The sequence below is a fragment of the Leptolyngbya sp. Heron Island J genome (genome assembly GCF_000482245.1).
Taxonomy (GTDB): Bacteria; Cyanobacteriota; Cyanobacteriia; order Phormidesmidales; family Phormidesmidaceae; genus Leptothoe.
This window is the reverse complement of the sequence record NZ_AWNH01000117.1, coordinates 57,048-114,718: the sequence shown is the minus strand read 5'-3', so window position 1 is coordinate 114,718 and position 57,671 is coordinate 57,048. Positions and strand designations below refer to the sequence as shown.

54 protein-coding genes (2 of these 54 cut by a window edge) are annotated in these 57,671 nt (G+C 48.6%); 27 read left to right on the top strand and 27 right to left on the bottom strand.

From position 1 onward, the window contains the following. The 4 genes from acsF to N836_RS72345 form a co-directional block, all read right to left on the bottom strand. Window positions 1-847, bottom strand: partial view of a magnesium-protoporphyrin IX monomethyl ester (oxidative) cyclase gene (gene acsF, locus N836_RS72360; RefSeq protein WP_023077110.1) — the 5' portion only. Its footprint begins 242 nt before the window's first position; the window shows 847 of its 1,089 coding nt (coding positions 1-847); it begins with the start codon at window positions 845-847; the stop codon falls past the left edge of the window. Between the two features lie 220 nt (window positions 848-1,067). Further along, window positions 1,068-2,228 carry a hypothetical protein gene (locus tag N836_RS72355; protein WP_023077109.1) on the bottom strand — a complete coding sequence of 387 codons (1,161 nt, stop codon included), beginning with the start codon at window positions 2,226-2,228 and terminating at the stop codon, window positions 1,068-1,070. 23 nt (window positions 2,229-2,251) lie between these two features. Then, window positions 2,252-2,725 (bottom strand): hypothetical protein, encoded by a 474-nt coding sequence (locus N836_RS72350; protein WP_023077108.1) that lies wholly within the window; start codon window positions 2,723-2,725, stop codon window positions 2,252-2,254. A 77-nt stretch (window positions 2,726-2,802) separates the two neighbouring features. Continuing rightward, complete coding sequence (locus N836_RS72345) at window positions 2,803-4,554, bottom strand: M48 family metallopeptidase (protein WP_023077107.1); 1,752 nt, start codon at window positions 4,552-4,554, stop codon at window positions 2,803-2,805. A 217-nt stretch (window positions 4,555-4,771) separates the two neighbouring features. On the opposite strand from N836_RS72345, the gene N836_RS72340 reads away from it, so the two are divergent. Together N836_RS72340 and N836_RS72335 are read left to right on the top strand one after the other, a co-directional pair. Continuing rightward, on the top strand, window positions 4,772-5,257 hold the full coding sequence (locus tag N836_RS72340; protein WP_023077106.1) for a DUF4079 domain-containing protein: 486 nt from the start codon (window positions 4,772-4,774) through the stop codon (window positions 5,255-5,257). Window positions 5,258-5,403: 146 nt separating this feature from the next. Next, window positions 5,404-7,212: a DUF6798 domain-containing protein gene (locus tag N836_RS72335; protein ID WP_161635069.1), complete on the top strand. Its 1,809-nt coding sequence runs from the start codon at window positions 5,404-5,406 to the stop codon at window positions 7,210-7,212. Window positions 7,213-7,331: 119 nt separating this feature from the next. Here the strand turns inward: N836_RS72335 and N836_RS72330 are convergent, their stop codons facing one another. Beyond that, window positions 7,332-7,862, bottom strand: coding sequence for a GIY-YIG nuclease family protein (locus tag N836_RS72330; protein WP_023077104.1), 531 nt, complete (start codon window positions 7,860-7,862; stop codon window positions 7,332-7,334). A gap of 321 nt (window positions 7,863-8,183) precedes the next feature. Beyond that, window positions 8,184-9,029 (bottom strand): hypothetical protein, encoded by an 846-nt coding sequence (locus N836_RS72325; RefSeq protein ID WP_023077102.1) that lies wholly within the window; start codon window positions 9,027-9,029, stop codon window positions 8,184-8,186. 170 nt (window positions 9,030-9,199) lie between these two features. Here N836_RS72325 and N836_RS72320 point away from each other — a divergent pair, with 170 nt between their 5' ends. Then, window positions 9,200-11,674, top strand: coding sequence for a GH116 family glycosyl hydrolase (locus N836_RS72320; protein ID WP_023077101.1), 2,475 nt, complete (start codon window positions 9,200-9,202; stop codon window positions 11,672-11,674). A gap of 116 nt (window positions 11,675-11,790) precedes the next feature. Further along, window positions 11,791-12,090 (top strand): hypothetical protein, encoded by a 300-nt coding sequence (locus tag N836_RS72315; RefSeq protein WP_023077100.1) that lies wholly within the window; start codon window positions 11,791-11,793, stop codon window positions 12,088-12,090. Window positions 12,091-12,140: 50 nt separating this feature from the next. Here N836_RS72315 and N836_RS72310 read toward each other — a convergent pair whose 3' ends face one another. The 3 genes from N836_RS72310 to N836_RS72300 all read right to left on the bottom strand — a co-directional run bounded on the left by N836_RS72310 (window position 12,141) and on the right by N836_RS72300 (window position 15,331). Continuing rightward, the gene (locus N836_RS72310; RefSeq protein ID WP_023077099.1) at window positions 12,141-12,734 is read right to left on the bottom strand and encodes a methylated-DNA--[protein]-cysteine S-methyltransferase; all 594 of its coding nucleotides are present in this window, start codon (window positions 12,732-12,734) and stop codon (window positions 12,141-12,143) included. A 19-nt stretch (window positions 12,735-12,753) separates the two neighbouring features. Next, complete coding sequence (locus N836_RS72305) at window positions 12,754-14,313, bottom strand: hypothetical protein (protein ID WP_023077098.1); 1,560 nt, start codon at window positions 14,311-14,313, stop codon at window positions 12,754-12,756. A gap of 64 nt (window positions 14,314-14,377) precedes the next feature. Next, window positions 14,378-15,331, bottom strand: a complete 954-nt coding sequence (locus N836_RS72300) for a homocysteine S-methyltransferase family protein (protein WP_023077097.1) — start codon at window positions 15,329-15,331, stop codon at window positions 14,378-14,380. 170 nt (window positions 15,332-15,501) lie between these two features. On the opposite strand from N836_RS72300, the gene N836_RS72295 reads away from it, so the two are divergent. The 7 genes from N836_RS72295 to N836_RS72270 all read left to right on the top strand — a co-directional run bounded on the left by N836_RS72295 (window position 15,502) and on the right by N836_RS72270 (window position 22,306). Further along, window positions 15,502-17,124, top strand: a complete 1,623-nt coding sequence (locus N836_RS72295; protein ID WP_023077096.1) for an NAD(P)/FAD-dependent oxidoreductase — start codon at window positions 15,502-15,504, stop codon at window positions 17,122-17,124. 576 nt (window positions 17,125-17,700) lie between these two features. Beyond that, entirely contained in the window at window positions 17,701-18,450 is a 750-nt protein-coding gene (locus N836_RS72290) for an AraC family transcriptional regulator (RefSeq protein ID WP_161635068.1), read from the top strand. Window positions 18,451-18,521: 71 nt separating this feature from the next. Then, entirely contained in the window at window positions 18,522-19,403 is an 882-nt protein-coding gene (gene yddG / locus N836_RS72285) for an aromatic amino acid exporter YddG (protein WP_200867486.1), read from the top strand. Window positions 19,404-19,724: 321 nt separating this feature from the next. Next, a complete protein-coding gene (locus N836_RS75085) occupies window positions 19,725-19,910 on the top strand; it encodes a hypothetical protein (protein ID WP_071789104.1) in 186 nt (61 codons plus the stop codon). A gap of 322 nt (window positions 19,911-20,232) precedes the next feature. After that, window positions 20,233-20,415: a hypothetical protein gene (locus N836_RS72280; RefSeq protein ID WP_023077093.1), complete on the top strand. Its 183-nt coding sequence runs from the start codon at window positions 20,233-20,235 to the stop codon at window positions 20,413-20,415. Between the two features lie 173 nt (window positions 20,416-20,588). Continuing rightward, window positions 20,589-20,975 carry a RidA family protein gene (locus tag N836_RS72275; protein ID WP_023077092.1) on the top strand — a complete coding sequence of 129 codons (387 nt, stop codon included), beginning with the start codon at window positions 20,589-20,591 and terminating at the stop codon, window positions 20,973-20,975. Between the two features lie 176 nt (window positions 20,976-21,151). Continuing rightward, window positions 21,152-22,306 (top strand): SagB/ThcOx family dehydrogenase, encoded by a 1,155-nt coding sequence (locus N836_RS72270; RefSeq protein WP_023077091.1) that lies wholly within the window; start codon window positions 21,152-21,154, stop codon window positions 22,304-22,306. A 39-nt stretch (window positions 22,307-22,345) separates the two neighbouring features. On the opposite strand, the gene N836_RS72265 is transcribed toward N836_RS72270, so the two are convergent. Continuing rightward, the gene (locus N836_RS72265) at window positions 22,346-23,107 is read right to left on the bottom strand and encodes a VC0807 family protein (RefSeq protein WP_023077090.1); all 762 of its coding nucleotides are present in this window, start codon (window positions 23,105-23,107) and stop codon (window positions 22,346-22,348) included. A 220-nt stretch (window positions 23,108-23,327) separates the two neighbouring features. Continuing rightward, the gene (locus N836_RS72260) at window positions 23,328-24,761 is read right to left on the bottom strand and encodes a flavin monoamine oxidase family protein (protein WP_023077089.1); all 1,434 of its coding nucleotides are present in this window, start codon (window positions 24,759-24,761) and stop codon (window positions 23,328-23,330) included. Between the two features lie 184 nt (window positions 24,762-24,945). On the opposite strand from N836_RS72260, the gene N836_RS72255 reads away from it, so the two are divergent. The 3 genes from N836_RS72255 (at window position 24,946) to N836_RS72245 (ending at window position 26,729) form a co-directional block, all read left to right on the top strand. Further along, complete coding sequence (locus N836_RS72255) at window positions 24,946-25,602, top strand: TetR/AcrR family transcriptional regulator (protein WP_023077088.1); 657 nt, start codon at window positions 24,946-24,948, stop codon at window positions 25,600-25,602. Between the two features lie 75 nt (window positions 25,603-25,677). Continuing rightward, window positions 25,678-26,133: a cupin domain-containing protein gene (locus N836_RS72250; RefSeq protein WP_031294818.1), complete on the top strand. Its 456-nt coding sequence runs from the start codon at window positions 25,678-25,680 to the stop codon at window positions 26,131-26,133. A gap of 185 nt (window positions 26,134-26,318) precedes the next feature. Then, window positions 26,319-26,729, top strand: coding sequence for a VOC family protein (locus tag N836_RS72245; RefSeq protein ID WP_023077086.1), 411 nt, complete (start codon window positions 26,319-26,321; stop codon window positions 26,727-26,729). A 134-nt stretch (window positions 26,730-26,863) separates the two neighbouring features. Here N836_RS72245 and N836_RS0139975 read toward each other — a convergent pair whose 3' ends face one another. The 3 genes from N836_RS0139975 to N836_RS72235 all read right to left on the bottom strand — a co-directional run bounded on the left by N836_RS0139975 (window position 26,864) and on the right by N836_RS72235 (window position 31,683). After that, window positions 26,864-27,250: a hypothetical protein gene (locus N836_RS0139975; RefSeq protein ID WP_023077085.1), complete on the bottom strand. Its 387-nt coding sequence runs from the start codon at window positions 27,248-27,250 to the stop codon at window positions 26,864-26,866. A 704-nt stretch (window positions 27,251-27,954) separates the two neighbouring features. Beyond that, window positions 27,955-29,715, bottom strand: coding sequence for a diflavin flavoprotein (locus tag N836_RS72240; RefSeq protein WP_023077083.1), 1,761 nt, complete (start codon window positions 29,713-29,715; stop codon window positions 27,955-27,957). A gap of 234 nt (window positions 29,716-29,949) precedes the next feature. After that, a complete protein-coding gene (locus tag N836_RS72235) occupies window positions 29,950-31,683 on the bottom strand; it encodes a diflavin flavoprotein (protein WP_023077082.1) in 1,734 nt (577 codons plus the stop codon). 531 nt (window positions 31,684-32,214) lie between these two features. On the opposite strand from N836_RS72235, the gene N836_RS77310 reads away from it, so the two are divergent. Together N836_RS77310 and N836_RS72225 are read left to right on the top strand one after the other, a co-directional pair. Further along, window positions 32,215-32,448: a hypothetical protein gene (locus N836_RS77310; protein ID WP_023077081.1), complete on the top strand. Its 234-nt coding sequence runs from the start codon at window positions 32,215-32,217 to the stop codon at window positions 32,446-32,448. 549 nt (window positions 32,449-32,997) lie between these two features. After that, window positions 32,998-33,405, top strand: coding sequence for an ATP-binding cassette domain-containing protein (locus N836_RS72225; RefSeq protein ID WP_023077080.1), 408 nt, complete (start codon window positions 32,998-33,000; stop codon window positions 33,403-33,405). 155 nt (window positions 33,406-33,560) lie between these two features. On the opposite strand, the gene N836_RS72220 is transcribed toward N836_RS72225, so the two are convergent. Then, window positions 33,561-34,220, bottom strand: a complete 660-nt coding sequence (locus N836_RS72220) for a hypothetical protein (RefSeq protein ID WP_023077079.1) — start codon at window positions 34,218-34,220, stop codon at window positions 33,561-33,563. Window positions 34,221-34,458: 238 nt separating this feature from the next. Beyond that, on the bottom strand, window positions 34,459-36,288 hold the full coding sequence (gene argS, locus N836_RS72215) for an arginine--tRNA ligase (protein WP_327058741.1): 1,830 nt from the start codon (window positions 36,286-36,288) through the stop codon (window positions 34,459-34,461). Window positions 36,289-36,515: 227 nt separating this feature from the next. On the opposite strand from argS, the gene N836_RS76220 reads away from it, so the two are divergent. Continuing rightward, the gene (locus N836_RS76220) at window positions 36,516-37,895 is read left to right on the top strand and encodes a hypothetical protein (protein ID WP_023077076.1); all 1,380 of its coding nucleotides are present in this window, start codon (window positions 36,516-36,518) and stop codon (window positions 37,893-37,895) included. A gap of 176 nt (window positions 37,896-38,071) precedes the next feature. Here the strand turns inward: N836_RS76220 and N836_RS72205 are convergent, their stop codons facing one another. Further along, a complete protein-coding gene (locus N836_RS72205) occupies window positions 38,072-38,311 on the bottom strand; it encodes a hypothetical protein (protein WP_023077075.1) in 240 nt (79 codons plus the stop codon). A 79-nt stretch (window positions 38,312-38,390) separates the two neighbouring features. Next, window positions 38,391-39,635: an NAD(P)/FAD-dependent oxidoreductase gene (locus N836_RS72200; RefSeq protein ID WP_023077074.1), complete on the bottom strand. Its 1,245-nt coding sequence runs from the start codon at window positions 39,633-39,635 to the stop codon at window positions 38,391-38,393. 389 nt (window positions 39,636-40,024) lie between these two features. Between N836_RS72200 and N836_RS76860 the strand changes: the two genes are divergently transcribed. Both N836_RS76860 and N836_RS72195 read left to right on the top strand, forming a co-directional pair. Beyond that, window positions 40,025-40,168 (top strand): hypothetical protein, encoded by a 144-nt coding sequence (locus N836_RS76860; protein ID WP_023077073.1) that lies wholly within the window; start codon window positions 40,025-40,027, stop codon window positions 40,166-40,168. A gap of 114 nt (window positions 40,169-40,282) precedes the next feature. Then, the gene (locus tag N836_RS72195; RefSeq protein ID WP_023077072.1) at window positions 40,283-41,317 is read left to right on the top strand and encodes a PDDEXK nuclease domain-containing protein; all 1,035 of its coding nucleotides are present in this window, start codon (window positions 40,283-40,285) and stop codon (window positions 41,315-41,317) included. A gap of 80 nt (window positions 41,318-41,397) precedes the next feature. Here the strand turns inward: N836_RS72195 and N836_RS72190 are convergent, their stop codons facing one another. Beyond that, window positions 41,398-41,625, bottom strand: a complete 228-nt coding sequence (locus N836_RS72190; RefSeq protein ID WP_023077071.1) for a DUF6737 family protein — start codon at window positions 41,623-41,625, stop codon at window positions 41,398-41,400. 876 nt (window positions 41,626-42,501) lie between these two features. Between N836_RS72190 and N836_RS72185 the strand changes: the two genes are divergently transcribed. Continuing rightward, window positions 42,502-43,674 (top strand): S8 family peptidase, encoded by a 1,173-nt coding sequence (locus N836_RS72185; RefSeq protein ID WP_023077070.1) that lies wholly within the window; start codon window positions 42,502-42,504, stop codon window positions 43,672-43,674. A gap of 268 nt (window positions 43,675-43,942) precedes the next feature. Here the strand turns inward: N836_RS72185 and N836_RS72180 are convergent, their stop codons facing one another. Next, on the bottom strand, window positions 43,943-44,581 hold the full coding sequence (locus tag N836_RS72180; protein ID WP_023077069.1) for a hypothetical protein: 639 nt from the start codon (window positions 44,579-44,581) through the stop codon (window positions 43,943-43,945). Between the two features lie 387 nt (window positions 44,582-44,968). Continuing rightward, on the bottom strand, window positions 44,969-45,535 hold the full coding sequence (locus tag N836_RS72175; RefSeq protein WP_023077068.1) for a hypothetical protein: 567 nt from the start codon (window positions 45,533-45,535) through the stop codon (window positions 44,969-44,971). A gap of 273 nt (window positions 45,536-45,808) precedes the next feature. Here N836_RS72175 and N836_RS72170 point away from each other — a divergent pair, with 273 nt between their 5' ends. Beyond that, on the top strand, window positions 45,809-47,002 hold the full coding sequence (locus tag N836_RS72170) for a DUF4336 domain-containing protein (protein WP_023077067.1): 1,194 nt from the start codon (window positions 45,809-45,811) through the stop codon (window positions 47,000-47,002). Window positions 47,003-47,063: 61 nt separating this feature from the next. Here N836_RS72170 and N836_RS72165 read toward each other — a convergent pair whose 3' ends face one another. Next, complete coding sequence (locus N836_RS72165; protein WP_023077066.1) at window positions 47,064-48,140, bottom strand: tetratricopeptide repeat protein; 1,077 nt, start codon at window positions 48,138-48,140, stop codon at window positions 47,064-47,066. Between the two features lie 178 nt (window positions 48,141-48,318). Here N836_RS72165 and N836_RS72160 point away from each other — a divergent pair, with 178 nt between their 5' ends. The 3 genes from N836_RS72160 (at window position 48,319) to N836_RS72150 (ending at window position 50,764) form a co-directional block, all read left to right on the top strand. Then, complete coding sequence (locus N836_RS72160; protein ID WP_023077065.1) at window positions 48,319-49,554, top strand: hypothetical protein; 1,236 nt, start codon at window positions 48,319-48,321, stop codon at window positions 49,552-49,554. A gap of 317 nt (window positions 49,555-49,871) precedes the next feature. Beyond that, on the top strand, window positions 49,872-50,411 hold the full coding sequence (locus tag N836_RS72155; RefSeq protein ID WP_023077064.1) for a phosphate-starvation-inducible PsiE family protein: 540 nt from the start codon (window positions 49,872-49,874) through the stop codon (window positions 50,409-50,411). Between the two features lie 107 nt (window positions 50,412-50,518). Then, window positions 50,519-50,764, top strand: a complete 246-nt coding sequence (locus tag N836_RS72150; protein ID WP_023077063.1) for a hypothetical protein — start codon at window positions 50,519-50,521, stop codon at window positions 50,762-50,764. A 41-nt stretch (window positions 50,765-50,805) separates the two neighbouring features. Here N836_RS72150 and glgA read toward each other — a convergent pair whose 3' ends face one another. Together glgA and hemC are read right to left on the bottom strand one after the other, a co-directional pair. After that, entirely contained in the window at window positions 50,806-52,236 is a 1,431-nt protein-coding gene (gene glgA / locus N836_RS72145) for a glycogen synthase GlgA (protein ID WP_023077062.1), read from the bottom strand. 208 nt (window positions 52,237-52,444) lie between these two features. Next, window positions 52,445-53,401, bottom strand: coding sequence for a hydroxymethylbilane synthase (hemC, locus tag N836_RS72140; protein ID WP_023077061.1), 957 nt, complete (start codon window positions 53,399-53,401; stop codon window positions 52,445-52,447). A 223-nt stretch (window positions 53,402-53,624) separates the two neighbouring features. Between hemC and N836_RS72135 the strand changes: the two genes are divergently transcribed. Then, window positions 53,625-55,094: a tetratricopeptide repeat protein gene (locus N836_RS72135; RefSeq protein WP_023077060.1), complete on the top strand. Its 1,470-nt coding sequence runs from the start codon at window positions 53,625-53,627 to the stop codon at window positions 55,092-55,094. A gap of 9 nt (window positions 55,095-55,103) precedes the next feature. On the opposite strand, the gene N836_RS72130 is transcribed toward N836_RS72135, so the two are convergent. Continuing rightward, window positions 55,104-55,838 carry a sulfite exporter TauE/SafE family protein gene (locus N836_RS72130; RefSeq protein WP_023077059.1) on the bottom strand — a complete coding sequence of 245 codons (735 nt, stop codon included), beginning with the start codon at window positions 55,836-55,838 and terminating at the stop codon, window positions 55,104-55,106. 173 nt (window positions 55,839-56,011) lie between these two features. Here N836_RS72130 and N836_RS72125 point away from each other — a divergent pair, with 173 nt between their 5' ends. After that, window positions 56,012-56,521: a MarR family winged helix-turn-helix transcriptional regulator gene (locus tag N836_RS72125; RefSeq protein ID WP_023077058.1), complete on the top strand. Its 510-nt coding sequence runs from the start codon at window positions 56,012-56,014 to the stop codon at window positions 56,519-56,521. A gap of 17 nt (window positions 56,522-56,538) precedes the next feature. Here the strand turns inward: N836_RS72125 and N836_RS72120 are convergent, their stop codons facing one another. Beyond that, window positions 56,539-56,970, bottom strand: a complete 432-nt coding sequence (locus tag N836_RS72120; RefSeq protein WP_031294801.1) for a SufE family protein — start codon at window positions 56,968-56,970, stop codon at window positions 56,539-56,541. 93 nt (window positions 56,971-57,063) lie between these two features. After that, entirely contained in the window at window positions 57,064-57,321 is a 258-nt protein-coding gene (remA, locus tag N836_RS72115; RefSeq protein WP_006517162.1) for an extracellular matrix/biofilm regulator RemA, read from the bottom strand. A 280-nt stretch (window positions 57,322-57,601) separates the two neighbouring features. Between remA and N836_RS72110 the strand changes: the two genes are divergently transcribed. Beyond that, window positions 57,602-57,671, top strand: the 5' portion of a protein-coding gene (locus tag N836_RS72110) for an Rqc2 family fibronectin-binding protein (RefSeq protein WP_023077056.1). 1,682 nt of this gene lie beyond the right edge of the window; the window shows 70 of its 1,752 coding nt (coding positions 1-70); its start codon is at window positions 57,602-57,604; its stop codon lies beyond the right edge, outside the window.

The window sequence follows — 57,671 nt, the reverse complement described above, 5'->3', positions numbered from 1 at the left end:
TGGTCTTCTTAATAACGTGAATGTCGTACTCACGGGCATCTAGACCTAGAGAAGCGTAGAAGCCACTGCGCTGAATGTCATTCAGGAACATGGTGGCAAATACCGACAGCAGGAAGAAGCGACACCATAGCTTAGCCTTCCAGTCATTGAGGATCTGGGGCTGGGCCTTCATAATGGCCGAGAAGAAGTCACCATGACGGTTTTCATCCTGACACCAGTTTTCAAAGAACTGGAAGATAGGATAAATCCGATTCTCAGGATGAGAATCTAAGTGACGGAAAATAGTGATGTAGCGCCAGTAGCCAATCTTTTCAGACAGGTATGTGGCGTAGAAGATGAACTTAGGCTTGAAGAAAGTGTAGCTCTTGCTCTTAGTCAAAAAGCCGAGGTCTAGCTGTAGATTGAAGTCCGACATCGCCTTGTTGAGGAAGCCTGCATGGCGAGCTTCATCACGGGACATCAGGTTAAAGCCTTCAGCTAGAAGGGGATTTGTGTCCTTGAGACGACGGCCTAACTCCTTGTAAAGCAGGAATCCAGAGAATTCAGCCGTACAGGAACGCTCTAGAAATTCAATGAACAGCGCTCGGGTTTCACCATCAATGTGCTCCCAAGACTGATCAAACACATCGGTCCGCACGAAGTGGTGGCGGTTATAGTCCGCACGAAACTCTTCTATGATGGCGCGTACCTCATCTTCATTGACGGATAGGTCCATCGCGGCCATTTCGTCAAAGTCAGTGGTATAAAAGCGGGGGGTGAGGATCGTGTCTTTCGAAGGTGCCTTAACCCCAGGCCGTAGCTCATCAAATTGAGTATTTTCCTGAGGTTTCCTTAGGGAATCTACCATGAGTCCTCTATCAAGATATTTATGGTTAAAGCGCTATGAAACCGCATTAAGATGGCGGGCCAGTAAATCGATAGAAAACTGGCATCGTACGTGGATTCTAGTGTACCAAGGTCACCGACTTCGAGCAGCCTGCAGGTAACGAATAGGTTACATTTCGCAATAATCACAAAAGCAACTTTACCTGGGCAATGGGTAAAGTTGCCTGGGCAAACCTGTTGAGCTATAGCTGTTCATACCTGACTAGGGGTTTACGACCTCGAAGGCGTTGCCAAAGGGGGGCAAAAATCCATAGCAATACAAATGGTAGTAAGGCAAACCAAAGGGTTTTATAGCTCAGCAAATTAAACAGGCCAAACACACTACGGGGAATGGGGGTGGTATTCCAAAGCAGACCGATGATCACTGCCAATCCAACAGATCCCGTGGCTAAAAGGGATGAGGGCAGTTGATCTAAACCTTTGATTCTTAACGCTTTGGGATAAAATCTGTCATACAGCACTTGCCAGTCTGGAAAAGCTGCATACATGCTCAGCACTGATGTGAATGGAATACCCAGAAGCAGCGTGTTGAAACTATGAAAAATGGGAGCCAATCGCAATATGAGAGCTTGGGCAAACCGATTAAAGAGCACTAAGACAAAGCAAGTTTCAAATAGCAACACTACATACTGAGACGGAATCGCCAAGGCATTAGTACGACCGATTTGAGGTCCCAGAGGATGAATGGGGAATCCGTTGGTGAGATGACTTTTGACTCCCTTGGCCAGGATAAAATCACCCACGAGTCGAGGTTGCACCAGCCAGGCACCTTCTATAAATTTCACGACTGCGGCGGACAGAAACAGAAGCGATAAAATTACCAGGAGCCCACGGGCTGGCCAAATATAACGCCAGGACGAGGTGTGCGGTGAGGTGACAGGCTCGCCTCGCTTTTGCCTTAATAAAGCGTCAATGGAGTAGGTTTCACCCCATTTAGAAAACAGCATAAACAGAGGCACATAAAACACCGTCAGGACGATGGTGCGCTCTTGGATGAGAAACCCAGTTCGAAAAGCGGCTAACCCAAACCCCATCACTAAGACGGCAAGGGTGGCCAGACGGGTTTTGTAGCCCAGTAACAGTAAGACCAAAGCCATCACCAGCAATACTTCCATGACCGGATAGCCGATGCTTGGCAAGGGTGGTAGCCCGCTGAATAAGACGGTGGGGTCCCAGTGGCTGATCGGTACCAGACTGAGTTCAGAAAACTGCAGAGGACTAAGAAACCATAGATAGAAAAAGCTATAGATGATGCGATAGAGACCCATGCGTCCAGCAGCGTTTTGGGCAGGGCGTGTGAGCCAATGAACATATCGATGCTCAAGACGCTGAAGAAAATTCATAGGGGTTTGAATCGGGGGGACAATTAGTCTGGGGGATGGGCCATAAAGCGCTCAATTAAGACAGTCTGCGCTGGTTGATTGATATCAATCGGTGGCTGTTGTGCAAAGTCAACTTGCCAGGAGTAGTGCCAGGCTTCAACCTGCTCAATTTGGGTATCGAGTACAAATTCTATTTGCTGAATCAGATAAGGACGATAGATGGCTTGCTGCTCAGCATCATCTGCTAATGCATTGTGCATCAGCCTGTGCCCAGGGACTTGGTTAGATGTGTCGTCATCTAATGTGTAGAGGTCCATGGGGCGTAAAACGTGCTGCTCTCCAGTACTATCTACAATATGCAGTTCAATCCGACTGACCTCGGTGGGTGGCTTTTCGGGAGACCCTGTGGAATACATATCCCACCAAGTGAATGGCCAAAGACTACCCCACAGAGCAATCAACAAAAAAGAGATGCCTGCAGTGAAATATTTGGCTAGCCGTAGTTCCTGAGCTTCCATGGGAGACAGTGTATCCCATGGACGGGGAGCGTTGAAATGGGACTGATTTGGGCTGAGTGCCAGTTAGGCCATAAAACCTATTCCGCTACCTCATCTTCAGTATTAGATTCTGTTTCAGCCTCGATGGCGTCTTCCTGTTCCTGCTGCACATCTTCAACGGCTTTTTCAATTTCTTCGTCGTCAGCCACCGTCTCATCTTCAATAGTTTCGCCATTTTCGGCTTCGTAAGCAGCAAGTTCTGTCTCTGCCCGCATTTGCATTGGTTCGTGGCCGAGCACGCCTTCATAGGCATACCGATTGTAGCCACCGTTTTCGACAATGGTTTGCAGATAATCGACCCGTTCTTGGGGGGCGGGGTGAGATGACAGCCAAGGTACCACCTGCCGATCTCCGTAGCGTTCTTCTAGGGCCAGCATGAGCCCGTGCATGCCGTCGGCGGCATAACCGCTGGAGGCCAGGATTTGGGTGCCGACGATATCGGCTTGTCGTTCCATCTGGCGGGAATAGCCAGACACAATGGCGTTGGTCACCAGACCTGGTAAGGGTAAGTATTGGGTCAAACTGGCGGTGAGGTTCCCTCGTGTCACCATCTGAAACCCGTGGGATAGGACAGCGTGGGAGATTTCGTGACCTAGCAGCCCTGCAATTTCAGCTTCGGAGTCGGTGTCGAGGATGGCTCCAGCATTGATGAAAATTTTGCCGCCGGGTAAAGCAAAGGCGTTAAGTTCGCGGTCAAGGATGACATCAAAGGTGTATTCAAAGTCGTCTCGACCAGCTACGGCGGCGAGCTTATTGCCAATACCACGCACATAAGACAACAGCTCTTCGTCTTCAGAGAGGGGGAGCTGTTCACGGGCTGAGGCGGCGACGGAGGCACCGAGAGATTTTTCGCCCTGGAGTAGGATCAGACCAGAGTTGAGGGCGGTAAACGGACCATACAAGCCCCCTGTCAGGATAAAGCCAGCGGCTCCTGTGAAAATATTTGCGATCGCATTCTCACGAATTCTGGCATTAGTCGCCGACTTAAACCGCTTCAGATTTTCGTCCGCCAGCCCACCATAATACTCGGCTTCAGGATGGTCAGGATTAAGCAGCGCAAACTGTCGTGAGGCGATGGACGCTTCGATCCACTCTTCCTGGCTCATCATCAGATCAATCTGAGCACTGAGCAAATTGGGCTCATAGGGATAAAGGGTCAGAGCCTTGTCCAGGGCTATTTCGGCATCCTCTGGACGCTCATAGGCTTGTAGCTGCTCGGCGTAGCGCAGATGACCGGGAATAAATGCCGGCACTTCCTCCGTCAGCAGCCCCAGGGAAATTAACGTTTGGGATTCTCTACCGGCCTCAATGCCACGGTTAGCCTCACGCCAGTAGACACTGCCACCGGGGGAGAGCTGGGCGGGATCGCTAAAAGGCTCAGCTGGAATATCTTCTAAATCCTCATCATCACGCCAGCCAAAGGTTTTGGCTTCACGGTAAAGGTCTTCCGCCGCTGCAATATCACCGGCTAGATACAGCTGATCGGCCTCGATGATCATCTCCCGCTGAAACCAGGTTTCCTGTTCGACGGCGGCAGCTGCTGGATCATACTCAGGGGCGGCGTCATCCTCCACAGGGTCTTCCGATCCGGTGCTGTCGACATCACTGGTTTCCTCAGCCGCATCCTCGTCGGTGGGGTCTACCGTTTGCCCTGGAGTGTCGGCATTTCTATTTTGGAGAATGATATGCCCTGGACGTGCGACTGCCCGACTTGACAGCACGGGACTAAAAAGCAGCGTCAGGCTGAGCCCCACTGCTAAGAACAGTGCAAAACGTTTACTTACCTTCATGGTGAATCGGAATAACGAAGCGGTTGGATGACTGAGTAATGCCGAGACGTTCTAATGGAATCATTTTGACAAATCTGGTCTGAAATAACCTGAGCCAAGCCGCTGGTTTAGACGTCGTGCAGGCATTATTTTCCGGCGAAAGTCGCTCAAATACGACAGCGGAATGGGGGTGAGCGCCATATACTAAGTTTTATGACGCGTTAAGAAATCACCCACCATGAGCCCTGACACCATTGAATCGATTAAGCCTTATCTCAATTTTTTCCATCCCATCCTGATGTGGGCCTTATTTGGTTTCGCTATCTACGCTATGTATCTGGGGATTCAAAGCCGTAAGGTACGCTATGCCACTGGCGAAGAAAAGAAGGAGCTAATCAAAGGCAAGTTTGCCATTAAGCACCACCAGATGGGTTCGATTATTTTGGCGCTGATGGTGCTGGGAACCATCGGTGGTATGGCGGTCACGTATATCAACAATGGCAAACTGTTTGTCGGCCCTCACCTGTTGGCAGGTTTGAGTATGACGGGTTTGATTGCGATCGCTGCATCCTTAGTGCCTCTGATGCAGCGCGGTAACGAAACCGCTCGTTTGACCCACATTAGCCTTAACGTTGTGATTGTTGGGTTGTTTGGCTGGCAAGCGGTGACTGGCATGCAAATCATGCAGCGCATTTTGGAAAACGTTTTCGGAATCACTTTTTAGGACGTGATTTTGTGTTTTAACCTGAACAGGTTTGCAAAGGGAGCGGCTCATAGGTCTGCTCCCTTTTTTGATCAGGGATACCGTTGCGTTTTAACCTGATCCCTAGCCCCCACGAAATCTACTGGATGATGGCCAACGCAAAAACAATGACTATGCCTCCTTTGCTAACGCAGATGGCGATGGCACTGAGTGGCTTAGTGGCCTATGGTTACAACTTCTCAAAAGAGAATGTTTTTAATCAGATGCCTGCGGTGATGGCTCTGGTAGACCCCACTCTCTACAATCAGGACTTCTATGTACAGGAGATGCTCCAGTTCACACCGAGGTCCTACTATTACTATGCTTTAGCGCTACCGGTGAAGCTAGGCTTGAGTGTGCCGATGGTCTGCTTCATTTACTTTGCGATCTCATTTGCAGGCTTTAGCTTGGGGCTGTATGCCATTGGCCGCTCCCTAGGCCAGTCCAAACTGGCTGGGGCTGCTTTAGCGTTTCTGGGCTTAGCTGTTGTCGATGGCACTATAGGCTTTACGGATGTGTTTCGGCGCTCTCCGAACCCGAGTGTGTATGCTATTGCGATCGCAGTTTGGGGGATTTACTTTTGTTTGCAACAGCAGTGGATACGGGGCTATGTCTTCTTTGGTGTCAGCTGCCTGTTGCAGTTTCTCATTGGTTTGTTGCCAGGGGTTTTATTTACTCCGGCTCTGATTTTTTATTGCCTTAGTAACAAACGGCCAAAACAGCTTTTAGGGGCGTGGGGAGCCCTGCTTATTTTGGCAGGCATGGTTTATAGCCCCATGGTGCTGAGTGGTAATACGAGTAGCGATTTGCTCAGCAATTCAGAATTTATTTGGCTCTATGGCTATGTGCGACATCCCCACCACATCATCATGTCCATATTTTCCGTCAAGGGCTGGTGGCGGTTTGTGCACTTTTTGGTGGCAGGTTTGGCCTGTTTATATGGTTCTCGACAACTCAAGCCCCATCATAAAATTACAATTGGCTCTGCCATGCTGATGGGCTGTGGGCTAGTGGCCATTGGCTACTGGTTTGTGGAGGTGTATCCCATCGCGACGGTGGCCAAACTACAGTTTGCGCGGACAACGCCCTTTATTTTGCTAATGGCGCTGACGGCGATTGCTGTTTATGCCAGCGAACACTATCGCCGAGGGAATCAGGCGCTGGCCTTACTATTAATTGCTGCACCTGTTGTCGATAACTATGGTGGACTGACGACTCTGGTGGTGGTCATCTTAAGCCTGATTAAGCCGGGTGGTAATACGTTTTGGACACATGTGAATCAATGGGTTAACCGCTTGCCATGGCTGAATTATGCGCTCTTTTTAATTGTGCTAACAGTGACCTATTCTTTCCATTTGGCCCTGTTTTTAAGCTTTGCATATCCATTTTTGTTAGAGGAGTTGCCTGCCCAGGTGAAGCGGTTGCGCCCAGCGGCTTATGTAATCACTGCTGTATGCGTTTTGTTTGTTGGCTTGAATCTGGGTGGTGTGATAGTTCATCGCAGTTTGGGGCCTGTTCATCGAGCGATCAAATTTGCTCCACTGTATGATCACCCTGTTAAAAAACTGGGGGCAAACTTTCGCGATACTGCTCCCGCCGATGCCTTAGTGCTAGTGCCCCCTGACGATCGGATGTTTCGTTTTTATAGCCAACGTTCGGTGGTGGTGAGCTTTAAGGCATTTCCCTTTACGGATGCGGGGATGGTGACCTGGCAGCAGCGCATGACTGCCATCCTGGGTGAATTACCTGCCTCTGTAGAGGCTGTTTTAGAAGATCTTTTTAGTCAGCGTACTGGGGCCGAATTGGGTGCGATCGCAGCTGAGTTTGGGGCAACCCACATTCTCACTCGCCAAGCCTGGCATCCTGATGTCCCTGGCACGATCATAGACCAGCAAGATGACTGGGTTTTGTGGGCTATGAATGATACCCCTGCCTGAAGCCCTTAGGAACTGCTAATTGCTCCCACACGATCTTTCAGGGCAGACACCAGGACAACCGCTATAGGATGGTCCAATTTAAGCTAGGTTTTATCCAATTCGGATGGGGTATTGGGGCTTTATTTCAAGGCGAGTAGACCTTGTTCTTTGAGCTTGGGATTAAATTTAATTGGTATTTGAGCACCTCGGTCTGCGACCTGGGCTTTGATGTCGGTTTCGACCCGACGGGCCAGCTGTTTGAGTAGTTTATTGGTTTGGGACGGTTCAGCGTTTGCGATCGCATCCCTTTCTGCCTCAGTCATAAAGGCTTTCGCATCAATAGGTTTTTCCCACACAGATTGCTGATCGGCGTTACCAGGCGGTACTGAGCCATATTCTGCGAGCCAGGCCGTACGAATCTCCTCTAGCAGCGTCCGGCTGGGGCGAGTCACCGTATGCATCTTAAACCAGTGACACTGCTGAGGACAGCGCACCAGATGCTGCGTCAGCCCCACACTGATATCCCGTGAATACCCCACGTACTGCAGAGCGTAGCCTTCGTCAAAAATGGCATAGATACCCACCTTGCCCGCTAATCCCGATGGCAGTTCGCCATCCACCAAATATGGGTGCAGTTCTAAATCAGCCAAAATAGGGATCGAATCAGCCATAGAGGTAAGTAAAGACGCATTACGTCCCTATCCTAAGGTTGCTAGTGGGCTGCTGAGGATTCTTTCAACTAAATTCAACGATTGCCGCTCAACCCGTTTCAAAAAGAAACACTATATTGAAGAAGACTCCCATTGCCCTGCCATGAATACCTCTAAAGACGCACTCAATCGGATTATTTTCCTACTGCTAATTGCCTTTATCGGCTGGCAACTATTTCGTCTGGGGCTAATCTTGGGTATGGCAAACGGCTGGCTTTAGAGTGGCTTAAGGATGGCACTGTACTCGTTAGAGGCTGGCTTAGTTGATGGGCGAAACATCATCTATCCGATCTGCTCTACCTCGATGGCTGAGTGCTCGGCGACAAAGGTAAGAATATCGCGCACAACACCGCTGACACCTCGGCTATTGGGGGTCAAAATTTCACCTTTCAGGGCACCTTTGTCTTTGAGCTGCATGAGGGATTTGGTGAGCGAATGGTTGCAATAGCGAACGATAAGAATGATGAGATCACACTCAGCAAGTTTTTGCTTTAGCTGCTTTTGAGAGCTACTTACCTCTCGGCTGGGGGGGATTTCAACCGGGGCATAGACTAAGCCATGGTCTTCGTGCAAGGTTTGGATCACCACCCGTCTGGTGGCGGCATGGCCCCCTACAAATGCAATTTTCCAGTTTTCTAAAGTTGTTGATAGCGTCACCTCCTCAGGCTTTTGGGCTGTTGAGATCGCTTCAATAGTCTCTAGATTAAACTGTTGAACGGCACTGAAATTAGCCTCACAGTTAACTAAAGCAGAGGTGCGATTTCTAAGTTCCTCCTTGAGGGACTTAATTTTGCTATCACTTTCACTAACCCACTCATCTAACTCTTGCCAAAGCTCACTGTATTCCTGAAGAGAGTCTTCCAGTGTTTGCTGACAATCTGCCAATTCTCTTTGTCGATCATTTAATGTTGTCTTCTGGGCGTTTACTACACCCTGTAGATCCCTACATTGGGCTTGCGCTTGCGCTAGTTGCCGAGTCAAATTGGCTGTGTTTTCTTGGGCGAGAGCCAGCTCATGTCTGAGTTGCTTGACGCGCCGATGGTCTTTCCCGCTGACCCCGTCCCAAACTTGCAGGCACCAATTACCCAGATGCCTAATGGGACGGATGACATTTTTTGCCTTTTGCATGGCGGGCGGTCTCCTTTCTCCTAGATCGCTGGCCGAATCGTTAACCTGAACCTTAGAGACAAAGTTAACGTAGTTTAAGTAGGGAGGTGACCATAAGCCTACCTAATTTTTATATTGTTCATAGCCCAGCGCCCTTATAGAATGCTGATTGCTGTTTTTGACGGTAATCTATGCCCGCCCCTACAATTCCTTCCGTTGCTTGGACTTGGCCCATCGGCGCGAAATGGGAAACGCCTTACATTGTTCGCTATGCCAGTAACTTAGATGATGGTCCTGAGCACGGTATGCCGTTGGGCGGTCTGGGGGCAGGCTGTATTGGTCGGGCTCCCAATGGCACTTTTAATCTGTGGCATTTGGATGGTGGCGAGCATATCTTTGACCATTTTCCGGCTTGTCAGTTTGCGGTTTATGAGGAAACTGACACCGCATCACAGACCTATGCCATGGCTACAGCGGGCGATGGCTTAAGTAGTTGGCAGTGGTATCCTGCCCGAGCTGAGGGCAGCCGCCACTCGCAAGCAGCCCAGGGGGGCACCTACAAAGCTTTATATCCCCGCAGCTGGTATGCATACCAGGATGTTTTTCAGGCAGAACTAACCTGCGAGCAGTTTTCGCCCATTTGGCCTGATAACTATCAAGAAAGCAGCTATCCGGTTGCCGTGTTTGTTTGGACGGCTCATAATCCAACGGACCAACCGATGACGTTGAGCATTTTGCTGAGCTGGCAGAATATGGTGGGTTGGTTTACCAATGCTGAGGCCTCGTCGGAAATTCAGCAGCGGGAGGATGGTAGTCCGTTTTATGACTATGGGCCGCGACTGAGGCAGAGCGCTGGCAATTTTAATCAGCTAGTTCAGGCTGAAACCGCGACTGGCATTGTTATGGATGGAGCCTGGAGTGGTCATCCCAACGAGGGTGATGGTCAGTTTTGTATCGCTGTGCCAGGGACACCAGGGGTAACTTATCACACCTGCTGGAATCCGAATGGGGATGGGACGGATCTGTGGGAAAGCTTTGCGGCTAGTGGTGTTCTCAAGAATGTTGCAGATACAACGTCTGCCGCAGCGGATGGGCAGGTGGGATGTGCGATCGCACTAAAATTCACCCTTGCCCCTGGTGAAACCCAAACACTCCCCTTTGTCCTCAGCTGGGATTTACCCGTTACTGAGTTTGCCCCTGGTAAGCACGCCTATCGGCGATACACAGACTTCTATGATCGCTCGGGTCGTAATGCCTGGCAGCTGGCCCAGGACGCCTTAGCCAACTATCAAACCTGGCGGCAAAAAATCATCGACTGGCAGCAGCCGATTTTAGAACGCACTGATCTACCCGACTGGTTCAAGCTCGCCCTGTTTAATGAACTCTACGATATGGCCAGTGGTGGTACCCTATGGTCTGCCGCGAGCGATCGCGACCCGGTCGGTCAGTTTGGCGTCTTAGAATGCATGGACTACCGTTGGTATGAAAGCCTGGATGTCAGGCTATACGGGGGCTTTTCAACGCTGATGCTGTGGCCTGAGCTAGAGAAAGCGATTATCCGAGCGTTTGCCCGAGCGATTCCCACAGAAGACCCGACAAAGCGCATCATTGGTTACTACTACACCGTCGGTGACACAGAGCATCTCGCTCCTAGAAAGCTGAAAGGCGCTACCCCCCATGACTTAGGAGCCCCCAACGAGCATCCTTGGCAGGCGACAAACTACACCAGCTACCAAGACTGCAATCAGTGGAAGGATCTGCCCAGCGACTTTGTGCTGCAGGTATATCGTGCTTTTCTGCTCACAGGGGGGGATGACATTGAGTTTCTGGCTGAGTGCTGGCCAGCGGTGACTCAAACATTGCAGTACCTTAAACTGTTTGATCTCGACGGCGATGGGGTGCCTGAAAATGGTGGGGCTCCTGATCAAACCTTTGATGACTGGCAGCTCAAGGGAGTCAGTGCCTACTGTGGCGGGCTCTGGCTGGCGGCATTAGCAGCGGCAATCAAAATGGGCGACCTTTTACAACAGCATCAGAAAATCTCCGGTAGCTTTGCCATTGTCAAATCCCAGTATCAGCGTTGGATTAAGCAGGGCAAAATTGTCTATCAAAACAAATTATGGACCGGCAGTTTTTATCGTCTAGATTCCGAGAGTCACTCTGATGTGGTGATGGCCGATCAGCTCTGTGGTCAGTTTTGTGCGCGTCTGCTGGATTTGCCAGACATTGTGGATGAAGAGTATATCCATATTGCCCTCGATACGATCTATGACGCCTGCTTCGTCAAGTTCAACGAATATGCGGCCAACTATGCTAAGCCCCAGAATCAAAAGTTTGAAGGAGCCCAAACCGGATTGTTTAGCGCGGCTCAGTTGGGTATGGCCATTGGTGCCGCTAATGGCGTCAAACCTGATGGTTCACCAGAGAATCCAGATGATACCCATCAGTTAGAGGTCTGGACTGGCATTAACTTTGGCCTGGCGGCATTTTTGGCCCAGATGGGAAAACGGGATAAAGCCATGGCAATTACGGCAGCAGTGGTACGGCAAATTTACGACCATGGTTTACAATTTCGTACCCCTGAGGCGATTACTGCCATGGGGACGTTTCGGGCCTGCCACTACCTGCGCCCCATGGCGATTTGGGGGTTATATGCTCAGCTCTGATTAAATCCAGTGCCAATCTTGGTAACCTGGCCATGGGGCCCGATCTGTTGGAAATCGATTGAATTTCCAGTAGATTTCTACAATCAGCCATATTCTAATCACTAACAAGGAGTGTTATGGGCGCTTTTTCAGGCACGAATGACCATACAACCAGCGGTAATGTAGGCGTTGCTATCATCGCTGGTGTGGGGGGTGATCTGGCCTTTCAAAATTTTACGACGGACGCTGAGGGTGAGCTTAATGGTTATTTGACCATCAACGGTGACCTATCTAAACAGACCGTTGATTTAGGGCCATTACCTGCCGTTGAAGGCTCGTTTAATGTGTCATTTCCTGGCGATACGGATATTAGTCTGTTTGATACGGTTGTCGTGGCGACTGGCGAGACAGGGGTCGGTGCTGCCAGAGTGCCTTGAGGCGTCTCGCGACATAATTCACGCTGATATTTTGTTGAGCTGTCAGCTCCTCAGTTATCCAGTAGAGAAAGTTGTTGACCTGGGCTTGATTTTTGTTTGAATGTTGCCAGGTCAACACCCTCATGGTGTAGCAACCAGTGTTTGCGTTCTAGACCGCCTGCGTAGCCAGTGAGGCTACCATTAGCGCCGATCACTCGGTGGCAGGGCAACACAATTGAGATAGGATTGAGGCCATTGGTGGTACCAACTGCTCTAACTGCGGCGGGGTTGCCCAGCTGACGGGCGAGTTCACCATAAGAAATCGCCGTACCAACAGGAATGGTGCGTAGGGCATGCCAGACCGTAGACTGAAATTTAGTGCCGCCGGGGTTGACAGGAATGTGGTCGATGGCGGTGAGATCACCCTCTAGATATGCATGGATATGGCCGCGTAGTGTGGCTTCCAGAGGAGAACAGTTTTGTCCATCACGGCAGTTTTCAATGAGCTCAAAAGCACCATAGCGTTTTGTTAGCAGTCGCATCATTCTGTGCTCATAACCTTGATAGTCAAGCGAAACAAGCGCGTTGTTGTCTGTGACTAACAAAATATCACCGATGGGAGAATTTACCGTGGTGAGGCATAGCGTTGTGACTGGCTTGACCATGGCTTAACTGTTTTTATCTCTACGATGAGAAATCGTACAGTCCTACCATAGCACCTGGATATTGTTTCCGCTCCTTCATTGTGCCTAGACGGTTGAGCTGTTCTACGATGGCCTCCTCAGATTGAGGCTGTTTTCTGGCTAATAGAACCCAGACTCTATCCTGGTTCTGTAGTTCTGTTGTTTTCAGTCTGTCTAATTCCTGATAATGCTTTTCTAAGTCATCATCGGACACTTTCCAAATGCCAATATTTTGCAGCTGGCTGAGGATAATCTCGGACTTAGGAAGCTCAATGCGGCGGTTGTAAAATTCAAACTGCAGCTGTGCCCCCGGCAAAACGTAGAGCTTATCCCCTGATTGCCAGTGAGTATCGATATATTCAATCGTTGGTCTCACGTGATCGAAATGTGAACTTGTAGGAACTATCGTACCGTGCAGACCTCGCCATAATGGCATCAATATTAGAGTTGTGGCCATGAGAATACTGATCAAGCTCAGCATTCTGGGCTGTTTTCGCCAGCGCTCTAACCAAAAAACAATTCCTTCTGCTAACAAAATAAGTGCAAAGGGAGTCAAAAATAATATGAGTCGTTCTCGAAATGGGTATTTGTGGAGAAAAGCTGCCAATAGAGAAATAATCAATGGACTGCTGAGATAGAGCAGCCGGAGCTTAGCTGTGCGGTACAACAAAATACAGCCGGTGATAAAGGCGACTATGGCAACACCATCGGCGGGGCCAGGAAAGCCTAAAGGGCGGTAAAAGAAGCGACCGAAAGAGTCTAATAACCAGCCTATATCCCAGAAGTTGTCAGGGTAACGACCGGCCCAGCTGTCAGCTAAGCCGGTGTCTGATAGTGTTTTGCGAATGATGCCAAAGTATAGACCGCCAAAGCTGATGAGCCAGGCGCTGTAAAGTGGGATACGTCGTCTTAAAAAGGTCTGTAGAGATTGCCAGGATGTTTTCCAGGGCTGTAGCTTGAGTAGGTTAACGGCCTCGACGCTAGCTAAGATAAAAATACTAGGAAAGGATAGCCAAATGCTGAATATGCTGAGAATACCTGCAATGAACAGCTGTTTATGGCTCGGTTTGAGTGTATTGATTGAGGTTAATGCTGTGAAGAGTAACAATGAGATCGCAACATCCCAGCTATAGGGTTTAGTTTCGCTGGCAAAATAAGCAATATAACCTTGCACTGAGAACAGCAAAATAGCAATGGGTCGGCTCCATCCCGAGGCAAACTGTCGAGTTACCTGATAGAACAACCCTAGCGACAACAGCCCCCCTAACAAGGGAAATAACCGCAGCGCATATTCATGGCTTCCCCAGGTTTCAAGGGCCAGTTTCTCAATCCAAAGAAACAGCGGCGGTGCAGCCTGGTTATAATCCAGGGCATCCAGCAATTCGAAGTAACCACGATCCAACAGATTGAGGCCGAGGGCCACTTCATCAAACCAGAGGGAACGATTACTGAGATATTGGCTCAGCCGCAGCAAAATCCCAATCCCGAGACCAAACAGACAGCAAATGTCTAGCCAGCGATCTTGGTCTTGAGATAAGGATTTGAATGTCTTCGTGAACACAGCGCGGGACGGGTAAACATGGATACTTCCTCATGGTCTACCACGTTTACCCCGTGCGCCAGCCCTATCTAACTGAGACAAAGCTGCAGGCTTTGCAGATAGCCTCAATATGGCGGTGATTGGTACCACAGCAGCCACCGAGAATGGTCAGGTGAGGCAGCTGCTGTTTAAGGCGGTAGAAGCGTTCGCCTAAGTCCCGAGGATTGCCTTCATCTAAAGTTTCAGACTCGTCTAACTCAGCATGGCTCATCATCGAAGCATTGGCTCGAAGCCCACGAATCCTTTCTACCCAGTTGCCTTGATTGATAATTGACCGATCAAAGTGTATGGGGTGAGCGCAGTTAATCATATAGTAGGCTGAGGCGCTATTGGTGGCGGCATCGACCCTGTGGATCGCCTCTTTGAGGGATAGGCCGTTGGGTAAGCGACCGTCGGTTTCGACGGTAAATGATATGACCACTGGCATCTGGGCATTTTGGGCTGCACGAACGATACCAATTGCTTCCTCAGGATAGGTGATGGTCATGGCTGAGACTAGGTCGGCGGTGGTATCGCGAAAGCTATCAATCTGGTCCTGATGGTATTGCTCAGCCTCTGCAGCGCTCATCATCATGTCAGGGCTGTAGCCATCGCCACGGGGACCAATGCAGCCGCTAAGAACGATAGGGCTATGGGTGGAGCTGTAATCTGTACGGATAGTTTCGAGCAGTGCGATCGCACGCCGATTTATATCTGCTAGCTCCGCCGCACCATAGCCCTGACGCTTGCCCCAGTCAGCATTTGCCCGCCAGGTAGGGCTTTCTAACACCAATCCCATGCCATAGGATCGGGCCAGTTTGCCATAGGTGCTGAAATAGCTTTCTAGGGCTTCAGTCCCCAAGGGCCGGTCCAGTAGGGTAAAGGCGGCAAAGTCTGGCAAATCCCAACCCTGTTGGAATAACAATACGGTTTCAAGACCGCCATCGGTAATAAAAATCTTGTCAGTTGGTTGGGGCAGCTGGTGTCTGTAGTAAGCCATTAGTCTTGGCTCCTTATAAGTGTGTGAACGATTTGGTTAAATTTGATACAAACCGCCAATCGTAATTCCCAAGCCTCTTTTGTGATCCTGGTCATGGGTTGCGATCGCTACATAACGCCATCCCCAGACAACCGTGGCAAAATAAGCAGTGACCCACGCTCCGTTTTTCCATGCTGCGCCTTTCCGAGATCAAGCTGCCCCTCGACCATACAGACGAAGATCTGCAGGCCGCTATCCTAAAAAAATTGCGTCTGAAGACTGCTGATCAAATCAGCTACAGCGTCTTTAAGCGCAGCTACGACGCCCGTAAGCGGGGCGAAATTCAGCTGGTGTATATCGTTGATATCGAAACACCCAAGCAAAAGCAGCTGCTGAGCCGTTTTAAGAAAGACCCCCATATCAGACCGACACCGGATACCAGCTATCACTACGTCGCTGCCGCCCCTAAGGTGTTAGAACACCGACCTGTTGTTATCGGCAATGGCCCCTGCGGCATGTTTGCCGGGTTGTTGCTGGCTCAAATGGGATTTAAGCCTATTATTCTGGAGCGCGGCAAGGCGGTGCATGAGCGTTCTGTAGATACCTTTGGCTTTTGGAGTAAGCGTAAGTTTAAACCCGAGTCCAATGTCCAATTTGGTGAAGGTGGAGCCGGTACATTTTCCGACGGCAAGCTCTACAGCCGGATTAAAGACACCAATCACCATGGCCGTAAGGTTCTGCAAGAATTGGTCAATGCCGGAGCAGTGCCAGAAATTCTCTACATCAACAAGCCCCATATCGGCACCTATCGCCTCGTCAAAATTGTTGAGAATCTGCGCAATACCATTCTCTCGCTAGGCGGAGACGTGCGATTTGAAGCCCGCGTTGACGATATTGAGATTGAAGCCGGGCAAGTGCGGGGAGTAATTCTCGCCAATGGTGACCATATTCGCACCGACCATGTGGTGCTAGCTGTGGGGCATAGTGCTCGCGATACCTTTGAAATGCTGCATCGGCGCGGCGTGTATATCGAACCGAAGCCATTTTCCATTGGGTTTCGTATAGAGCATCCCCAACCCCTGATTGATCAAGCGCGCTTTGGCGAGCAGGCCGGACATCCTATTTTGGGTGCAGCTGATTATAAGTTGGTCCATCACTGCAGCAATGGTCGCTCAGTCTATAGCTTTTGCATGTGTCCAGGGGGGCAGGTGGTTGCAGCCACATCAGAAACGGGGCGAGTGGTGACCAATGGTATGAGCCAGTACGAACGCAGCGGTAAAAATGCCAACAGCGGTATAGTTGTCGGCATTTCGCCTGAAGAAGATTATCCTGGGAGTCCCCTGGCGGGTATCGCCTTACAACGAGAGTTAGAATCTCGTGCCTTTGAGTTGGGCGGCAGCACCTACGAAGCCCCAGGACAGCTAGTCGGTGATTTTCTAGCGGGTAACCCCTCTACACAGTTAGGCAGTGTCAAACCTACGTATCGACCGGGGGTGCATCTCTGCGATCTCAGTTCTAGTCTGCCAGACTATGCCATTGCGGCAATACGTGAAGCCCTTCCCATTTTTGATCAAAAGATCCAAGGGTTTGTCATGCATGATGCTGTTCTTACAGGCGTCGAAACACGGACATCATCACCGATTCGCATAAAACGAGGAGAAGATTTTCAAAGTCTGAATACGCAAGGACTCTACCCCGCTGGTGAGGGTGCTGGCTATGCGGGCGGGATTCTCTCAGCAGGTGTTGATGGCATTAAAGTCGCTGAAGCGGTTGCTCTCAGCATTGTAGAGAAAGCATCCTGCCTGGTTGGATAATCCCAGGTTTTTGGTCAGTGGCTGTGACATTGAGCGTTGGCAAGATGAATGGTCTATAGCGATGAGATTCCTGAGTCAGGGGGCTGTTGTCTTCATCGTTATCATGATTAAACGCCTGAGTGTAGACCCCAGACGCTAGCCCAACTAACAACGTGCTTAAATTGTCGTTGCTGATTTCGAGGATGAACCGATCGACGAGAAACCCTGTACAGTGATATGTTCAAGACAAAATCATAGTTCGGATCAGCAACGCCCTGACATTCAATAAATAAACCACTGGAGATTGAAAAATGGCCATATACTCACTTCTATACCTTTCATATATTGTTCTGTTGATAGCTTCAGTGATTTTTTTCGTTGTTGTTATCTGGCGCATCATGAAAGCGTTAGAGTCCATCGCCCGCAGCCTCAGACAGCTAGCGGAAAATAGACAGAGTCCATAAAGTGAAGAGATAAGCAGACTTCGCCAACGTCAAGGAAAGGTATCCTACACCATACTTTCATGCTGGTGTTTTATTTGGCTGCTAATTCCTGAGTGAGATATTATTGCCCTATGGATTTCCTCAGGTGATGATCATGCTGCAGACAATTATTGGTGAAAAGCGAACCTATGCTGCTAAGGGCTGTACCCATGATCATCCTTTTGCCCAGTTAATTGTGCCACTTACGGGTAGCCTCTTTATCGAAACCCAGGTGCATCAATTTAAGCTGGATGCGTCATCTGTCTTTTTTGTCCCCCCCGGATGTTCACACTATTTCTATGGTCAGGATGCAAATGAGTTTTTAATTCTCGATATTCCTGCTCATCTGGTGGCTAATCTAACCAGAAATGAAATATCCCATGGTATTCGAGCTGATTTTGAAGAGCGATGGCATGCTCTCCGCTTACTCTTGTTAGCTGAAATTGATGAGCAAGGGGATGCAGGAGAGAATGCATCTTCAGCTGCATCGCTCTTGCACCTGGTGCATTACAGCAGCAGCTTATTAGCTCAATCCTCTAGCTCCCCTTCGCTACGTTATATCCACCAACAGTATCACCGCCCTCTGTCCGTGGCTCAATTGGCGCAGATCGAGGGATATAGCTTCTCCTATTACAGTGAATGGTTTCAGGGGAAAACGGGGAAATCTCCTAAGGCATATATTCAAGACCTACGCTTGAAACAAGCGAAGGATCTGTTGCAGCATACTGATTTGCCGATTTATCAAATTGCTCAGCGGGTGGGCTTTGGGCAGGCATCCTCCCTCTCGCGGCTGTTGCGACAACGAGAAGGGATTTCTCCTAAGGTTTATCGCACAAGATCCAAAATCCGGCGAACTTATTCCTGAAATCTGGCTAACTTAGCTATCGACGACGCTTCTATGATGGACAGCGTCGACATTAGCGAAGCAGAGTTGTTGTGCAATCAGCCATACGTCAGCAGAGATCTACCATGATTGGGTTTACGGCTATTTTGATGTGGGCCGCGCTGGCCCTATTAACTAAACTCAGTGGGCCTATCCCACCGTTTCAACTGACGGCGATGTCATTTACGGTTGCCTTTTTTATTGGGATTGCCACCTGGGTAAGGGATGGGGGCAATCCACTGGTGCATCTAAAACTGCCCAAAGCGGTCTGGACGCTGGGTATCACGGGGTTGTTTGGCTATCACTTTTTCTACTTTATGGCATTGCAAAACGCACCGGCTGTTGAAGCGAGTTTGATTGCTTATTTGTGGCCGTTGTTGATTGTCTTCTTTTCAGCGCTGTTACCCGGAGAGCGGCTAAGGTGGTTTCATGTAGGGGGTGCGATCGCAGGTTTCATCGGTGCAGGTTTGCTGATTACCAAAGGCCAATCCTTAAGCTTTGATCCGCGCTATAAGACTGGCTATGGATCAGCGATTGTATGTGCATTGACCTGGTCGAGCTATTCCCTCCTGTCCCGACGGTTTGGCCATATTCCCACCAATGCTGTGGGAGGGTTTTGCGGGGCAACAGCAATTTTGGCCTGGCTCTGTCACGTTGCATTTGAACCAACTGTCTTACCCATGGGCTGGCAGTGGATCGCAATTTTGTGTTTGGGATTAGGTCCTGTCGGCCTGGCTTTTTTCACCTGGGACTACGGTGTTAAACATGGCGATATCAAAGTATTGGGGGCGCTGTCTTATACAGCACCATTGTTATCGACACTTCTTTTAATCATCTGTGGACTAGCTGAAGCGACTTGGTCAGTCTGGCTGGCTTGTCTATTAATTGTGGGTGGCGCATTTTTGGCCGTCATGGATTTCTTTAGACCAAAATAGAACGATTTTCAATCGCACTGAACATAGCCTATTCCCTGACATCATATTGCATTAATACTACAGGACATTTGGATTTGAAAATGTTATCGGATTTGTTCACGAGGGCATCCCACAAAAGGTGCTTTTCTCGCTTTCGTTTGGCGTCCACTTTCCGCAGGGCCATGTCACGTGCTATGAAGGATTAAAGCAAATGGCCAACATCGCAGTGGATCGGATGTATAGATCTTTTCTGCTTTGTCTCAGGGTACTTGTCTCCGCTCACTTTTGCCGTTATGCAGCCTGCTCAATCAGCGAGTTGTTTCCTATTATCTCAGAAATCACATGGCAGAATTTACTTGGGAAAAGTTGTACTGTAAAGGCCAACCACTCGGAGGACTGGGCGTATGGCGGGCAAAAGTGCCTGGTGGATGGATAATTGCTATTCGTTGTGGCGGTAGTGAAGGGGGTGGAGTGACATTTTATCCAGATCCTCACCATCAATGGGATGGTGGAACGTTACCCCCGTGATCTCCCTATGCTTCATAACGGCAAGCACAACTATAGATGTAATGATCGTGGTCGTCAGTTCGTCTTGATACCCTCATAAGAACCTCATCTTTTTGTTTCAGAGTTAGAAGATGAGAAGACAAGGCTGGTTTAAATTCTCTAATCAGTGAGAGGGCAATATTAGAGAAGTGTTTATTGTTTTTGGATGTCCATCCTTAACTCAGCTTAATAATGCTCATGAACTCACAGGCTGAGAATCTCTCGGTTATAGGGTGAATTTTTGTAGCGGCGAGTGATGAGCAACGTGATGTGTTTCAAAAGCAGACCTTAAGAGGAATCGAAAATGAATCCCAAGAAAATTTTACTTAACGCAGTTCTTGGCGCTGTTGGTGGGGTCGTCGTCTGTATTCTGGTCCTCAATGTTATTGATAAAGATGCCCCCAATGCTGCCGTTGCTGCCGGGGTTGGCGGAGGTGTGGGCGGTGCTGTTTCATCAATGGCAGCATCAGTCAAGAAAACTGAATAGCGTCATGTCCCTGAAATCGGGCTATGCAGGCTTGATGGACCCGTGTAGCCAGGAGGAGGTTGCTTCTAGGGCTTTTATGCAGTGACCAAATACATGAGTGCCCGACATAGAGATGCAAAAATAGAGATTTCTAGCGATAGTTAATTGGTGGCGTTACATCTCTAGAAGAAAACATGGAAAATACAGTATCCTCAGGTTCTCCCTTAGAGGAGATCATTGGCTTCTCAAGGGCTCGAAGAATTGGAGAGTGGATTGCAGTGTCTGGCACCGCACCGTTAGATCATGAAGGTAAAACAGTACATGTCAATGATGTTTATCTACAGGCTAAACGATGTCTTGAAATATCCAAGGAAGCCATCGAGGCTTTAGACGGCTCCATTGATAATGTCATACGTACTCGCATCATGTTAAAAGATATCTCTTTATGGCAAGAAGCTGCTAAAGCTCATGGAGAGATTTTTGCAAATATTGGACCAGCCTGTACTTTTGTAGAGGTCGTGGGCTTTATCAATGAAGCATGGTTGGTGGAAACCGAGGTGGATTGCATTGTGAAGCCATAACAAATAGGGCCTCTGATGCCATAGCCTGCACGGCGCGATCGCAAGCTAGTGCAGTATTGACAACAGGTACTGGCCAGCTGGATCATTCGCTATTGTCAATCAGCGTTGAGCCCTTGCTGAGTTAGCTACCCTGATAAAGGAGGGTACAGAACTACTCAAGTGAGCAGGAGTTGGCGATGCAAAGGCGCGATCTTGATTACATTGTCATCACATTGCTGGTGGTCAGTAGTATTTACGTTTTCCTGACAGGGGTGATTGCTGACACCATGGGGCTGCACCACTTCGGGTTTCATAGTCAGGTGGGATATCTTTGGATGTCTCTGGCGGTGCTCCATTTAATGCAAACTTGGGTCAGGGTCAAAGCCTTTGCCCAGCATCGTTTTCGTGGAAGGTCTCCGGCAACATCTCCTCCGGCAGCGGCAGCCGAACCAGGTAAATCGTTAGCCGAACCAGGTAAACCTTTTCGACGGCGCTATTTGTTATTGGTGGTGCTGGCGATCGCAACAGGCATTGGCTTTGATCGGCTGCTGACACCCAGTGAAACCGCCGAACCAACTGGGGCAGACCTAGGAATGCGCTATCATCGCTGGAGTGAACCCGGCTATGGGGAAGCCCTGAGCACTCTGCTCAATTGGGGACAACAACCGCCCCGTTACAAAACCTATCCCGATGTGCCGACCATAGAATTGCCCTCCCCCACTGCCATCTCGGCCAATTCTACAAACACTACAGCTGAAACTACCTCTCCGATCGCATCAACACTGACCACCGATTTGATCACCGTCGTCACCCAGCGGCGATCGCGTCGTACCTACAATACCCGTCATGTTTTACCCCTGGCGCACCTTTCCCAGCTGTTGCATTTAGCCCACGGCATTACTGCAGAAGCACGAGAGTTTCGGGCAGTACCGTCATCAGGAGCGCTCTATCCCTTAGAGATCTACTCGATTGTGCATCGCGTCGAAGGGTTAGAACCTGGCATCTACCACCATGCCATTCAAGACCATCAGCTGGAACTCTTACAGTCAGGTGATTTTCGACAGCCTCTGATTAACGCCGGATTAAACCAGGAGTTTTTAGGCGAGGCGAATGTCTGTTTTGTTGTGTCAGGTATATTTCAGCGAACGCGCTGGAAGTACCACGAACGCGCCTATCGCTATGTCTTGATGGAAGCCGGACATCTGGGACAGAACCTTTATCTGGCGGCTACGGCGTTGGGGTTAGGCGTCTGTTGTGTTGGAGCCTTTTTAGATACGCCTCTAAATCAGCTGATTAACGTGGATGGCAACCAGGAGGCTGCGCTATATCTGGTGACGGTGGGAGGGCTGTAGCAAACTGTTGCCTGCCAGGTATGATGGTGGGACATTATGTCATTGTATTTCTTCACTGTCCTTAGTTGGAGGGCTGATAAGTTCAGCTGCCTTCTGAGACTCACGTAGTTTTAAGAGATCCCAGAAATCACTTTCATCATGGTCTTTATTATTTTCTTTAGGCAGATGGTAAAACATCGCTCGGCGAATAGACATCGCGGCAACTCCGACTCCTGTAAACTCAGGTATTGTCAGTACGATGCGGGTGATAGCATTAACCTGGGCGACTTGTTGGTTAAACATAACTGTCCCAAAATCAGCTACCACAATCTGGAGATTAAAGAGGAAGTTCGCGACACCGATCAGTACCTCGACAATCACCAAAAGTTTAGTGCCCTTGACCAGTGTTCGATAGACTCTTGGCTCTTTGAGTAATGCTTTTAATGCTTGTTCCTGCTGCGATGATTCTGGATTCATACCTTGCATAAGAAAATAGTATATGATTGGTTTGTGAATAATGATTGAGCCCCCAAACACTAGAACCGTAAAGATAGAACCCATGCTATCCTTCAAGGCAAACTGAACACCATCAACAAACCAAAAGGCTAATAGACCACGCATAATCGCAAAAGTCCCGATATAGCTGGTAATAAAATTAAATCGTTTAGTGATAAAACATAAATCAACAAAGATCCAGGCTACAGGAACCAGGGCAGCGACAACGTAGGTGGTGCCTGTTCCTAATTGCTCATTCAAATTGTTCAAGATGAGAATGGGAATGACAGATCCCATGACAATATCGAGGATCAGTTTTCGATTCATGGCTTAATTACTCTTCTATGTATAAACGGCGGGTTGTTTTACCAAATATTGTGACAAAAGCTCGAAACTAGGTCGAGTTTAAAAACGCGGAAGCCAGAAAATCTATGCAGTTGTAATTAATCCCTCCTCAGGTGTGTTGATGCTCCTCTAACAAGTTCGCTAAGGCTCCCTCGCTTAAATTTTCTCCGTTACCCCATCACTCATCCACCCATCTACAGCCTCAACCTGGGACTTGATTTTTGTGCAATCCCCTAGCAGCGCGACTGGTGCTGAAGGAGAGAATTTCGTGAGCTGCCCGCATACCACTTTCTAAGGCCCCATGAACGGTGGCTGCTCGGGTGGGATGAGTGGCTTCTCCAGCAAAGAAGAGCACCTGATCAACTGGTTGAGCAAGTTGCGATCGCAAACCCACACCATTTACCGGAACATAGGAATACGCCATCCGCGCATAGGGATCTGCCTGCCAGTCAACAAAAAGCGCATCAATTAATCGATCTGCCAATGGCATCTCAAACATCTGTTCTAAATCCTGTAATCCTGCTTGAATAGCGCCTTCTCGCCCAAGCGACCCGAGCTGGTCGGCTCCGGTTGCGCCGGTGAATGCTGTTAAGACAGGTGTCTCATTGTGGCGTTTCCAACCAGGCCGCCACCACAGTTGAGTATCCAGGGTGGTCAGGCAAGATTCTAAGTCTTTAGACCAGAAGGGCTGATCAAATTTGAGCATTAGTTTTGTAATATGACCTGTCCCGAGACCCTGAATGGCGTTGAGCTTATCCTCGGGCAGCTTGGGGGCAAACTCTACTGCATTTTCTTGCAGCAGGGCCAGTGGCAGGGTAATGACGATCTGTTGTGCGGTGTAGATGGTGTCGGTTTCTGTGTGAATCTGTATTCCTGAGGAACTCCACTGAATTCGTGTAACCGGCGTTGCGTACCGAATGTGTAACCCGTCGGCAAATTGCTCCAAGAGATGGGAGTAGCCCTTGCTAATCCGAAAATAACGATCGCCATCGCCTGCATAGGTCAACTCCACTAACCCATATACCCCTAGCTGCTCAAGGTTCGCGGCATAGCTACCGCTGAGAAAGTGATCCACGATGCGACGCACATCCGCAGACAGCTCGACTTTGTGAAGCGAGAGAAACTGCGCCAGACTGATGTCAGGTTTGCCCGCATCGATCCAGGCGGCTATCAACTCGTCAATTGGCGAGTCGTCCATCAGCTCAAGGATTTCCATTCCAGGAATTGTTGACCAGCGTCTAAAGGGGAGTAGCTCTTGGTTGACATACATAAACTGGTGCCGATATCTGGCAAATACGGGGAGTGTGGCTAGTCGATAACGACGAACCCAGTCCCAGGTAATGATGTTTTCACCGGGGAGGTATTCTGCGCCGCTTTCAACGGGATGAGCTGCAAAATCATAGTTTGTGTTGACTCTGCCACCGATGCGATCGCGAGCCTCAAGCAGGAGGACAGAGTGGTTGGCGTCCTGCAGTGTGCGGGCCGCTGCTAATCCTGCAGCCCCCGCACCAATGACGATGGTGTCGTAGTGGGTTTGATCTGTTTGATCTGGTGCCACGACGGGGTTACGCTTTCTGCCCAGACAAGGGAGGGCTGCCAGCAAGGACATCATTAAACGTCGAGAAATGGTTCGCATAAGGAAAGTTCCTACCGAGAAATGGTAAAATATGAACACTGCTCACATTTCAAAAATACGAACGATGTTCATGTTTTGTCAACCCAGTAAAAAAGATCGTTGCTGAGCCGAGCTATGATTTCATCTTGCATAGGTATGTGCCCCATTCCCCGATCCATTCGTCAAGCAGCCATGGCAAAAGTCGATGTCTCAACCGAACTCCTCTAGCTCATCCAAGCTCAATCAGATGCGGCGGCAGCCTAAGCAAGCTCGCAGTCAGGAGCGAGTCAAGCAAATTCTGGATGGGGCAGAGCAGCTATTTGTGGAGGTTGGGTATGACTCAACCACAACCCGTGCGATCGCGGCGCGAGCGGGAGTGTCGGTCGGGTCGCTTTATCAATTTTTTCCCGATAAAGAAGCGATTCTCAAAGCCCTGGCTATTCGCTATATGCAGACGCAATATCAGAGATTTCTTGATCTGCATACTCCGGACGCAGTCACTCTGCCGTTACGCAGCTATGTGGATCAAATGATTGATGTGTTTGACCAATTTTACACAGACTATCCAGGGTCACGCGCGATTTTTGAACAACTTTTAGACACCATTACATGGTCTGCCATTGAGAAAATCGATGACTTTGAATATCAAGTCATTGATGAACTCGCGCGGTTTTTCCATGCCCGTCAGCCGACGTTAGCAATGACAAAATGTGAGCGCATGGCAATGATCATTACCAAAACAGTAACTGAACTGTTATGGCTTTCGCTTAGTGGAGATCAGGACTTTCGTCAGGAACTTGTTGTTGAAACTAAGCTACTGATTCTAAGCTATCTTCAACAATACTTGGATAATGAACTGTAACCGATCGTGTGGTGCATGATGCCATGCCTGACGTATTGGACCATGATGGGAGTGTCTGATCTCCTGGTTTATCCTATGAAATATACCGATCTCTTAGAACATCCTGAGGGTGGACGTTATCTTGAAGTCTATCGCTCTGCAAACACAGTGGCGACGGCTGATAAGACAAGAACTGCGCTGACTCACATTTATTTTTCGTTGGAACCCCATGAGGTTAGCCGCTTTCATCGTGTCAGCAATGACGAGGTCTGGAATCTCTATCAGGGGGAAGGACTATATCTTTATCAATGGGATGGTCGTTCTTCTGGTATTAAGGCGATTGAACTCTCGGTAAAGTCGATGAACTTCTGTCATGTGATCCCGGCGGGCTATTGGCAGGCAGCGGTGCCAATCAAAGATCGTGTGTTGGTGGGCTGCTCTGTTGCCCCAGGGTTTGAGTTTGAGGACTTTACCTTGATTGATCCAAAGTCGCCAGTGGCAAAAACATTGCTAGAAATAGATCCAGGGCTATCTAAGCTGATCCAGCCTTGATGCAGCACTCGGCAGACAGGCTCACAGCCACGCGGCATTTCTTAAGATAAATTTCTTTGATTAAGAAATCTGGAGTTTTTAGTACAATTGAACTATATTGGTGATCGTTAAGCGCTCAACTTTAAATCACTTCAGATTTTGCCGATTGCAATTTGTTGTTTTTAAGCCTGCTTAAGGAGATCGCTATGCAATTAAGTCCCTATCTCTCGTTTGATGGATGTTGTGAGGCTGCATTCAAGTTTTATGAACAATGTCTAGGAGGCAAGATTGAAGCCATCATGCCTTACCAGGGTTCGCCAATGGAGGCAGAGGTGCCTGCAGCATGGGCTAGTAAGGTAATGCATGGTGAGTTTAGGCTGGGAGAGTTTGTTGTCATGGGCTCTGACTGCATGCCAGATAAGTATGAAGCGGCTAAAGGAACGTCTCTCATGGTCGGTATTAAAGATCCGGTAGAGGCAGAACGTGCATTTAAAGCCCTGGCGGAGAATGGGACAGTAACCATGCCTATTCAAGAGACTTTTTGGGCAGCCAAATTTGGTATGTTAGTGGATCAGTTTGGGATTCCATGGATGATTAACTGCGACCAACCGATGTGATGTAGATAACTTTTTGCTGTAGAGACGGCTATCTATCAAGATTGCAGGTTCAGATTAAGACGTACTATGACTTTATTCAGCGGTAGTGATGTGATTGCTGAAACAGGCAACTATCACTACCGTTGGAGTTAAAGCTATTGATTGTATTCGTCAATGGGGCCATTGTACTCTAGAGTGACGCTGCGATCGCGACCGCTCTCTTCCACTGTGACAATACTCAAAGTGGTATATTCCTCGGATAGAACAACCGCTGTTGGCTCTCCCCCACGGATTGTAAAGCGCCATGTCTCTGCCTCCAACATTTCACAGGGCGATTGAACAGACGCACCATGCATAGCAGGTTCGGCCCGATAAACATTTAACCCGCCATTAGTAGCCTCTGCCATTTGCCGGGCTTCATTTTTAGCCGCATTGAGTGCTATTTGTTCGGCTGGGGTCGTTGCAATGCAAGCGTTGTCAGGGACTGAATTTTGTTTTTCCATGGCTGTCGCCTGGGAGGCAGCAGCCATGGTAGTGCCCATAGCTGCAGTTAGGATCACGCTGAAGAGTGATGTAGTACGGTTCATCTTTAATAAATCTCCTGAGTATACGGTTCTCTCTATGGGGTCAATTGAGTCAAGGATAAAACAGAGATATTGCTGCTCCGAACTATGAGTTCATCTGCAAGATGATGATCTAGGGTGTTTCTAGCAGATTGATTCATCCTCTAAATCAGGAACGGCAAAACTGACAAATATGATGCCATAAAGGCTGTTTCCTGGCGACTTTAAGTATTATTCTTCATTCTGTTCATTCGATAGATGCAGCTTATCAATAGCTTTTTCGATGACAATTTGACATTTCAGGCTTTCTTTTACAGAATAAAAATTAAATGCACTCGATGCATTTTGTTGAAAACATTGCTAACCTGTGCTTTGCAACCCATCAAAGTGCGTCCTGTTTTCGAATCTATGAGGGTTTTTGCGCTTAAGAATGCGGATTCAATCAGGTCCTATCTTTTGCCGTACAGGTGTTCTATGAAACGCCTCTGCAGACACCATTTTTGGCTCTGATAAAATCCTGATCCCTTAGAGCCATCTCGGCTGTTTTAGGAGCAGCTTTCTGAATAGGTGTTTCAATATCCGTTGAAGATAGAATAATCATACATAGAATGAAAGCCCTATTGCTGATGGCTCCTGAGAGAGCAGCAATAGGGCTGTTTTGGCGCAGTCAATTGCTAGCGTGCTTAATATTGGCTACCTGTTTTGCGATGTTGTACGGCGGTGAGGCCGTCATTTTCTAACAGGGTCCCGATGTTTACAGCCGCGTAGATTAACAGATGATCACCCACGATTGATCGGGTTGTTAGGGTGCATTCTAGATAAGCTAATGCGTCCGTTAAGACGATGCCAGCGTTATCTAAATGATCTATATTGATATCTTTTTGCAGAGTTGGATAGGATGCCTGGCAAGAGAACTGACGGCGTATACTACGACCTTCTTTGAGGATATTCAGAATCAAGGGGCTGTGGGGCTGAAGATTTGAGATCGCATCATCCCTCAGCGGCAACGCCATCATAATGCCCGGTGGTGTGAAGCTAGCCTGAGACACCCAGGTAGTCAGAATTGCTCGATTAGTGCCATGGTGCTCAAAGGTCACCACACACAGTGCCCCAATAATGCGACCCATCGCCTGGGCGGTACGGTTGGCCTCGACATCACTGACGGCCTGACGAGGTACCTGTTGCCGTGAATGTTTGCGTAACTGTTGGGCAAATTGATAGGCGGCAGTTCTGCAATTATTTAAGGTAGGTGCATCGGGACTAAATCGAACTCGAATTGGTGGAAAGCCAAACCGATAGCCAGCATCACGCAGCTTGTGCTGCAGTAAATCAATCGCCTCGCCACTCCAACCATAGGAGCCAAACACTCCCGCTAATTTTGTTTTAGGAACATTGGCCAAGATGGTGCCGAGCGCTGTTTGAATTTGTACTGGAGCATGACCTCCCAAGGTGGGAGAGCCGATGATGAAGCCATCACACTGGCTAACAATCTGGGTCATCGCTTCGGCTGATATTTTTTCACAATTGATTAATTCAACTGCAATTTCATTGGTTGTCAGCCCTTGAACGATGGCATTGGCTACAGTGGCCGTGTTGCCATAGGCCGATGCATAGAGGACTGCCACCCGCAGCTGACGATGGGTTTGTTCCTGACACCACTGGCGATAATCCTGATGAAATCGGCTGAGGCTGTAGCGGACCAACGGACCATGGCCAGGGGCGATAATTTTGCAAGAAAACGCTTCAAATTTGTCCAGAGCGGTGGCGATCTGTTGGGCCTGGGGGGCGTGAAGACAGTCAAAATAGTACCGTCGATCGTCATCTAGTTCTCGCCAGTGGGTATCCCACAGATTGTCGCTGCAAAAATGTGCGCCAAACAGTTTGTCGCTATAAAGAATCTGACTGGCCTGGTCGTAGGTGCATAAGCCATCTGGCCAACGGGGTGTGGGCACAGTGACAAATTGCAGTTGGTGTCCCTGGCCTAAATCTAAGCTCTCACCTGTACGTACGGGCAACACTGTCCAGTTAATTTTGGTGCTCCGAATACTATTGGCGGCTGAATGGGAGCAGACGATTGTTGCTTGGGGAGCCAACAGGTGCAAAGCCTTAAGTGTGGCAATACGGTTTGAGTTGACATGACTGGTAATGATGTAATCCACCTTACTGAGTTGCACATGCTGGCGTAATGTGTCCAAGTAAATGTGGGTAAACGATTCTCCTGGCGGATCAATAATGGCAGTGCGATCGCCATGAATAATATAAGAGTTAGCGGTGGTGCCTCGCCGCCGACCATACTCAACCTCGAACTTTAAGCGTTCCCAGGTACGTGAACGCAAAACACGAGAATCTAGCCCAATGTCGGCAACTTGTACGTCCCTGGAACGCATTTTGGTAGATAACAGTGTGGGTTGAGAAATTTTAGGAGTGGAGGTTGTGTGAGTCATGATTTCTGCTTTCTGTCTAAGGTCTTTACTGCTAAACAGTGAATGCGTACTGATTGAGCGAATGAACCGCTCTGAAATAAATGCAATGAGCCCAGACTCTACAGAGAACTCGTGCCGAGCATCAGTCAGACCTAATTAATAATGGGCGTTGTTGATCCTCGGGATGATTTCATCTACAAGATGCAGATGAGTGGTATTGCTGCTAGATCGGTGCATCCTCTAAATCAGCAATGGCTAATAATGATTGCCAGCTTTACGATGATGAACGGCGGTCACACCATCTGGATGAGCGACTCGCCCAACATTGGTGGAGCAGTTGATGATCCAATGATCGCCAGCATCGAGCCGCGTGAGCACGCGACATTCCAGGTAGGCTAAAGCATCAGCCAGGATGGGGGAGCCATTATTGGCGTCATAGGTTGTAATGCCTGCAAACCGATCGGCACCGGGAGGAAAACGCTTGAGAAAATGTTTCATCAGTGGCTGATAGTTGCCTTCCTCTAATATGTTGAGGACAAAGCAGTCTTCTCCATGTAAGAGAGATTCAATCGCGCGATCTTTGGCGATGGCAACGGCCAATCCCAGGGGCTGAAAACTGGTTTGGATTACCCACGAGGCTAACATGGCGCTGGTTGCTTCTCCTTTACGAGCCGTGAGGATATATAAACCGCTACTGATTCGCCCCAGGGCCTGATCCAAACTAGAATCTAGAGGCTTGTCCCGACGTTGTCGGCGATTTTTCTCTAACCATTGACCCAGATCCGTACCGGCTTCTTCACATTGTTGATCTATGACTGCCGATGGAGCCGTTTTGATCAATATTGGCGGAAAGGCTTCTGTTAATCCAAGTTCGGCAAAGCGATTACGTAAGGGAAAAATAGGCTCATCTTGACCACCGCCAGTTTCAAATAGTCCAACTGCCTGTTTGTTGTGGGTTGCTGCCAAAATCGTATTGAGAGTTGGCAGCAGGATATTGTGTTCTGTTTGAGGAGGCATCCCAATGACTAAAGCAGCGGCTGCATCTGCCAGCTCTCTGACATCGTGAGGATCGGCCTCACCCAAGTCAATAAGTTCCACCGCTGTGCCGGTTTTATGTAGACCCTGGGCAATGGCGCGAGCGATGCGATCGCTACTACCATAGTCATCTGCATAGAAGATAGCCACATAAGGAGCCGCCTTTGACTGCGCCTCACTCCAGGTACGATAGCGCTCAATCCATTCCTGGTGCTGGTGTAACAAAAGCGGACCATGTCCCGTTGCCACCAGGTCAATGGTCAGCTTGTCTATACGTTTTAGCGCTCCCAGGACAGACCGAGCATTGGGCCTCATCAAACAGTCATAATAATATTGAAAATCGGCCTCTAACAGCTGTGGCATCTCATCATATAGAGAGTCATCACAGTAATGCATGCCAAAGACATCACAGGTGTAAAGTATTTGGGGGCCACTGTCATAGGTCAAGATGGTGTCGGGCCAGTGCAAGTTAGGGGCTGAGAGAAATTGTAATAAGTGTCCCTGCCCCAAATCTAGACAATCGCCACTTTTAACCATTTGGTATGCAAATGGACGATGAATCTGATTTTGCAAAAACTGGATCGCTACTTTGGACCCAATAATTTTGATCTCAGGTGAGATCTCTAATAAATGCCCAATTAAGCCGCTGTGGTCAGGTTCAGTGTGGTTAACTATCAAATAATCGATAGTTTTGCCTGCAGTTAATTGATTTAGGCATTTAAGATAAAGAGCCTCAAACTTCAGATGAGACGTATCCACCAGCGCAACCTGGTCGCCACAAATGAGAAATGAATTGTAGGTGGTACCGTTTTGCAATTCGAATTCAATGTCAAATCTATCTCTGTCCCAGTCAAGACAGCGAATTGCCATCGTCCCCTGGGCAATCTCTTCGGTTTGCAATGTCAACCTTGTAGATGTAGCGATTGTTTGATGTGAATCAATGAGAGTAACCATAGAGATGATCTATCCTGGCGTAACTCAATTTCTTATCCCCATCCTTGCTCCTCAATCTGGGTTTGTAAAATGCTAATGCCCAAACTTTTTAATAAGTCTGACTTATTTAAGATGAGCTATTAGATTTGTTGATTAAATATATAGAAGAGGCTCAATTTACACTAATTAAGAGACTGGTAGCTCTCTAAAATCTCTGAATTGGTTGATTTATTTGGGTTTTTGACCTCTGAAAAGCTAACCGATATTAGATAGATATTTGAATGATAGCGACTGCTTATCAAAAAGTTTATGTATGAATATTTGACATGGGGTAGTCGCTTCTAGGAGGTTATACAGTAAGTTCAATCGACAACAAAACACTTTTGTTGTTGCCTTACCCACCCTCAAATCACTGAATTATTTAACTGAATATCGCCGCCTGTTTTTACGCCCTACTGGTAAGGGATTGCTGGGTCAGTCCTGCTTGTTTCGTAAGAGCTTTTTTCGTAATTCAGGTTGATGCCATCACATTAGTTGTTTGGAGAACGAGTCATGAGAAAACTAGAGGAATCTGTTACAGAACCCTGGATTGTCCATGTATATGGGCAAAATCGTAAATTGTTGTGGGTATTAGAGCCATCCCACGGATGGCTGTTTCTATTAGGGTTTGGGTTTGGCCTATTGTTAACAGTTATTCATGTCAATCTTGCTACGAGTACCTCTGTTTCAGAGGCTTTGCCAACACGGGATGCGTCTGAGTCTCCCGCCTTATTACAGTTAGATTAGAAAACAGCTAGTCCTTTCAACGATCTAGACTCCCCGATGGCTGGCGGAGCGATCGCAAACTCCTTGCATGAAGAGCAGTGGTTCGTAAGAATTGCTGCTCTTTTTTTGTCGTCACAAAGAATAAGTATAGATGTCTGTACTTTTTTATGATGCTTAATGATGGCTTAGAGGTGCGGCAAAAATTTTAAGCCTTAAATCGGTGAAACCTATAGCTTGCAAGGGGTTCATCAAAAATGACAGCTGGCATAAATTGGTTTTTATATGATCAAAATAAAAGCTTTGCTCTTGATCTATAAACTAGGCTTTTAGCTGAGTTTTAACAAATTGTTTGTGTTTTGTGAAAAGAAGTCAGTTTTTTTGAAGTTTTACATATAGAATTAAGTATATAAAGAAATAAAGTCTCATAGATTTAAATCTATATGCGAAACAAAGAAACTATAGCCAGGATGTAATGGCTCAGCATTTGGGGAGAAGCGTCTCCTAGAAGCACCTGACTCCAAACTTCTCCCCTTTCCTAATGATTTCTTCCTTCAGAGGTGAATAGCAATCATGGCTCAACTTTCTACCCAAGCTACTCTTTCTGATCCCCCTGTGATGGATGGTTTACTACAGTTAGAGAACCTCAGTCAGGTGTATTCCACCCACCAGGGCTGCTATGTGGCCCTGGAGAATATTAATCTGTCGCTTCAAGCAGGGAAGTTTGTTGGCTTGATTGGCTACTCAAGCTGCGGTCAGTCGACCTTACTGAATATGGTGTCAGGGGTTAATGCACCCACTGAGGGCTCTGTGACGTTGCGCTCTCAACCTATTACTGGCCCTGAGCCCATGGTTGTGTTGCAGAACTGTGTACTTCCGTTTGAGCGCTCTCGCGATCGCATCACGGCAGATCCGCTCTACGATGCCCGACGAAATCAAGGGTTAGACTTCCTGTATAACCGATTTGTTCATGACGAATAGATCGGACGAATAAATTTCTAGTTGTTCTCCTCATCCAAGCAGCAGGTAGGCGTCGTCATCCTGCTGCTTTTCCTATTTCTAGGGGGCGGTTGCTCTCCGATTTCAGCCTGATCAGCCTAAAAACCAGCGACTACTTGAGAGCATGCCATCGCCCTCTATCCCAATCGCCAGCGCTGGGCGTATTTCCGTAAGTAGATACCTATAGCTCGTACTGATAAGAAAAGATGCGTAAACGTTGGCAGCATGGCTGAAATACCGACCACAACACCAAAATAAATGTTTTTCAAACTGTCTTTATTGACCGGATCTTTCACTGCTGCAATAACGCGTGATTCATATACCTCAGCACGGTTTGTCAAAGATTCAGGTGACTGTTGTATAAAGCTAATCAACCAGCCAGAAAATGAAAAGACAAATAATACCCACCAAGTAGCCACGATCGCAATGACTATATCCACACTGAGGTGGGCGATGTAGCTCGCTAATGATGTTGTTTTTAGCGCGCGCTTAGCAATCCAAACGGTAATAAAAAATGACAAGCTGTCAAACAGTGCGCCCAGGATACCAACTGGAAATTGCAGCATAAAATAGTGTATGCGCTCATCGCCAAAGGCCTCTTCTGGATAAGCGGTCAACAGAGCGAGCCAGTAGCAGCTCATGTTCAAAAGAGTGAAGAAGAGAAATAGCTTTGGAAAAAATGAAATTAAGCTACCGCGATTTGTTTCATAGTAATCCAGTAATCGTGCTAAGGATCGCTTCCAAATGGCCATAACAGGCCGCATGCGTAGTTTACGCAAAGTATTCAGAGTTGGCATATATGAGCGGAGCTTTGAAAATAGCTCGTTTTTCAATTAGTTAATGATTTTGCTCAACATAACTGAAAAAATCCGAAAAGGTACTGTTCTACATTCAGAATGGAGGTATCCATACAGGGATTTGATATATATAAACACAGCTTAGGGGCTGTGCCAGCCAACTCCGGTAGGTGTGAGCTGTCGTCCGTAGAGTAGATAGTCGGTAATAATGTTGAGCAATGAGGTGATGACAAACGCCTTACATGCGCCCCAGGACCGGAATTCCCAAAAGTGAAAGACCGAGTTTCAGGGTGCGAGCGGTTAGATCACAGAGCATTAAACGAGAGGTCCGCTGGGGTTCATCCGCCTGTAGTACTGAACAGCGGTCATAGAACTGGTTAAACTTTTGACTTAGTTCAAACAGGTATTGACATAGCCGGTTGGGAAATAGATCTCGGGCCACTTCTACAACTACAGTGTCAAGTTCAAGCAAATGCTTGGCTAGGTTGAGTTCCGCCTCATCCCCTAGCAGAATCGCAGCGTCACCCAGCTGGCTAAAGTCGATGCCCCCTTTACGACTGATACCTTGAACTCGTACATAGGCGTAGAGCATATAAGGGGCTGTATTGCCCTGGAGCGCCAGCATTTTGTCAAAACTGAAAATGTAGTCACTGGTGCGATTTTGACTCAGGTCGGCATATTTAACAGCGCCAATTCCAACCGCCGTGGAAACGTTTTGGATAAAGTCTGCCGATTCATCACGATTTTCATCCGTGATCCGTTGTTTCAAATCCTTCTCTGCTCGAATTACAGCTTCGTCTAGCAGTGACTTAAGTTTAACGGTCTCACCAGAACGGGTCTTTAGCTTTTTGCCATCTTCTCCTTTAACCAGACCGAAGGGTACGTGGACCAGCTCTACCGCTTCTGGTATCCAGTTGGCACGGTTGGCGACTTGGAAGACCTGGGCAAAGTGGTTGGCCTGGCCAGCATCGGTAATATAGATGATGCGGGCTGCCTTCTCATCAATGGTGCGTTGACGGATAGCGGCAAGGTCGGTCGTGGCGTAATTAAAGCCACCATCAGACTTTCTCACAATTAGGGGCTGGGGGTTACCATCTTTGTTGGTAAATCCTTCTAAGAAAACAACTTGCGCCCCCTGATCTTCTTCAAGCAATCCCAGCGATGTGAGATCTGTAACCACATTATCTAACAGCGGATTGTAAAAAGACTCTCCTCGTTCTTGGATAGTGATATCGAGACGGTCATAAATCTTTTGAAACTCCTTGCGAGACTGTTCACAGAGAACCTGCCAGGCCCGTCTAGCATCTTCTTTCCCAGACTGTAAATCAACGACAGCTTCGCGAGACTGGGTCTTAAACGCATCATCTTCGTCAAATCGTTTTTTAGCCTGTTTGTAGAATTCCACCAGATCACCAATATCCACTGATGATGCCTCAGTTGTGGCTTCAGGGCAGACATCGCGCAGGTGGGTAATCAGCATGCCAAACTGAGTGCCCCAATCGCCTACGTGATTTAGCCGTAACACATCATGACCGAGAAATTCTAATGTGCGAGCGATGCACTCGCCAATGATAGTGGAGCGGAGATGGCCCACATGCATTTCTTTGGCAATGTTGGGGCTAGAGAAATCAACGATGGTGCGGAGGGCGGGGGCAGCGGTGGGAACGCCCAGACGATCGTCTGCGTAGACAGCCTTGAGCTGGGTCTGGAGATAGTCGGTTTTGAACTTGAGATTGATAAAGCCGGGACCGGCAATCTGAGGCGCTTCGCAGATGTCGTCAATGGTTAGGTTTTCGACAATTTTGGTTGCGATCGCACGGGGTTTATCCTTCAGTTGCTTTGCTAGTGACATGGCCACATTGGCCTGATAGTCACCAAACTTAGGATTATTGGTTGGCACCAATACTGGATCTGTACCCTCTAACTCAGGGCCAAAGGCACTTACAAGGGCCGTTTGTAGGCGATGCTTTAAATCGTCGAGGGTGGATAACATGGACACCAATTCATAACGTCTTTCATATTGGTCAGGAACGTCAATATCCCTAACGCCTTTGACCTGCAAAGCCAATGTGATATTTAAGCAACCTATAGCCTATCAACTCATTTCACATATTGCGCTACCTCATTTGCCGGTAGCCAGAAAAAACTTTGACCCAGTGGCGATTACAACAGCTGCCCAGCCCGATTTACTTGAATAGCGTGCAACAGGAATGTACCCCATTGCTGGTGTAATTATGTCTGGGCCATGTGCCTGGTCATTAGTCCCCCATGACAGGATTTTGTTAAGTAGTTTTCATGATTGTGTTTTCTCGTTATTCCCATCTACTACGGTTGAGCTTGACCGCCCTGGCAGCAAGCACCCTGAGTCTCACCGGTTGGATATCGTTAGCTACTATTGATATCTGTGGTTCAGCCGCATTCGCCAATACTAGAGAATTTGGTCAAGATGCTCGCCACGGTCGTAACGGTAGAGCTGGTCGAGACGGTCGCGATGGAGCTAACCAAACCATTAGGGCCAATGGCGATCCAGCCCGCATTGATCTCTCAGGGACCGATGGCGAGGATGGCAACTCTGGCGAAAACGCCGAATGGGTGCGCTGCCGACGACAGCCTCGGGATGAGCGTCATAATCTGCAGGCTGCGGATGGTGGTAACGGTGGCCATGGCGGCAACGGCGGTCGTGGAGGCCATGGCGGCACTCTCACGGTTCAGTATGCTGATCTAGATAACCTGAGACAGATTTTAGTTGCCGCAGATGGCGGTCGCGGTGGTCGCGGTGGTCGCGGTGGCGATGGTACCTACGGCTGTGAATGTGACGATCATGATTGGACAGTAGAAGTCTGTAAAGACGGCACCTGTACAGAAGAAAAATACAAGTGTTACGACGGTCGTGATGGTATCGATGGTAGACATGGGGCCGATGGCACCTCTGGCAGCTTGGGTAAGCTGGTGTTGATTAATCAGCTAGAGCCGTTACCTGTAGCTAATCCGAATCAGTCCCATACTGTCGCTAGCCTGGCGAATAAAACGGTTAGCCTATCGCGTAATCTGTGGGAAACCCGCAGCGGTGCTACTAGTCTGCTTGCCCCTGGGTCTACGATTGCCAATGAGTATGAGGCCTATCTCGGGAATATTGATCGGCAATTTACCCTCGATTGGCAGGCTCCTCAGCCAGCTCAATCATTTACCGAGTCGGTTGAGCTGACATTGCAGCGTAATGGGCAAGTGGATGTTGATTTTCCTGAGGCTTACTGGCTGCTAGGAGAAATCATTGACGATGAAACCTTAACCACCTATCGAGTAGACGGAATAGTACCTGTTGCCGAGGTCACCCAGCTAGCAATGGGACGGGTGGACGGACGTAGCCGCACCTTTGAAGTCAATGTGGTGGATTTGGCCCAGCACTCTGATGTGCTAGAGACACGGTTTGAAGTTCGCTACAGCACATCCAGGAATGACGGTCGCCGTCGCCGCTATACCGTCGCCTATGAGGGACCCGTACCCGAGGAGTTGGTGCAGCAAGACTACAATCGATTTACCCTAGCTTTGGGCCGGTTGCCCATTCGCTCTCAGATACTCAGCGGTGGCACCCAGGCTCAAGTTGAGCTAAAAATTATTCGCTCCTATGGCAACAACTCTGCCGAACAAACCCTGAAGTGGGAAGGAGAAATTTAATCATGCCAGTTCTGAGCTGCCCACGAGCACGGCCTGCCTTTGCCTGTTATGCCAAATCCGAATTCCGAATTCAGTAACCCCGATTGACAAGGGATAACGCCGTAGGGGCAATCCCTTGTGGTTGCCCTGCTTCCCCTGCCCTCCTCCATGGGCACTTTAACCCTTGAGCAAATCCCTTAAGCCACCTGCTCGGATTGTTCAACCATCCACATTTGTAGTGGATAGGCGGCATAGATAAACGGTGCACCGTAAGTTTGTTGCTGGTGTAAGCCAATCCAACAGCGGACTTGATACCTGATAACACGTTCTAAAACGATGGCCGCTGCAAAGCTATCAGATACGGTAATTAGGAAACTACCTTCACACTCAGTTACCCTAATATCTGCAATATTCTGGGTTAAATGTTGATGTGTCATCGCGCACGCCTCATCCGAACCCCTTATCTTTAATTTTGACCGTCGACTTCTTAGGCGGCGTATAACTTGTATGAATTCTTTACGACGCTCTTGTGGTCACTGCCTGGCCTGCTAACCATCCTGTTGTCCAGGCGCTTTGGAAGTTAAAACCTCCTGTAATACCGTCGATATCCAAAATCTCTCCTGCAAAGAAGAGTCCCGGACACAGGCGACTTTCTATTGTCTTAAAGTCAATCTCTTTTAGACGAATGCCGCCACAGGTAACAAATTCATCTTTGAAAACGCCTTTGCCCTGGAGTGAATATTCTCCTTGACAAAGTTCTTGGGTGAGCTTGTTAATGGCCTTATTAGAGAGAGTTGTCCACTGAGCCTGCGATTCGATTTGAGCCCGCTGGACAAAATAAGTCCACAGGCGTTTGGGCGCTGGGGTGGGGTTATGGTTTGCGATCGCACGTTTCCCCCCATCGGTTCTGGCCTGTTGCAGCTTTGCTCTCACCTCATCCTGACTCAGCTGCGGTAGCCAATTGATCACCACTGTTCCTTGATATCCCTGTTCATGTAGCGCCCGTGCGCCCCAGGCCGATAGCTTTAAGACTGCAGGACCGCTAAACCCCCAGTGAGTGATGAGGAGCGGGCCAGTTTGGATCAGCGGTTTTTTGTGCCCTGGTAGCTTGAGCTTAATGTCCACCGGATTCATAGACAGACCGCTGCGCTGTCTGAGGGCTGCATCCTTAATGGTGAAGGTGAAAAGAGAGGGTACCGGAGGCTCAATCCTATGGCCCAGGCTTTTGGCGATGCGATGACCCTGGGGGCTGCTGCCGGTGGCGAGAAGAATGCGATCGCAGCTAACCTCTCCATCTTTGAGCCCAATGAGAAAACCTGGATGGGTGGCGGTAACCTGCTTGACCGGCGACCTCGTTTTGATAGTTACTCCGGCCCTTAAGGCGGTTTGCATCAAACAGTCGATGATGGTGCCAGAATCATCTGTGACTGGAAACATCCGCCCGTCGGCTTCGGTTTTAAGTTTGACGCCGCGCTGCTGATACCAGGCGATTGTGTCTTTGGGTTGAAAGCGGGAAAAGGCTCCCCGCAGGGCTTTGCTGCCACGGGGATAGTTTTGGACTAGTTGCGCCGGGTCAAAACAGTGATGGGTCACATTACAGCGACCCCCACCGGAAATGCGCACCTTGGCCAGACAGTCGGGACCGGCTTCGTAGAGGGTGACTCTAGTGTGTGGTGTGGCCGCTGCGATCGCGCCAAAAAAACCGGCTGCACCGCCGCCAATGACGGCTATTCGTTGCTGACTCGGGTTGCGATCGATCAAAATCTAGTCCTTGCGATCGTGAGTAATGCTTAAGATGATGTGGGCATTGCCTACCCTACCAATATTTTGTTCCAAACCAGCTACCAGCCATGAGCCTGTGGTGTGGCTAGGTTATGTTGAGCATTGATATTCCTAACGTGCCAGCATAGATAACGGCTTCACATCAAGCAAATTTATTTCCATTCGCAATAAATTTTATATTTTGTACTTTTATTGGCTTATATTAATGAATGTGAAGGCATCTAAGATTTCTTAAGTAGAAGTCAGGATGCTAAATAGTGATGATTGCCTTGGCTGTCTGGGACTTTTAGCGTTTCGGACAGCCAATTTCTTTTTCTGAGCTATCGTTACAAAAGTTATTGATTATTTCGTCAGAGAACAAACTCACCATGGCCACCAAAGATCAAATCCGCAAGCATCTTTCCCTCAGCTCCTCGGTCACCCTGAGCGTTTCTAAGCCCAGCAATGGTGCAGAGACCCAAAAAATACGCGTAATGGAACATGTCCAAATTAGTAAAGGGGCTAAGGCATAACGTTGTATGGGCAACGTTATGCGCAACGTTGTCTAGGGATCATAGCGTCTCAGACCGTTACGGCTATAGTGGGATACATTTGACTGCGCAGGTTTGCGCTCCTTATTTTGTCCCATGGCCAACCCCCTGTCCTCAGACAACTACCGTCGGTTTTTACAAGCGCTCAAAGAGCGGATACGGTCGGCCCAGGTTAAGGCAGCCCTGGCGGTTAATCAGGAGCTAATTTTGCTGTATTGGCAAATTGGTCGTGAAATTTTAGACCGGCAGCAGCAAGAGGGATGGGGTACCAAAGTAATTGACCGATTGGCCAAGGATCTCAAACGCGATTTTCCTGAAATGACTGGCTTTTCGGCTCGCAACCTGAAATATATGCGGGCCTTTGCCGATGCCTATCCCGATGCTCAGCTGGTGCAGCAAGTGTTTTCGCAGGTTCCCTGGGGGCACAATGTGCGGCTGTTGGATGCCCTCAAAGATCCGCAGGAGCGTCTTTGGTATGCACGTCAAACCATTGAGCATGGTTGGAGTCGGAATGTGTTGCTCTTGCATATTGATCAGGGGCTACACAAGCAAAAGAGCGCTGCCGTTACTAATTTTGAACGAACTCTGCCACCGGACCAGTCCGATCTGGCCAAAAATCTAATTAAAGATCCCTACAATTTTGACTTTCTGACCCTGGCAGCAGATGCCCAGGAGCGGGACCTGGAGAAGTCTTTGCTGATGCATATCCGTGATTTCTTACTAGAGCTAGGGGTGGGGTTTGCCTTTGTCGGCAGTCAGTATCCGATCCAGGTAGGCACTAAGCACTATGCTATTGACCTGCTGTTCTACCACCTAAAGCTGCGCTGTTTTGTGGTTATTGACCTCAAGCTGGGTGAGTTTGAACCTGAATTTTCCGGCAAGATGAATTTCTTGGTTTCTGCGGTGGATGAGTTGATGCGCCATGGGGATGATCAGCCCACTATTGGCATGATCTTGTGTAAATCTAACGATGCTACGGTGGCCGAATATTCTCTACGCGATGTGAACAAACCCATTGGCGTGGCAACCCATTGTCTGGGTCGCGAACTACCGGCAGATTTGCAGGGTACTTTACCCACCGTGGAAGAGCTGGAGCAACAGTTGGAGCATGCTCAGCTGATGGAGGCTTAGTAAAAACCTGTTGCTGGCATCGCTGTTCAAGGTTTAGTTAGAGCCACCTGAGCTGTGTATACATCATCAGGGGGGATACCTCACTGGTCAGATTGCATCGCTTTGTATTGCTGGGGCACTAGATATAGAAAGAGATACCACCACACTAAGATCGCGATCGCAGCCGGTGTAGTAATCCACCAGCGATGTAGCCATACCCAGCTCATGGTAGGCACAGCCAGACCGGTTAACACGATAGACCATGGCTGACACCACCAGGGTTTTAGCTGCCAGAGAGATTGGGGTTGTTGGGAAGGGTCGATGGACACGGTAAAGGCAATACAGCACTCAGCCTAGGGTAGCTTGCTGCGATCGTAAAAAAAAAGCGGTTGAAACAGCCACAGCTGTCTCGCCCGCTCCTTGTTAACCCACCCCAGGAGCTATCTGTAAAACAGATAGCCCCGGTTCTGAAATTGCCAGCATCAACAGACACCAGCAAAACTTGAGGAGTTCATCAGCAAACTGCTAGCGCCGTGACGAATTGCTTCAGCAGGCTGCTATCACGTATGGCTTTCGAAACATTTGTACCTTTAATGTTTCAAAAACGGTAGAAACGTGTTGAACTATCAACTTGAGTTAAGAATCCCATGGGAATATGACAAATAGGTGTAATTACTTATTTTCTTTATAATTCATCTTAAATGGTTGCCATTGATACAATTTTCCTTGGAATGTTTACAAGGCTGGCTTTTCTTTTGGGGCCTAACTAGGATTGGCAGCGTAACGTTTCTTTAAAGTGTGCTACTGCTGTCTGATTGAGACAGCGCCTACACCGTCAGTAGCCTGGGCTGGTGTGGCCAGAGGCCCCATGGAAAAAGCTATTTGCGATCGCAGGTATGAACGCAACCTAGGTTTTCCGATGCTCTGGCGAAAACGGTGAATATGGCCCCGCATGAATCGAGAGCTGGTTATGGAAACTGAGTACTGTGCCGCTGAGCCATCAAGTGAGGGGCTGATGGTAACCGTCAAATCGGCTACAAAAAGTACCCCTCTGGGTGCCGTGATGAATGTACTTTCCTAATTAAGATTTGAAGACGCCAGGCCAGGTTGATCGGAGGCCGCGGCTATGACAAAAAACAACATTGTCTCTCTCAAGTTCTTTTTAAAGAGTTTCACTGCATAAGTTTAGAAAAAAGGGTTGCATCATGTCCGAACAAAAGTATGTTGTCTTACAAACTGAAGATATTATTGTTCCTGTCGCCGCTGATGTCGGTTTTGGACACCGCTCAATAGGAGAGAATCCTGCCAGCTTAAAGGTTGAAGAAGCTGCCTTAACTGGTAATGAGCGTAATGATTTGAGACGAGACCCTCGTACAAAAGCGATCGCGCCGATGATGCCGATGAAGCTGATTGAGCCAGTTAAGCAATCAGAGGTAGCGCCTACGTCTGATTCTGCAACCTGGGGTGTGGAGGCGGTCGGTGCTAATGTATCCAGTTTTGATGGGAGTGATATTACCGTCGCTGTTCTCGATACTGGTATTCAGCCAGATCATCCTGCCTTTTTAGGGGTAGATCTTGTTCAGCGCAATTTCACCACAGAAGGCGATAATGATCAAAATGGTCATGGTACTCACTGTGCAGGCACTATCTTTGGTCAAGATCAAAATGGTCTGCGTATTGGTGTTGCTCGTAATGTCAAGCAAGCTTTAATTGGCAAAGTTCTGGGGGAGGGTGGTAGTACGTCTTTGATACTTGCCCAGGCAATGCAATGGGCTGTTAGCGAGGGCGCTCACATTATCTCCATGTCTTTAGGAATCGATTTTCCTGGAGTTGTTGACCGTTTAGTAAAGCAAGGTTTAGAGGTAGCACCGGCTACGTCATTGGCCCTAGAAGCCTATCGTGCCAACGTTAATCTCTTTACAGAATTAGCGAGCTTTGTACAAGCTCAAGGAGTATTTGGGCAAGGCACCATCATAGTTGCAGCTTCAGGAAATGAAAGTAATCGCCCGAAGTACGAGATCGCTGTTGCTCCCCCTGCAGCGGGTACCGGGGTGATCGCTGTAGGAGCTTTACAGCAAGGTACTTCAGGGCTTTCGATTGCCAATTTTTCCAATGATCAAGTGAATGTTGCTGCTCCGGGTGTTGATGTTGTCTCGGCATGGATAGGTGGTGGTCTTCGTAGTCTTAATGGTACTAGTATGGCGACTCCTCATGTAGCAGGTGTTGCTGCGCTTTGGGCGCAAAAACAACTGCAAGAAAGAAGAACTGTAGATAGTCAAATCCTGATGAGTCGATTGATTGCTAGCGGGACGCTGGCACCGTTAGCAACGGGTGGCCAACCAGAAGATGTTGGCACAGGAATTGTCCAGGCACCCTAAGGGTTGGTGGTTGAAAGCGTTGACTGCTTTGAGCTTCTCGAAGAGCCCCTGATATAGCAGGGGCTTTACGGTGTTACCTGCGGGACAGCGCCATGGACGTTTAACTGTAAGCGTTCCCTGAGGGCAGTCGTTGGCATAGCCTTCCCGGAGGGAATAGGGGATGCTGGCTGGGTGTGTTGGCTTCGACTTCCCTCAGCCAACGATATTGGTGGGACAGTTACGTTTAACTTGAAGATGTCTGATTAGTTAGAGAGTAAAAAGAAGATACTCAGTTAATTGACAAATAATCAACCCGCTCAAAATATGAGCGCTCAAATTTAACAGCATTCAAAGAGTTAGGGAGAAAACCAAAAAACTCTAGTTTTATATCTTGAAAATTTTCCCCAGACATTGGTGATAGATCAGGAATCCAAATAGCAGGAATGTAAATCTCTTGTTCAACTAAAAAATCTTCTACAAACAAATAGGGATTACCCATATCCTCTTTTTCTGTTGACGTCAAACCTGACCGAAAAGTTAAACCTTCATCACAGCTGCAAATCATTTCTTCTTGACACAGACCATCCTCATAAAACCTATAAACTAGTTCACCTGAAGTATCGCAATTAAAATAATACAGTGCTTGGCTTTCGAGTTCCTCTGAGAGAAATTTGGCATCTTCCTCATAGCCTGAATACGTTTGCCTTCTCAGATAGCGAATAATTGTCCAGTCATGTCCCTTAAACTGGAGAAGAACAATTCCCTGAGAAGGTATGTCTATCGAGTTTTCATAAGCATCTACATACCAGTGGCTGACCTGTTTCGTCCTGTGTAAGATTTCAGCAACCGATTGAAGAGGCGCACGCACAAGAGCCATCAGAATATAGATATCATCAGTCTCACTTCCTCTTAATTTCTGAATATCCATGAATGCGGTTTCAGCCTATTAGTAAGTGGTCTGTTGGTTTCTGAAATTCTCTGCAATTGTAATCTATGAAAGTTTGAAGGACCGAAACATCAATAAAATCTACAGTTCTCAAAGTAAGTATCAGAGAACTGAGCGGAGTCGAAGTCCAGCTAAATTGAGATTTATGTAATTGCCGTTTCGAGCATCAATTTTGTTGAAACTTATTTGGTCCATACATTCTAGATGTATAGACATAAAAACTTTCTTGTTAAGAAAAAAGCCTCTGCCATAGCAGAGGCTTTAGGGTGTGTGTTGTAGGGAAAGTTTGAGTAGAAAAGAGTGCCCTGGGAATGAAACTGTACAGGAGTCTGTACCGGGCACCCAAGTTTGGTCAAGCTCGACGATTTGTTAATAAACCGCTTTGGTAGGAGCATCCAATGTATCAAGGCGAGCTGCCTGAATGTTGTCAATCGCTTTAGTACGAGCATCCAAAGCATCTAGGCGTGTGGCTTGGATATCTTCAACAGCTTTGGTTTGGTTGTTGAGATGCTCAATGCGTAGTTTATGAACAGTGTTCTTGGTGCGAGCATCCAAAGCGTCTAGGCGAGCTGCCTGAATGTTGTCAACCGCTTTGGTGCGAGCGTCAAGAGCATTCAGGCGCTCAGCTTGAATATTGTCAACCGCTTTGGTGCGAGCATCCAGAGCGTCTAGGCGAGCTGCCTGAATATTGTCAACCGCTTTAGTGCGAGCATCTAGTGCGTCTAGTCGGGTAGCTTGAATATCTTCGATAGCTTTGGTCTGATTGTTGAGATGTTCAATCCGTAGCTGGTGAACGTTGTTCTTAGTGCGAGCATCCAATGCTTCGAGGCGGGTTGCTTGTAGATTGAAGCTAGCGGGTTCGACAGCAGCGGCAATGGGAGCAACAGCAGTGGAGGCAACGAGAACAGTTAAAGCGGAAAGAAGTGTGCGTTTCATGGTGAGTTAAAGCTCCTTGGGACTCAGTGAAGTGTTAATTGGCTTCATTGATTACAAGAATGCCGGGGCTAGCTGAACCCTATCTGACTAATACCTGAACTTTATTTAAGCTGTTTCTGAATTTCCCTGAGGAAAAATTGTGATTCAGGTCACATACCTTTCCATATCGGTTCAATAGTGGCTGTGGCTGATAGGTCCACGATTTACTACTCGCCTTTATCGGCCCGAGCCGTAAAATACTAAAGCTTGGGCGTTAAATCTGGAGGATGGGGTGTGTCTGAAGTGCGGGCAATTGAGCGTTCCGCCGATTGGTCGTGGCCATGGTGGCCACTGGTGCCGTTATATCCCTATGGTCAGCGGCGCACCCTGCGACGTGAGGTCATCTCTGACCAAGTTTGGACCTTTGACCAAATACAGGGTATTTTCTATGTCGTGGTACCCATTCGGATGACGGTGATTCGTCTGGCTGCTGGTGGTTTGCTGGTCTACGCTCCCGTTGCTCCCACGCCTGAGTGTCTGCGTCTGGTCAATGAGTTAGTGGAGCTGCATGGTGATGTGAAGTACATCATTTTGCCGACGGTAACTGGTCTAGAACATAAGGTGTTTGTGGGACCGTTTGCCCGTCAGTTTCAGGCAGCGCAGGTATATGTTGCCCGCCACCAGTGGAGCTTTCCGTTGAATTTACCCCTGAGCTGGCTAGGATTTCCTGGGGGACGTACCCACTGGCTGCCTGAAAATCCGGCTGAGGCTCCTTTTGGCGATGAGTTTGATTATCGGGTGCTGGGTCCAGTCAATTTGGGGATTGGTCCCTTTTCAGAAGTAGCTCTGCTGCATCGGGCTTCTAAAACGTTGCTGGTGACAGACGCGGTGGTCTCGATTCCTGCCGATCCGCCAGCAATTGTGCAGCTAAATAGCTATCCATTGTTATTCCATGCAAAAGATAGTGCCGCTGATGCTCCAGCTGATACGGTAGAAAATCGCCGTAAGGGCTGGCAACGCATTGCTTTGTTTGCTTTTTACTTTCGCCCCGATGCGCTGAAAGATCCGCAGTGGGGCAAGGTGTTGCAGGCTATTGGCGCTGCCTCAGATCGCTCTAAACGGGCTTATTTTGGTCTGTATCCATTTGATTGGGAGCCAAACTGGCAGCAATCTTTTGAGCGATTGTCTGATCAGGGTCGACTGTTGGTGGCTCCGGTTTTGCAGTCATTAATTTTTAATCGGGGGTCTCAAGCTGTGTTGACCTGGGCGGATCAGGTTGCTGATCTGCCATTTGAGTGGGTCATTCCTTGCCATTTGGATGCCCCCATCAAAACAGATGGCACGACGTTCCGTAAGGCGTTTTCGTTTTTATCACAGGAAAATATGTCGGGGCGAGGTGGACATTTACCAGAGGCGGACTTTGGCTTGCTTAATCGCATTAGCCGCCAGCTGGAACGCCTGCGTCTGACGCCGCCGCCAGGGCCGTAGCCCCCCGATTTTGCCTTAAAACCCGGTTTTTGAGCATGTCCCACGCATTAAAATTATTGAGCTAAAAACCCGGTTTTAAGGCCTGGCGAAATAACAGAGTTGTGTAGATTTGAAACGCGGTGTCCCAGTCGCTGGGTTTGCGTCGGTTCAGGTCTAGATAAAACGGCATGTAGGGCAACAGAGGAATCATTTCCAGGGCTCCCTGGCCGAAGCTGCTAAAGTCTTCTAGCACCGGGCATTCGGTGCCACGGTTGATTTGCTGCATCAGGCTGTTCCAACGAATGCGGGTGGAGGTGAGGTTGGTTTGATCGGGAACCAAAGGGACACTGTTGCGAAATTCGTAGGTGCGATCGCAAATCCGTAAAATCATTTTGCGTCCATGCACATGTAGGTCGACCACCTGCACATAGTCCTGTACCAGCTCCTTACGCTTAGTTTTTCCCCAGGGCCCCTGCTCACTGACCTGCTCAAACATCGGCAGTTGAGCCCGTACAATTTGGCTCACTTCGGACCATTCAAACTGGATTGAGCCCATTTGACCCGTCGGGCTCTGACATACCACCACAGGCTGAGGCGCAACTGCACGAAAATGCTTCCCTTGGAAAACTTGCACAGTTTTAAGATCATCAATGGTGGACCAGATCGCAGGGATCCCGACTGTCTGCAATGCCTGACCGTAGTACTCCATTTCTCCAATAGACCCCGTGCGCTGTAGCCGTAGACCCCGCTTGGGCAGCTGTAGTCTGGCCATGTAAGCATCAATCCGTAGCACCTCAGCCAGTCCTACGGCCGCCTGCTGAGCATCTTCCGGCGGCATAATCACCAACACACCAGGTTCCTCACTGCCTAAAACCGCCTTGGCCTCGTCCAAAGCTTCCTGACGGCTAGCCTCACGCGCCTGCTGTACTCGTTTCAACCCAGCGCGAGCTTGACCCATGAGCTTAGGATTATTCACCCGTTTAAGAAATGTTAAATAGGTTTTTTCTGCCGCATCCCACTGCAGCGTCCCTTCTTGCAATCGCCCAATAGACAGCAGCACTAAGGGATCCTTAGGGGCTGTTTTGCGCCACTGTTTGATCAACTGAGTTGCCCGGCGATAGTCCTGGGCGTCGAGGGCGGCAGTGACAAGTTGATGCATGGACAGAAACACCAGCAAAGGGCCAAAATCCCCCCCATTGTAATCACGTAACCTTATAGGGGCACCCCTGGCAGATGCCCTCCCCCCATAAATGCTCTGCTAGGTGGCTGCTTTTCGTTGCCAGTGCTTTATAAAATCCGCGATTAAAATTAAGGCAAGATACCCGGATACCCCCTCCATGCGCACACCATCCTTTTTGACCCAGTTATGCACCGCTAGCCTGATGGGAGTAGCCATTGGTCTTGGGCTGGGCTGGAGTAGGCAAGCCTCTACCGAAAATCAGCCTGCAGCCTTGCAAACAACCACTGTACCCATGAAGTTCTTGGTCCTAGCCGGTGGTGGAGCCCCCCATTACAACGAAATTGCCCTGGAAAAAAACGTGCGTTATTTCCAGCGGACGCTCAATTCTTTTGGCATTAATCTAGCTAGCACTCGTCAGTATTTTGCCAATGGTAATGATGGTCAACCCACGGTGCGCTATATCAACCTGGTGGGTCAAGAACAATTTAAATCGCCAGAGATCGACAATCTTGATGGTGCCGCCACGGTTGACAATGCCCAGATGTGGTTTGAAGACTTAGCGAAGAAGTCATCTCCATGTCCGGCATTCTTCTATTTCACCGGACATGGGTTTTACAACAATGAGAATCCTGATAACAATGCGATGATTCTCTGGGAGGAGAAACTGGTGTCGGTGCAACAGCTGAGTGGCTGGCTAGACCAGCTGCCGCCAGAGCAGCCGTTTGTGGCGATGATGGCCCAGTGTTTTTCGGGTTCTTTTGCCAATCTCATTTACGAACAAGGTAATCCTGATAATCCAGTGGCGTTGCAAAGTCGCTGTGGCTTCTTTGCCACCGTTGCTGAGCGTCCGTCGGTGGGCTGTACCCCTGCAGTGAATGAGGCCGACTATCGTGACTACAGCTCCAGCTTTTTTGCCGGATTAAGCGGCATTGACCGTGTCGGTCAGCCGGTAATGTCGGCTGATTATAATACTGATGGAACAGTCTCCTATGCTGAAGCCCACGCTTTTGCCAAGGTGGATAAAGAGACTACTGATTGGCCTGTATCCACCTTAGAAGTGTGGTTGCAAAAGCAAGCCAGCGAAGACCAGATCTCCGAGATTTTTGCACAGCCTATGGATGACATCCTGAGTCAGGCCGCACCCCATCGTCAGTATGTAGTACGTGCGCTTAGTGAGAAACTTTCTCTAGATCTAAATCAGCCCTATTCCAGCCAAATGTCTCCCGTCGATTTTGAATCTGTTACCGGGGCCTACTGGGTGCGTTTAGGCATGGAGCTGATCAATATCTCAATGACTCAACAGATTCAGCAGAGTGACCAGGCTGATTTAAAGCGGGTTTTAGAACAAATTACCAACTGTGAAAATAGCAGTCTTGCCATGCCGCAGTCGTAGGGGTGATCCGGCTCGTTTGCGTAAAGCATTTGTCAAGCAAATGTATAGATATTTTTAATATAAAAATGTATTATCAATTAATTTTAAGATTGACATTTTACAAATTATAGACGGCGACTGATCATAAGAACTAATACATTAACCATTCAATTGCCATAGATTCTGTGGTTGTGCTGCCTGATTCATACCAATCCTTTTAAGGATCTGACTATTTAACGCGACAAGTTTGCAGCACTTGCCCAAAAAATCCCGGCAATTCGTCGCTATGCCTGGGATGAAGACTGCTGCGATCGCCTTACATTTACCTTCTCAATATTATGGAACCCTCATCGACATCAACATCCCCTCGCTGGGGCACCTGGTTCAATGGCACCCACATTGTCCGTTTTCTGGAACGGGTACAGGACTTAATCGTAATTTCTCTCTGTATTGGTTTGTTCAGCTTTATGGTGATGAAGCTACGAGAGATGTTTTTATCGCTGTTGCCACCCTTGAACTTTCCTCAGGTGACCGCCGATATTTTGTTCCTGCTGATTCTGGTAGAACTGTTTCGGCTACTGATTATCTACTTGAAAGAGCATCGTGTTTCTATCGGTGTGGCGGTGGAAGTATCGATTGTTTCAGTGCTGCGAGAAATCATTGTGCGGGGCATTTTGGAAACCCCTTGGGTGCAGGTGATGGCTGCCTGCTCTTTTCTGCTCGTGTTGGGGGCTTTATTGGTTATCCGCGCTTGGATTCCGCCCACATTTGATGGTATTGACCCAGAGCAACAGGTATCTCGTCGTCATCGGCTGCGATTTGCTCAAAAGTTAGCTGAAGTAGAGAGCAAACTGGATGCTGAATTACTGAAGTCTTAACTGGACAGATGAGAGTTATTCACAGCTCAAGCTGGCCGAGCGTTAACCAGGTTCGACGACAATCGCTGACCTAGTTCGCAACACTGTTGATCACGTTTAATAAAACTATGAAACATAATACCGACAACGTTACCCAATCAGAGCCCACCGTGAATACTGACGAATGGGCAGTCAGGGTTTATGACTACAACCAGGGTTTATCGCTTACTTTGAAGTCTTCACATCGGCGGGCCATATGGACAAGTGCGATCGCAGGCTTAATCATTGCGATCGTTGGCTTTACCCTGCCCTATTCGGCCTCCAGGGGGGCTGTGGAAGCGGCTCCAACGACAGCACCGCTCCAGCTTGATTGACGTTTGCGCTATTTGGTCGCACGTCATACCCCATTGGCGGCTTAGTTGCCCTTGAGCTGCAGCTGGCCGCCGTACTCAGTGGGGATTTGACTTTCAGGGGCTAGTCCCTTGATCTTGCTGTAGAGCTTGATGTACTCCAGTGCCGAATTTTCCCAGCTAAAGTTTTCGGCCATGGCTCGCTGCTGAAGCTTTTTCCAGAAGGGTTTGTACTGGAAACCTTCCCAGGCACGCACCATACAGGTAAACAGGTCTAAGGGCTCATAACGGTCAAAACAATAACCAGTACCAGCACCATTAACGGGGTCATGGTGGCTAACAGTATCTACCAGGCCACCAGTACGCCGAACAATGGGAATACAGCCATAGCGCATGGCAATCATTTGGCTAATCCCGCAGGGTTCAAATCGGGATGGCATTAAAAATGCATCAGAACCGGCATAGATTTTTTGGGCTAGCTGGCTGCTATACATCACATAGACCGATACTCGGCCAGGAAAGCGATTGGATAGTTCCCACAGCTGGGTTTCATAATGGCGGTTGCCAGACCCCAACAGCACTAACTGAGCATCGGTATAGGCCAAAAAACGATCCATGGTTTGCAAAATCAGGTCAATTCCCTTTTGCTCCACCAGACGGCTGACTAAACCAATTAAAAACCGACTGTCGTCAACTTCTAACCCCATTTCTTCCTGCAGGGCCTTTTTGTTAAGGGCTCGTTTTTCTAGAGTCTCTGCGGTATACGTTTGTGCGATTTGCACATCAGTTTCAGGATTAAACTCGTCAAGGTCAATGCCATTGACAATGCCGCTGAGCTTTTCGCTGATGTAAGAGAGCAGCCCCTCTAGTTTTTCACCATATTCTTTGGTTTGGATTTGCTTGGCATAGGTGGGGGATACGGCATTGACCCGGTCTGCGTAGAGGAGGGCGGCAGCCATAGTGCTATCACCCTGCATGTACCAGGGACACCAGGTGATTTTATCGAGTTTCCAGCGCCAGGGGCCTTGATAGGCCAGGTTGTGAATCGTAAATACCGTTGAGATTTCCGGGGACTGGTGCATCCATACTGGAAGCATGCCAGTATGCCAGTCGTGGCAGTGAATAATGTCGGGCTTCCAGTAGTTCCAGCAAAATTCGGCGGCACCGTTGGCAAAAAAGGTAAAGCGCCAGTCTTCATCTTCGGTGCCGTAAATATCGTTGGTATCAAAGGCAGGATGTCCAAATAGATAGAGGGGAACGTCCGACTTGGGTAGCCTGGCTTCATACACCGCAAAGGTGTTGAACATGGCATAGCCCCACCAAGCGGGTTCATTGGGAATATCTATTTTTTCTCCTAGCATGCCGTAGTAGGGCATCAAAACGCGGACATCGTGCCCCATGGCTCGCAATACTTTGGGTAATGTGCCGACCACATCTCCCATACCGCCTACTTTTGCCAAGGGTGCGGCTTCTGCAGCCACAAATAAAATTCGCATCGCGCTTCTGTTGCCCCTTTGAAAAACCCATGTGCCACGGGATCAAGTCTAGAGGTGGATTGACTCCGTGCATAGTGTTTAAGCCTACGGAAGTCTAAGGAATTTAGTAGCTGAGGAAAATTGTTGGTACTCGCAGAAAGATGTTGGTAAAAGACAAAGGGTGAGCATCGCCCACCCTTTGGGATACATATAGCTTCTACTGTGGTACCTAACGGTTTTCAGCTGTGATCGCATCCAAAATTGCCTGGGCACCGGCTGCTTTAGCTCGTTTTGCTAACGTAGTTCCCATCTCATCCGCCGTTTCCACCGGACCCGAGATCACATCTTTCACTACTGTTTGCCCATCCAGGCTAGCCACAATACCAGTCAGTGTGAGCGTATCCCCCTCAATCACCGTATTCACACCAATAGGTACCTGACAACCGCCTTCTAGCTCCCGTAAAAATGCCCGCTCTGCATAGCAACGTTGGGCAGTAGGAATATGCTCTAGGGTCTTAATCACGGCCAGAATATCTTCGTCACCGCTACGGCACTCAATCCCTAGGGCACCTTGACCCACAGCATGGAGTGATATATCGGCAGGCACCACCTGCTGAATCCGCTCGGCCATGTCTAAACGCTTGAGCCCCGCCACCGCCAAAATGATGGCATCGTACTGGCCTTCATCGAGTTTACGGAGACGCGTGTTGAGGTTGCCGCGAATATCTTTGAACTGGAAAGAGGGATAGTGGTGGCGCAGCTGGGCCAGACGTCTCAGTGACGAGGTGCCAATGACTGCTCCCTCAGGTAGCTGATCCAGGGTTTTACCAGCATGTTTTTCATGCACCACCAGGGCATCGGCAGGGTCTTCCCGTTCGCTAACGCAGCCCAGCATTAGCCCCTCAGGCAGACGGGTGGGCAGATCCTTGAGTGAATGCACTGCAAAATCGACAGTGCCGTTGAGCATGTCGTCCTCTAATTCTTGGGTAAACAGACCCTTGTCACCGATTTTGGAGAGGGAAACGTCTAGAATCTTGTCCCCCTGGGTTTCCATTGTCTTCACTTCAAAGTTAATTTCAGGGAAGCGTTTTTGTAGCTCACCCTGCACCCAGTGGGTTTGTACCAGGGCAAGCTGACTTTTACGAGAACCAATCCGGATAGTGCGGGTTGCTACATTTGAGGACATAGTTAACAGATTTGTTATGGTTTTAGACAGCCAGCAAAGGGTTGCTGATATAGGAATTGTCGTTGCTGATTTTGCCGGATCTGACTGACATGATGTGTTTCAATGCCTGTCAAATTGCGCGCTTTCGAGGATCAGCCGCGCCAAAAAAATACGCAAGATCTTAAGATTACAGCACAGACGACCGCTCACGGTCGCTAAGCAGCGGGAGTACAAAGTTCTGTAAATGAGTGTTTACTTTGATTTACGAAAGCAGCGTTGGCTGCAGGCCTGTGGTCAGCGATTGTTGACTGGTCTGGCGGCATTAGCGTTGATGTCTTTGCCTGCCTATGGTCAGCGACTAGATCCGGTGCTGCTGGATGCATTTCTGGCTGATCCGTTGACAGCGGACCCCCGCGATCCGTTGCTCCCGACCCTGGTGGTGGATCGTCCCTTGAGCCCATTAGAGCTTTATGCTGTGGAGCTGGAGCTCTTCAAGATGGATGCTCAGGCACGGGAATTAATGCTTGTGAATCAGCCGGATGCAGCCTTTGAGCTTTGGATGCGGGAGGTGCAGCTACGGCGTTTATTTGGGCTAGATGCGGAATTAGAGGCCCTCAATCGGATTAGTCAGCAGGCGTGGAATGCTCAGCGATCGCAAGAAGTGCGGCTGATGTCAGTCCGGCTAGAACGAATTTGGGAAGCGGAAAAAGCAACCGCTGACCTGGAGCGAGTGGAAGCCATTGCTGCCATTGCCCAAATCTTGCGGATGCGGGATACCTCGACGGAAATCTATCAGCAGCTAATTGCAATGACGGCTGCTAATCCAGAGGTTCAACAGGGGTGGGTGGTGATTCTGGCGGGACATTATCTGCAATGGTTTGATTTTGATAATGCAGCCCAGCTTTACACCCAGCTAGCAGCCAGTGCTAAAACTACGGGTAATACCCTGGAACAGACCCAGTACCTCACGGACCTGATTTACAGCTATCAGCAAGCCAAAGACTATGCCCAAGCACTGCCTGCCCAATCCGAGCTGCTGCGATTGTATCGGGTGACAGGGCAAAGTGATCGAGAGCCGCCCCTAGAGATTGACATGGCTCGTAATTTTCGAGCCCTGAGCATCTATCCCCAGGCGCTGGAATATTACAATCTGGCCTATGTGACGGCCCAAAGCCTGCAGCTTTATGGTCATGTCACCACTGTGCTCAAGGACTTGGGTGATTTGTACGCTGAGCAAGGTCTGACCAATGAAGCGCTGACCATGTATAACCTGCTGGTGCGGGCTGAACAGCAGGCCTATAACCAGCATGGCATTTTAGAAGCCTATGATCGTTTGGGACAGCTCTACCTCAGCATTGGCGATACCGAAAATGCGCTGGTGGCCTTTCGGGCCGGGGTCGCTTTTGCTGAGTCTCTGCAATATCGTGAGTCCTATTTTCGGGGCGAGGTGGCAAAGTTGAGTTTAGAGAGTCCACCGGAGGAGACGCCTGCTGAGGAGGATAGCCCCAGTCTGGGTGAGTCATTGAGGGAAAATCTCAGGGATAATCCCCCCTTTGATTTGGCTCCTGTAGAAATTGAGCCACCTGTGGTGGAGCCGACGGCACCTGCTGAGCCGGAGGACGCGACTGATGCCTCTGAGCAGCCTGCGCCTGAGGTGGAAGTGATCAGCGATGAAACCATTGATGTTACCCCTGAGGGTGAAACCAATGATTAAAGCAACCGGCTATACCAACAGTTTCAAGCTGATCATCCCTAGCAGGATCAAGACAAACTGACGAAAACTGGCGGCATTGATGTAGTTAGAGAGCCAGAGACCTAGGCCCAAACCGACCATAAAAAATGGCGCGGCATAGCCAACCTGAGTCCACAGGGTGGCGTCAAAATCTCCTTGCCAGAGATGGGTTGCGATCGCAGCCGACGACAGCACACAAAATACCCCCGGCAAGTTGCCCTTAAACTCCTGAGGGCTCCACTGATTACAGCTGCCATAAATCACAATTGGTGGCCCGCCAACGTTAAATGCACCAGTGAGTACTCCTGATGCTGCTCCAAAAGCATAGGCCCAGGAGCGACCGGTGAGGTTTGGCAGCGACAGCTGCAGCCACGAGTAAACCACATAGGCTAAAATCACTACCCCCAGCAACTGTAGAGCTAGATGCTCAGGCACGTAGTGCAGGCCCACAACGCCTATCGGAATAGTGACCAGTGCTGCGAGTGCTAAATGGGCTATCCGCCTCCATTCAAAGCTCTCCCGGTGGTACCACCAAAGCAGGGCGTTGGCCATCATACTGACTGCAATCACCAAGGTAACGGCCAGTTGTAAGTCCATAAAAAATGGCAATAGCGAAACGGCCACCAGGGCAAACCCAAACCCAGTGAGACTTTGTACCAAAGAAGCGAGACCTATTATCAAGCCAATCCAAAGACTATCAGCCATGCTGGCGTCAAGGAGATCCATACGGCCTTATCTATGAATATTTACTTGTAAATCTTACCGATTATTAAGAAAAGTGTCTCAACGTAAAAGTAGAGCGACTGCTAAAGCATTAGCAATGCTTTGAGCTGGCGGACTTTACAAAAAACAATTGGCTGAGATGGTTGAATATACAACTAGCACATATCTCCTGGATTATGATGTCACCCTACGGGACTCCCAAAGAAATTGCACGACAGATGACCAACCACTGTATTGCGATGCGATTACGGCAGCTCAATCGCATGGTAACCCGTCTTTATGACGAGTCCCTACGTCCCCTCGGGTTCACTGTTAATCAACTCAACATCTTGGCGACTATTGTGAGTCGTGGCCCTATTCCGCCCGGTCAGCTAGGACAAATGCTAGGCATGGAAAAATCCACAGTGAGTCGCACCATCGACCGTATGCACAAGCACGGCTGGATTGACATCGGTCCCGGTAAAGATAAACGCAGTCAATTACTCAAAGCCACACCCCTGGGACGACAGTTACTATTAACAGCTGCCCCTGTCTGGCAAGACTTGCAGGCCAATGTGTTGGACTCAACGGCTGAAAATTCTGGTCTGCTAGCTGCATTTGGCCTCGCTACCCCAAAAGAGGATTCCCAGACAGAGCATTTGGACGATTTCTACAGCGATGAGTTTGCGGATGACTTTTATCGGTAGCGAGACCCCTAAATCCTCTAGTCACTCACCAGGGCCAAAGCCTTTTGTTGCATCATCTTAAAAATGTTGTAGAACCCATTGGCCCGCGAGGGTGTCAGACTGACATCCAGCTGCGTCTCTTTAATAAAATCGGGTTCTAACTTGATAATCTGTTGCGGCGGTAGCCCTTGGAGTCCCTCTATTAGCAAAGCAACCAGACCTTTCGTAATCTGGGCATCTGAGTCACCCTGAAAACTGACATGGCCGGCATCGTCAGCGCTGGCGATGATATAAACCTGTGAGACACAACCTTTAACCTTATTTTCTGGCGTCTTCGCCTCTTCGGGAAAGTCATCTAATCGTTTGGCATACCACAAGAGTTGCTCATAACGACGCCGTGGATCTTGAATCCGTTGAAAGCGTTTAACAATTTTATCTAAGGCCGGAGGGCGAGCGGAATTAACGGACATCTGCAAATGCAATCTTGCTGGCATTACTTAGTCTCTAGTGTAAACCGCTCAAGTCTCTATGAAAGGACCGTGCCTGGAACGAGGTGTGGGTGATTAATCACCATTCTCTTTGTTGATCATAAATCGATTGGCGACGGTCTCAGGCTGAAGAGCCGATAAAATGACATGGTCTGAGTCGGTAACAATGACAGCTCGAGTACGTCTGCCATAGGTGGCGTCAACTAATTGCCCTGTATCTCGAGCATCGCCAATTAGGCGTTTGATGGGGGCAGATTCGGGGCTGACAATAGCAACTACTCGATTGGCAGATACTATATTGCCAAAGCCAATATTGATGAGCTTAATATCCATAGGTTTGTAAGCAAGCGTGCGACCACAAAATTGCACAGATAGCAACTGCCATCGCGCGCAATTTTGTAAGTTTAAGTGCGTAAGTGACTAAATCCTAGTACCGAAATGTTAACGAAAAAAATCAGAATTAAACATGAGAAAAATAAGGCTTAATCATTGAGAATGAAGAAATTTGTCAGTATTACTCAGCTTCAGGTTTCTCGTATCTGAAAGCATTTGTGCCCAAAAAAAGCTAAATCATCGATAAACCTGAAAATTTACGATTAATAGGGGATAAAAAGTGCAGCCGGTTGACATTACAACCTTTAGGGCGGTATGCCACGAATTAACAGCCGAATGGTTGCCTGCTC

Bases quoted from the DNA above. Each gene is read 5' to 3' on its own strand.
- N836_RS72250 (WP_031294818.1), top strand. From the start codon at position 25,678: ATGAAATATACCGATCTCTTAGAACATCCTGAGGGTGGACGTTATCTT.
- N836_RS72205 (WP_023077075.1), bottom strand. From the start codon at position 38,311: ATGACACATCAACATTTAACCCAGAATATTGCAGATATTAGGGTAACT.
- N836_RS76860 (WP_023077073.1), top strand. From the start codon at position 40,025: ATGGCCACCAAAGATCAAATCCGCAAGCATCTTTCCCTCAGCTCCTCG.
- N836_RS72340 (WP_023077106.1), top strand. From the start codon at position 4,772: ATGAGCCCTGACACCATTGAATCGATTAAGCCTTATCTCAATTTTTTC.
- glgA (WP_023077062.1), bottom strand. From the start codon at position 52,236: ATGCGAATTTTATTTGTGGCTGCAGAAGCCGCACCCTTGGCAAAAGTA.
- N836_RS72245 (WP_023077086.1), top strand. From the start codon at position 26,319: ATGCAATTAAGTCCCTATCTCTCGTTTGATGGATGTTGTGAGGCTGCA.
- N836_RS72135 (WP_023077060.1), top strand. From the start codon at position 53,625: ATGAGTGTTTACTTTGATTTACGAAAGCAGCGTTGGCTGCAGGCCTGT.
- N836_RS72185 (WP_023077070.1), top strand. From the start codon at position 42,502: ATGTCCGAACAAAAGTATGTTGTCTTACAAACTGAAGATATTATTGTT.
- N836_RS72120 (WP_031294801.1), bottom strand. From the start codon at position 56,970: ATGTCCGTTAATTCCGCTCGCCCTCCGGCCTTAGATAAAATTGTTAAA.
- N836_RS72175 (WP_023077068.1), bottom strand. From the start codon at position 45,535: ATGAAACGCACACTTCTTTCCGCTTTAACTGTTCTCGTTGCCTCCACT.
- N836_RS72290 (WP_161635068.1), top strand. From the start codon at position 17,701: ATGCTGCAGACAATTATTGGTGAAAAGCGAACCTATGCTGCTAAGGGC.
- N836_RS72160 (WP_023077065.1), top strand. From the start codon at position 48,319: ATGCGCACACCATCCTTTTTGACCCAGTTATGCACCGCTAGCCTGATG.
- N836_RS77310 (WP_023077081.1), top strand. From the start codon at position 32,215: ATGAGAAAACTAGAGGAATCTGTTACAGAACCCTGGATTGTCCATGTA.
- N836_RS72220 (WP_023077079.1), bottom strand. From the start codon at position 34,220: ATGCCAACTCTGAATACTTTGCGTAAACTACGCATGCGGCCTGTTATG.
- N836_RS72150 (WP_023077063.1), top strand. From the start codon at position 50,519: ATGAAACATAATACCGACAACGTTACCCAATCAGAGCCCACCGTGAAT.
- N836_RS75085 (WP_071789104.1), top strand. From the start codon at position 19,725: ATGGCAGAATTTACTTGGGAAAAGTTGTACTGTAAAGGCCAACCACTC.
- N836_RS72345 (WP_023077107.1), bottom strand. From the start codon at position 4,554: ATGAAGGTAAGTAAACGTTTTGCACTGTTCTTAGCAGTGGGGCTCAGC.
- N836_RS76220 (WP_023077076.1), top strand. From the start codon at position 36,516: ATGATTGTGTTTTCTCGTTATTCCCATCTACTACGGTTGAGCTTGACC.
- N836_RS72180 (WP_023077069.1), bottom strand. From the start codon at position 44,581: ATGGATATTCAGAAATTAAGAGGAAGTGAGACTGATGATATCTATATT.
- N836_RS72270 (WP_023077091.1), top strand. From the start codon at position 21,152: ATGCAAAGGCGCGATCTTGATTACATTGTCATCACATTGCTGGTGGTC.
- N836_RS72320 (WP_023077101.1), top strand. From the start codon at position 9,200: ATGCCCGCCCCTACAATTCCTTCCGTTGCTTGGACTTGGCCCATCGGC.
- N836_RS72315 (WP_023077100.1), top strand. From the start codon at position 11,791: ATGGGCGCTTTTTCAGGCACGAATGACCATACAACCAGCGGTAATGTA.
- N836_RS72255 (WP_023077088.1), top strand. From the start codon at position 24,946: ATGTCTCAACCGAACTCCTCTAGCTCATCCAAGCTCAATCAGATGCGG.
- N836_RS72330 (WP_023077104.1), bottom strand. From the start codon at position 7,862: ATGGCTGATTCGATCCCTATTTTGGCTGATTTAGAACTGCACCCATAT.
- N836_RS0139975 (WP_023077085.1), bottom strand. From the start codon at position 27,250: ATGGGCACTACCATGGCTGCTGCCTCCCAGGCGACAGCCATGGAAAAA.
- N836_RS72310 (WP_023077099.1), bottom strand. From the start codon at position 12,734: ATGGTCAAGCCAGTCACAACGCTATGCCTCACCACGGTAAATTCTCCC.
- N836_RS72300 (WP_023077097.1), bottom strand. From the start codon at position 15,331: ATGGCTTACTACAGACACCAGCTGCCCCAACCAACTGACAAGATTTTT.
- N836_RS72275 (WP_023077092.1), top strand. From the start codon at position 20,589: ATGGAAAATACAGTATCCTCAGGTTCTCCCTTAGAGGAGATCATTGGC.
- remA (WP_006517162.1), bottom strand. From the start codon at position 57,321: ATGGATATTAAGCTCATCAATATTGGCTTTGGCAATATAGTATCTGCC.
- N836_RS72265 (WP_023077090.1), bottom strand. From the start codon at position 23,107: ATGAATCGAAAACTGATCCTCGATATTGTCATGGGATCTGTCATTCCC.
- N836_RS72280 (WP_023077093.1), top strand. From the start codon at position 20,233: ATGAATCCCAAGAAAATTTTACTTAACGCAGTTCTTGGCGCTGTTGGT.
- N836_RS72235 (WP_023077082.1), bottom strand. From the start codon at position 31,683: ATGGTTACTCTCATTGATTCACATCAAACAATCGCTACATCTACAAGG.
- N836_RS72350 (WP_023077108.1), bottom strand. From the start codon at position 2,725: ATGGAAGCTCAGGAACTACGGCTAGCCAAATATTTCACTGCAGGCATC.
- N836_RS72225 (WP_023077080.1), top strand. From the start codon at position 32,998: ATGGCTCAACTTTCTACCCAAGCTACTCTTTCTGATCCCCCTGTGATG.
- N836_RS72295 (WP_023077096.1), top strand. From the start codon at position 15,502: ATGCTGCGCCTTTCCGAGATCAAGCTGCCCCTCGACCATACAGACGAA.
- N836_RS72325 (WP_023077102.1), bottom strand. From the start codon at position 9,029: ATGCAAAAGGCAAAAAATGTCATCCGTCCCATTAGGCATCTGGGTAAT.
- N836_RS72155 (WP_023077064.1), top strand. From the start codon at position 49,872: ATGGAACCCTCATCGACATCAACATCCCCTCGCTGGGGCACCTGGTTC.
- N836_RS72125 (WP_023077058.1), top strand. From the start codon at position 56,012: ATGATGTCACCCTACGGGACTCCCAAAGAAATTGCACGACAGATGACC.
- N836_RS72195 (WP_023077072.1), top strand. From the start codon at position 40,283: ATGGCCAACCCCCTGTCCTCAGACAACTACCGTCGGTTTTTACAAGCG.
- N836_RS72260 (WP_023077089.1), bottom strand. From the start codon at position 24,761: ATGCGAACCATTTCTCGACGTTTAATGATGTCCTTGCTGGCAGCCCTC.
- N836_RS72335 (WP_161635069.1), top strand. From the start codon at position 5,404: ATGACTATGCCTCCTTTGCTAACGCAGATGGCGATGGCACTGAGTGGC.
- N836_RS72240 (WP_023077083.1), bottom strand. From the start codon at position 29,715: ATGACTCACACAACCTCCACTCCTAAAATTTCTCAACCCACACTGTTA.
- N836_RS72165 (WP_023077066.1), bottom strand. From the start codon at position 48,140: ATGCATCAACTTGTCACTGCCGCCCTCGACGCCCAGGACTATCGCCGG.
- N836_RS72130 (WP_023077059.1), bottom strand. From the start codon at position 55,838: ATGGATCTCCTTGACGCCAGCATGGCTGATAGTCTTTGGATTGGCTTG.
- N836_RS72355 (WP_023077109.1), bottom strand. From the start codon at position 2,228: ATGAATTTTCTTCAGCGTCTTGAGCATCGATATGTTCATTGGCTCACA.
- hemC (WP_023077061.1), bottom strand. From the start codon at position 53,401: ATGTCCTCAAATGTAGCAACCCGCACTATCCGGATTGGTTCTCGTAAA.